We start from the raw sequence: 57,671 nt of genomic DNA, 5'->3' as shown, positions 1-57,671 counted from the left end.
CATCACCAGTTTGCGCACCTTGGCCTCGCTGTCGCCGCGCGACCGGTCCAGCTGACGCGACAGCTCCCAGCCCAGCGTGTGACGCAGCCAGGGGTCCTGTTCCTGAAACTGGCCTTGCAGGAAATACATCAGCGCCAGCTCGCGCACGGTCATGGCCTGGTTTTCCGGCTCGAATTCCTCCACCGTGCAGGGCCGCCCGTCAAAGGCCACCTCGGCAAAATCATCCAGCACCGAGCCATTTTTCAGCTCTTTGCGGATCATCGGGCGCAGGGTGAACTCATCGCCGAACAGCTCCCGCCACTGGGCAAAGCGCGGCGCGTAATGGAAGCGGCCGTTTTGCAGGTTGTGGTCAAAGAACTCCTGCATGCTGCCCCGGTACCAGCCGATCTTGATCTGCTCGGCATAGCTCGACAGGATCCGCTGCGCATGAGGGCGCACATAGGCCACGATATGGATGCGATCGGCGCAGCCGCGAAAAAAGGTCTCGACCAGATCATGGAATTCCGGTGCCGGGATATTCTCAAACGCCTCGGCAGACAGCACCGCATAATCCGCATCCGAGGCCGCGATCTGGGCTGCCACCTCTGTCAGACCGTCGCGATCCTCCAGATGTTTGGGCAGGGGCGTGCCCTTGCGATAGCTGGTGATGAACCCGGTCAGGTAATTGTGGTTCATCTTGGCCGGGTAGAGCAGCTTGGCATCATGCAGCTGAATGCTCCCCACAGCCAGCGCATTCTGGATGGTGGTGGTCCCGGTCTTGTGGTCGCCGATGTGAATCACAAGCGTCTTGGGTCTGGCTCCGGTTTTGTCGCTCATCGGCTCCATCTCGTTACTTCATCAGCCTTATTTTCCGGCGCCCAAGCCCTACTCTAACATCCGGTACGGGTCCAGACCAAGCCGCCTGCAACAGCCCTCTCGATCCGCTCAGAGCGGCGCCACAAAGAAGGCCGGAACCGGCGCGCGGTTTTCCTGCGCCGCCAGAAACCCGCGTGCGGTGTCCAGCGCCTCGCGGATGGTCACATCCATATCGAGATAGCGATAGGTGCCCAGACGGCCGACAAAGGTGACGCCCTCGGCCTGTTCGGCCAGCGCCACATACTCCCCCAGCAGCGCTTTTTCCTCGACCTGGCGGATCGGGTAATAGGGGATATCCTCAGGCTCTGCGGCGCGGGAAAACTCGCGGTAGCAGACCGACCCCTCGTGGCTTTCCCAGGGGGCGAAATGCTTGTGTTCGGTGATGCGGGTGTAAGGCACGGCTTCCTCACCGTAGTTCATCACCGCGCAGCCCTGATAATCGCCCTGATGGGTGAAACGTTCGAAATCCAGCGTCCGGTAGCCAAGCCGCCCCAGCTGGTAGTTGAAATACCCGTCCAAAGGTCCGGAGTAGAACACATGGTCGTAATCCGCGGCCTGTGATTGGTCAAAAACAGTCTCTAACTTGACCGTTATGCCCGGATGATCGAGGATTTTTTCAATCATCGCGGTATAGCCGTTCTCCGGCATGCCCTGATATTTGTGGAAGAAGTAATTGTCGTCGTAGTTGAACCGCACCGGCAGCCGCTTCAGGATCGAGGCTGGCAGCGCACTGGGCGCCACGCCCCATTGCTTGATCGTGTAGCCTTTGAAAAACGCCTCATAAAGATCGCGGCCCACAAAGCGCAGCGCCTGTTCCTCAAAGGTCTGCGGATCGGTGATGGAGGTATCGGCCTGCTCTTCGGTGATGAAATCATGCGCCTCTTCGGGGCGCAGCGTCTTGCCGAAGAACTGATTGATGGTGTGCAGGTTCACCGGCAGCGAGAACACGCCACGCCGCCCTTCGGGGTCCAGGCTGGTGGTCTTCACCCGGTTTTTATAGGGCAGGAAGGTCTCAAACCCGTTCACATAGTCCCAGACCTCAGCGTCATCGGTGTGGAAAATATGCGGCCCATAGACATGCACCATGACGCCGGTCTCGGCGTCGCGCTCGGTATGGCAATTGCCGCCGATATGGTCGCGGCTGTCCAGCACCGTGATCTTGTGACCCGCTTCGGCCAGATGCCGCCCGATCACAGCGCCCGAAAGCCCTGCGCCCACCATCAGTATATTCACCCCGGCACCCCGTCCTGTTTGCGTCCCCTGCCCTTTTTGTCAAACAATCCAGAGGCATACAAGGATCGGTTTCAGCGCCGGCAAAGACCTGCATTTTCCTTTTATATCAGCTCGTTACGGAAAAAATTACCGGGCACATCAGCCCCTGTCAGACCGCCATCAGGCGGTGATGCTCGGCAATGGCCTCATCCAGATCGCTGAAATAGCGCAGCCGGCCATTGTCCAGAACCAGACCGGCATTGCAGAACTGGCGCAGCTGGCGCATCGAATGATTGACCAGAATGGCGCTGGAATGGCGCATCCGGTCGGTAAAGATATCGCGGCTTTTACGCTTGAAGGCGGCATCGCCCACCGCCGTCACCTCATCCACCAGATAGGTGTCGAACTTGATCCCCATAGACGCGCCAAAGGTCAGCCGCGCCCGCATCCCAGAGGAATAGCTGCGCATCGGCATATGGTAGAATTTGCCTAATTCGGCAAAATCTTCGACAAACCCCACCAGATCATCGGTATCCACGCCGTAAATCCGCGCAATGAAACGGACGTTTTCCGCGCCGCTCAGATCGCCGTGAAACGACGCTGCCAGCCCCACTGGCCAGGAAATCGACCCGTCGGAGATGATCTCGCCATGATCGGGGCGCATGGTGCCCGCCACCAGCTGCAGCAGGGTGGATTTGCCCGCGCCATTGCGCCCCAGAAGCGCCAGCGACCGTCCCGTCGGCAGCGTCAGGTTCAGATTGTCGATGACAATCCGCCGCTCCCCCTTGAGCCAGAAGCTCTTCGTCAGATTTTCAAACCGGATCACCGCCCTGCCCCCTCGCCCTAGCTGCGATCGCGGATCGAATAGTAGATCAGCGCCAGAATCGACCAGGTCAGCAGCAGGAACAGCCCGGCCAGGGCTGCCAGCACTGCGCGGCGGGGATATTCCGGCTCGGTGGCGCGGGTGGGGTTGATATAGGTCGCCAGATAGCGGCTCTGACGGGCGGCATCATCGCGCGCCACCTCCAGCGCCGTCAGCGCGGCACGATAGCTTTCCTCGGCATATTCGCGGTCCACCGTCAGCCGTTCGAATTCGGCAATCAGCGACGGGTAATCCTCTCCGACGCCGCCAGTGTCGGTGTTGTTGGAGGTAAAGGTCTGCCGTTCGATATTGATGCGGTCACGAATGACGTCGATATGCTGCTGCGCCTTGGTCAGCCGCGGATCCGCCGCGGTCACCGTGCCCCGCAGAAGGTCATATTGGATCAGCGCCTCGGCCAGTTGCTGCTGGAGATTGTTCATCACCCCCATGCGGCCCTGAATATCGGCCTCGGGATCCACGATCCGGGTGCGGGTGCGAAAACTGGTCAGCGACTGGCGGGCGTCCTTCAGCCGCTCCAGCGCCTCATCCAGATCGGCGCGGGCATAGCGCATCGCATCGGCGCGCGCCTGTTCATTCAGCGCATTGATGCGAGTCTGACTCTCGGCCACGATGGCCTTTGTGATGGCCTGCGCGGTCGCCGCATCAAAGGCCAGCGCCTGCACCTCAATCAGCCCCGAGCCGCTGTCAAAAGAGATCCCGACAATGCGCTGCCAGTACCAGGTCAGATCCTCCAGCGAGGCCTCCGGCCAGAGCGCAAAGACCCAGTCGCGCGGCCAGAGCGCACTGTAATGCCCCTGCAGGTCCACCGCCGCATCGACCGCAGCCACCATTTCCTGGCTCTGGATGAATTCATAGAGGATATCACTGTCCGAGGCGCTGCTGGTGCCTGCGAACTGCGCCAGCCCGCCAAGCAGATCATTGGCGCCGCTGCTTTCCTGGCTGCGCACGGTAAAGCCTGCGGTTGAGGCATATTGATCCTCGGCAAAGGTCCAGAGATAGATCATCACCGCCAGGAGCGGCGCCAGCACCAGCGCCACAAAGCTGATCACCAGCCCCCAGTGGCGTTTTTTCATGCTGGCAGGCCGTGCCAGCGGATAGGCCGGACGTTGCTCGGCCTCGGCGATGCGCGCCTCCAACTCGGCCACGGCGGCCTCGGCCTTGCGCGCCTTGCGGCGCACCCGCTTCAGCTGTTTGACAGGATCCGGCACCCGCTGGGCGGGGGCGGCGGCCTCTGCCGCATCCGGGGCGCTGTCCGATGCTGTGGCAGCAGGGGAGGCCGCGGGTGTACCGGTTGCTGTGCTTGCTGCGGTATCTGCCGCAGCCGCCTCCTCTGATGTCGCCTCATCTGAAGCGGGGCGTCCGGTCAGGGACGACGGGGGCGTCTGTGTCATGATCAACCTGTCCTGGCCCAAAAGCACCCTGCCCCAAGCCGTTTGTCATTGTCTTTTGTTTCTCTCATAATACCGCTCGCGATCCGCGTTTCACAATGGGTATTCATGGGGTGTTCATGGCCAGCCTGTCTTCTTCTGCGCCCCCGGCTCAGCCCCGCCCATTAAGCCCGCCAAAGACACAGGTCACGGCACAGGCGCCCGCCCAGACGCCAGCCCAGATCCCCGCCAGCCCCGCCGCGAATCCGCACCATCGCCATCGCCGCAGCATGGCAACACTGCGCACCGTCGCGGCGCTGGTGCTGCGCGAGATGTCGACGCGCTACGGGCGTACGCCCGGCGGCTACCTCTGGGGCATTCTGGAACCACTCGCCGCGATCCTGTTCCTGTCGCTGGGCTTCTCGCTGGTGATCCGCACGCCGTCGCTTGGCACCAGTTTCCTCTTGTTCTACGCCACCGGATTTCTGCCATTTAACCTGTATCAGACTCTGTCCGGCACCGTTGCGCGGGCGCTTGCCTATTCCCGCCCCCTGCTGCGCTACCCCGCTGTCACCTGGCTGGATGCGATCCTGGCGCGGTTTGTGCTGAACAGCCTGACCGGGATTGTCATCACCACACTTCTGATCACCGGCATCCTTGCGGTGATCGACAGCCGCACCGCCATTGACCTGCCACCGCTGGTCGAAGCCATCACCCTCGCAATGGTGCTGGGGCTGGGGGTGGGCTGCATCAATGCGGTGCTGATGGGGCTGTTTCCCTTGTGGGATGTGGCCTGGTCAATCATCACCCGACCGCTGTTTCTGGCCTCCGGCGTGATCTATATCTACGAGGATCTGCCGCCGGTGGCGCAGGACGTGCTGTGGTATAATCCACTGCTGCATATCACCGGGCTGATGCGCACCGGATTCTATCCCACCTATAATGCTGATTACGTCAGCCATGCCTATGTGCTGCTGATCGGTATGACGCTGACCGCCCTGGGTCTGATCCTGATGCGCCGCTATCACCGGGTCATCCTCAACCGCTGATCTGCGCTTTATTCGCGGGCCTCTGCCAGCACCTCACCGTGGCTGCGCCCCAACCGCCGCAACAGCCCATCGCGCACCGCCAGCCAGGTGAGCCGCAGATAGGCCCGGCGCACGCCGGGATGATGACGCACTTTCAGGATCCATTTGGGCAGGATCAGCAGCAGCACCGGCCAGAACAGCCAGCCCGCCGCCTGCCGATAAAGCAGCAGCAGATTGCGGTGATGGTAATAGACCTTCCACAGCGGCCGAAACCGCTGGCCGCTGTCACCATTGCTGAAGGTGGAAAAATCATGCTCAAACCGCACATCGGCGGCAAAGCAGATGCGCCCCCCCGCAGCACTCAGCCCCAGCGTATAAAGCGCATCATCGCCGTAGATGAACAGCTTTGGATCCGGATAGCCCACCCGCCGCACCGCCTCTGCTGAGATGAAGAACCCCACAAAAGACGTCACATCAATCGCGCTCAGCCCGCCGTCATAGGCGCGGCGCGGAATATGGAACCCATCGCGCCCTTTGCGGGCGGTGGACAGGAAATGCCCAAAGCTCCAGAACGGATTGCGCGAGGGGCGGTTCATCTCGCAAATCTCGCCGCTTGGGAAATAGACCGCCGCCGCCACCGCGTCCCAATGGGCCAGCGCGCCGCTCTGCCCCATGGCGTGGAACGCCGTCAGCCCGCCGGGTTCCGGGCGGCCATCATCATCCATCACCACCAGCCAGTCTGGTGCATGGGCCTCCGTCGCGCGCTGCATTCCCAAGGCAAAACCGCCGGCCCCGCCCTGATTGGTGGCACTGGTCACCACATCGACACGCGGATGATCCGCGCCCCAGCTTGCCAGCCAGTCACCGGTCCCATCGTTGGAGGCATTGTCCACCACCACCAGCGCCGCCAGTTCCTGCGCGGGACTGTCCAGCAGCCGCGCCAATGTCACCTTGAGTTTCGCAAGCCGGTTATAAGTGACCACCACCGCAACCAGACGTCCGGCGCCGGCCTGCTGCATATTGGCCTGCATATCAGCCTGAAGCGCAGGCTCGGGGATCAGGGTTTCATTCACAGCGACAGCGGCTCCTGCGGGCGGCGGGGTATTTTGGTTCAGAGCGCAAAGCTCATAAATAGACCGTGCTGTCAATTCACCTGCCGGTTACAGGTCGCTTTCCCGCGCCGCAGGACGCATTGACACCCCGCGCCCAAGCCGCCACCTAAGGGGCATGAAAACCGCTCTTATCACCGGATCGGCCGGCTTTATCGGCTATCACCTGGCAGACCGGCTGCTGGCCGCAGGCTGGCGTGTCATTGGGCTGGATTGCCTCTCGCCCTATTATGATGTCCGCCTGAAGGAGTGCCGCCACGCACGGCTGGCGGAACACCCCGGCTTCACGCCAATCATTGGCAAGCTGGAAGATCCCGACCGCCTGATGGGGCTGTTTGCCACCCATAAACCGGATGCGGTGATCCATCTCGCCGCCCAGGCCGGGGTACGCCATTCCATCGATGCGCCGCGCGATTATCTTGAGGCCAATCTGATCGGCACCTTTGAGCTCCTGGAGGCCGCCCGCGCCCATCCGCCCGCCCATATGCTGATCGCCTCCACCTCCTCGGCCTATGGCGCCAACACCCAGATGCCCTTTGATGAGCGCCAGCAGGCGGATCACCAGATGTCCTTTTACGCCGCCACCAAGAAGGCGGGCGAGACGATGGCCCATTCCTATGCCCATCTCTACGGGCTGCCGACCACGATGTTCCGGTTTTTCACCGTCTATGGCCCCTGGGGCCGGCCCGATATGGCGCTGTTCAAATTCACCAGGGCGATGCAGGCAGGTCAGCCGATCGACGTCTACAATCACGGCAGGATGAGCCGGGATTTCACCTATATCGACGATCTGGTCGCGGGCATCACCGGGCTGATCGACGCGGTGCCGGGGGATCAGCCGGTCTCGGAACAGGACAATCTCAGCCCTGTCGCCCCCTTCCGGGTGGTCAATATCGGCGCCTCCAGCCCCACGCCGCTGATGGACTATATCGCGGCGCTGGAAACCGCGCTGGGGATCACCGCGCAAAAAAACCTGATGGAGATGCAGCCTGGCGATGTGCCTGCCACCTGGGCCGACACCAGCTTGCTGAGCCAGCTCACCGGCTATGAGCCACAGGTCCCCGTCGAAGAGGGCGTCGCGCGGTTTGTCACTTGGTACCGGGCGTATTACGGCGACACCCAAGGCTGATCCGGGGCAGGGCTGATCTGGCGCGACATGCGCTTCTGACCTGTCACCTTTCCCTAAATACTCGCGCCGCAGGCCTCCCGATTTCTGTGAAATCGGGATCAAGACACCCTCCTCTATTAGGTCAGCATGATTGACCAAATGTTTCGCGTGCGAAACATTTGGTCCGAACCGGACCTATTCCCCGCGCGCCTAAAATTCCGGTTCCCGCCCCCATCGCGCCCGTATATGTCTGATCCCCAACACCCCGCCCCTTCAAGCGGGGGACATGAGGCAACAGCAAAGGACCGCCCCCATGCGCATTGCAATGATTGGCACCGGATACGTCGGATTGGTCTCCGGCGTCTGCTTTTCCGATTTTGGCCATGACGTGGTCTGCGTTGACAAGGACGCCGCCAAGATCGCCCGACTGCAGGCCGGCGAAGTGCCGATCTATGAGCCGGGGCTGGAGGATCTGATGGCGCGCAATGTGGCTGCGGGTCGGCTGTCCTTTACCGATGATCTGGCCGCCGCCGTGGCCGAGGCCGAAGCGGTGTTCATTGCCGTCGGCACGCCGACGCGGCGCGGCGATGGTCATGCCGATCTCACCTATGTGATGGCCGCCAGCGAGGAGATCGCCGCCGCCCTGCAGGGCTATACCGTGGTGGTCACCAAATCGACCGTCCCCCTGGGCACCAACCGGCAGGTGAAACAGGTGATTGCCAAATCCAACCCGGTGGCGGATTTCGATGTGGCCTCCAACCCGGAGTTCCTGCGCGAAGGGGCGGCGATTGATGATTTCATGCGCCCCGACCGGGTGGTTGTCGGCGTGCAGAACGACCGCGCCGCCGAGGTCATGGCCGAGATCTACCGGCCATTGTATTTGCGCGATTTCCCGATCCTCACCACCGATCTCGAAAGCGCCGAGATGATCAAATATGCCGCCAATGCGTTTCTGGCGACCAAGATCACCTTCATGAATGAAATCGCAGGCCTCTGTGAGCGGGTGGGATCAGACGTCAAGGAAGTCGCCCGTGGCATCGGGCTGGACGGGCGCATCGGCAATAAGTTCCTGCATGCCGGTCCCGGTTATGGCGGGTCGTGTTTTCCCAAGGATACCGCCGCGCTGGCCCGCATCGGTCAGGACCACGCCTATCCGATGCAGATCACCGAAACGGTGATGCGGGTCAATCAGGAGGTCAAGGCGCGGATGCTGGAGAAGCTGCGCGACGCCTGTGACGGCAGTTTCAACGGCAAGACCATCGCGGTGCTTGGCGTCACCTTCAAACCCAATACCGATGATATGCGCGAGGCGCCCAGCCTCACCATCGTGCCAGCCCTCATTGGGGGCGGTGCCAAGGTGCGGGTGGTGGACCCGCAGGGTGAGGCAGAGGGCCGCGATCTGCTGCCCGGTGTCAGATGGGAAGACGATCCCTATAAGGCCGCGCGCAATGCGGATCTGGTGGTGCTGCTGACGGAATGGAATGAATTCCGCGCCCTCGATCTGAAGGCGCTGGCGCGCAAGATGGCGCAGCCCCGGATGGTGGATCTGCGCAATATCTACACCGCCAAAGCCGCCAAACGCGCCGGGTTTGAGACCTATATCGGGGTGGGCCGCTAAACCCACCCGGTCATCATCCCAAACACAAAAAGACCCTGATACAGCTGTATCAGGGTCTTTTTACATCATCCTCAGACTCTGTTCAGCGGCGGCGCAGCCAGGCTTTCAGGTCTTCCATCAGTGTGCTGTCGACCGCTGTCCCCGTCAGTTCGATCCGCTGCTGGCCGGGGGTGAATCCCAGCCGCACGCCAGCGGCGGCCTGCACGCTCACCCGCTCATCCGCGCCAATACGATCCGCAGGATCAAGGCTGCGCACCCGTGGCATCGGGGCAGGCTGTTCTGCAGGATCCGATGCCCGTTCAGACATCGGGACGGCAGAGGCCGCTTGATCACCAGCGGGGACGGGCATCTCACTCCCCTCATAGGCGGCCAGAAGCTGGCTCAGCACCGCCTGTTCCGCCTCTGCCGTGGGGCGGGCGGTGGCGCGCAGGGCCGCGACCACCTCATCAGCAAAGCCTGGTGTATTCGCAAAGGCCCGCGCCAGCCCCAGCCCCAGTTTCTCGCGGATGGCGGTGGGAAACAGCAGATCCTCATCCAGCGCCTCAACCAGGGTGACAAAGCTGCCGATCTTGGAGCGTTTGGCGCGGGTGGCATTGGCGAACAGCGATTGCAGCGCGTATTTCTGGCTGCTGTAGACGCCTTCGCGCAGCGCCCGTACCGCAATGCGGGCGCGCTCATAATGGGAGAGGTTCACCCGGATTTCGTTTTCCTCAACCATCGCCACATAGGCGCCCTCGGCCCCGTCGGGCTGAATCACCAGCGCCTTGATGGTGGCAAAGGCGGGATCATTGCTCTCGGCATATAGCCTGCGCATCGCGGTCAGACGGCGCCAGCCGGAGATCAGACCATGGGTCTTGCCATCTGCGGTCTGGCCCAGGGCGACCACCTCGATCGGGGTCTGCTGGCCACGGGCGCGCAGGGATCCCACCAGCGCCCCCATCTCTTCCTCGTCCTGCTCCAGCCGGTCGCGCACCAGATGGGTCTCATCGATGGCGCCAAGCGCGATCTCCTCGATCATCAGCCCCTTGGCGCGCGCAGTCTCCAGCACCGCTGTCAGCTCCTGCAGCGCGCCCTCTGTGGCGGCCTCGGAGGCGACCTGCGCAATCGGGGGGGCTGACAGCGTGCCGGGACCACCGAGGGCGGATTTGTTCTCAGGTGCCGTGCTGAGATAGGTCGGCTGTGCCGGGGAAAGCCGTTTGCGTTTTGCCATCTGCCTGTCCTTTTCTGTCGCGCCTGTTCTGATTTTGCGGCCCTGTCTACCCTTGGGGGCCGCAGGGTGCACAGTATGGGGCGCGGTGTGTTTTTAGCCCGTTACTGCGCCGCGCGCTGCATCTGCAACTCATCCCGGCGCCAGACCGCCAGCAGGAGCCGCTTGAAGGCCGCATAGGTGGCATCAAAGGTCTCGCGCCCCCTCGCGTAGGTTTCGCGGTTGAAATCGCGGTAATCGGCTTCGTAGATGCCATTGACCTGCTCGCCGGCCTGACCGATCAGCGCGGTGTAATCCTGCCGGTGCGGCGACAGGGTGGGCCCCAGATAGGCCTGCATCAGGGCTGCCAGCTCCCCCTGCTGGGCGCTGTCATAGCGGGTGATCACCGTGCGCACCGCATCCCATTCAAAGGCAATCTCCGGCCGCCCCAGCGCGCGCGCCGCCAGATTTTCGCCCTCCTCGATGGAGGCGAAGGTGGAATGCAGCATATCGAAAAACCGCCCCGTACTGTCAAACTCCAGAAACGACGCGCCCATCGGCACCAGAAGGATATCCGCCGCCGACAGCCCGTTGATGGTCAGGTAGCCAAGGGCCGGCGGCGTGTCGATGAAGATCACGTCGTACTGCTCCAGCACCCCGTCGGCCTCCAGCCGCTCGGTCAGCGCATCCCAGAGCTTCCAGCTGCGCGCGGCCATCCGCCAGACCGGGATCTGGAATTCGGCCCAGTAGAGGTTCAGCTGCGCGCCGATCAGATCGATATTGGGCCAATGGGTGGGCTGGATCACATCCGCTGCCGTCATCTCCATCGCCGCCGACAGGCTGTCGTCCAGCGGCTGGGGCGCATCGCCGCGATCCAGACGGCGCTGGTTTTCCAGCCGCAGGTGATCGCCGTAGTGGCGCGCCAAGAGCGGGAAGGCGGTCTGCCATTCGTCTTCGACCTTGCCACCAAAGATCGAGGTCATCGAGCCCTGGCTATCCAGATCAATCACCAGCACCTTGTAGCCATCCAGCGCCGCTGACATCGCCAGATGGGCCGCGGTAGAGGTCTTGCCGACGCCGCCTTTGAAGTTGGCGACAGCGACCATTTTGGCGGGCAGCCCTTCGGGGCGGTAGGGCTGGTAATCCTTGGCCTTGGAGCCTTGCGCCGCAAAATGCGCGCGCAGGCGCAGCACCTCGTCGAGGGTGAACCACTTGGCACCACCTTCGGTCTCGGAGCGCCCCTGCGGCAGATCGGGGTTGGCCTTCAGCACCCGGCGGAAATGGGCCTGGGCGACCGGGATCAGATAGCGGGTGATTTCCCAGGTGGAGAACAGGCGCAGCGATTTGCGCCCTTCCTCATTCATGCCCCGGCTGGAGAGATCCGCACGGCCCCGTGCGCAGGCCTCGGCGATTTCGGCAAAGCCACCGGTGCTGGTGGGCGTATCCAGATCGCCAAGGGCGGCATCGGGATCGATGTTGAAATAGGGGGGCAGCCCGGCCGCACTGCGGCTTGGGTCTTTCTTCTGGGTCTCTCGTGCCATTGCTCTCATGCCTCTGCCTGCGCCCCTTCCATCAGGAAGATCTCCGAAGAGCCTCTCTTGATGTGCGGCCTTTTGCGGATGATAGCAGAAAACAGCGCACATGAAAGATATATGCGCATCTCTTTTGAATTTTCTAAGCAAATCCGGGGGTTGCGGCCTTAAAATCGGCAGGCTTTGGGGCGATGCCCGTGGTGATTTTGCCCGTGGAGATTTTTTCTACCTGTTATTATTGAGTTATATATAAGTTAAGGCGCAACACGCATAGGCGCAAAGCCCTTTTTTCATTGGCGATGAGGCGCTTTTTTCCGGACCATGCGATTCTGAAACCCCGATAGACTGACTCTGATCCCCCGAAGCAGTGACTCTGAACCCCCGTTGAGAAGTGGTGTGGATAACTTTAGGGTGGGCGTAATCAAAACCACGAAGACGCGAGTCACCCCGAAAGAGGCCAAAAGGCCCGGACAGACGGGGGGCGGGCAGAGCAGACAGGACAGTGACATGGCAGGCCAGATGACCGCAGGCGGCGGGGCGCAGGGCGGGGATTTTTTTCTCTGCGATGTGTTTGATGCGATCCCCAAAAACGATCTCGCCTCGATGGAGCATCCGCTGTTCTCGCTGGGGACCCGGCCGGACCGGCGCATTCTGAACTATGAACACAATGGTGCCGAGATCACCGTGGTGCCCTCGGTCAAAGGGCTGGCGACGATCCACGACAAGGACATCCTGATCTTCTGCATCAGCCAGCTGATGGCGGCGGTGAATGCGGGCCGACAGGTCAGCCGCACGCTGCATCTCACCGCCCATGATCTGCTGGTGGCGACCAACCGCGAGACCTCGGGCGATGCCTACCGGCGTCTGCGCGAAGCGTTTGAGCGGCTGGCCGGCACCCGCATCACCACCAATATCGTCACCGGCGGGCAGGAGGTCACCAGCGGCTTTGGTCTGATCGAGAGCTGGGAGATCGTGCGCAAGGCGCGCGGCGGGCGCATGGTCAATGTGGTGGTGACGCTCAGCGAATGGATCTACCGCGCGGTGCTGTCGAAATCGGTGCTGACCCTCAGCCGCGATTACTTCCGTCTGCGCAAACCGCTGGAGCGGCGCATCTATGAGCTGGCGCGCAAACATTGCGGCCGCCAGGACAGCTGGCAGATCTCGGTAGAGGTGCTGTTGAAGAAATCCGGCTCCGCCAGCCCGCGTCGGGTGTTTCGCAAGATGCTGCGCGACATGATTGCGGCCCAGCCCTTGCCGGATTACGCGATGGAGGAGCTGCCGGGGGATCTGATCCGGTTTTCCCAGAAACATGCGGTACTGGACAACAGCCAGCGCCCGCCGGTGCTGAGCGCGCGGACGCTGGAACAGGCCCGCAGCCTGATCCCCGGTGTGGATGTCTATGCGCTGGAGGCCGACTGGCGCACGATGTGGGTGCGCTCCGGCGCGCCGCGGTTGCGCCGCCCCGATGCGGCGTTTCTGGGCTGGGTCAAGAAACGCGCCACGGAATAGGGCAGGGGGCTACCCCTTTGTCAGAGCCGCATATGAGGGCGTTCTCAAATCAGGCAGATCAGGCAGACAGACTCTGAAATAGGTCAGCATTGTTGTCCAAATGTTTCGCGTGCGAAACATTTGGACCGAACCGGACCTAATTTATGGGGCGCCGCCAGAGGGCGGTTTGCCCAAATAAAGACCCGCCCGGCCAGGGGCCAGGCGGGACGAAAGGATGGATGATCAGGTCCCCCCCAGGTATGAAACGCCAGACGTCTTACCGGCCGCGCATCCCTGATCAGCCATTCCCCTCTCTCAAGGCGTTCGACATGCTGCGCAGCACCGGGCTGAGCAGGTAATCCGCCAATGTCTGCCGGCCTGTCTCGATCATCGCCTGCGCGGGCATGCCGGGCAGGGTTTTGACATTGGGCAGCGCCGCCAGCTCTTCGGGCGGAATGCGGATGTGAACGCGGTAATAGGGAATGCCGCTGTTGAGATCGGCGATACTGTCAGCGGCCACCATCACCACCTCGCCCCGGACCGGCGGGGTGGAGCGGAAACTATAGGCGGTGAGCTGCACCCGGGCCTGCCCGCCGGTCACCACCTCGTCAATGTCGGTGGGCGAGACGCGGGTTTCGACAATCAGATCGCTGCCCGAGGGCACCAGTTCCAGCACATTCTGACCCGGGTTCAGCACCTGGCCCAGGGTGTTGATGGAGAGTTCCACCACCCGGCCGGCCTGCGGCGCGCGGATGATCTGGCGCTCCAGCACATCCTCTGCCGCATCCAGCCGCTGGCGCAGATCCAGAATGCGTTCCTGTACCAGCTGGGTTTCGCTGGAAATCCGGTTCACCGTGTCGCGGTGAACCTGCAGGATGCGCTCCTCGGTCTCGGCAATGCGCTCCTGAATGTTTTCGCTGTCGCTTTCCAGCGCGCCAAAGGTGCCCATCAGCCCGGTGTGTTGCAGCTGCCGGTCACTGAGCCGGGTTTTGGGCACCAGACCTTTTTCATAGAGCTTGTGCAGATCGGCGACCTCGCCCTTGATCAGGGTCAGCTGATCCTCAATTGCGGTGATCCGCGCCTGCCGCCCGTTGAGCTGCTTGCCCAGCTGGGAAATCCGGTCACGCAGGATCTGCACCTGCCCTTCATAAAGGGCGCGGTTGCTGGTGAAGACATCGCGCTGCACCTCAAACAGGGAGACCAGCTGCGGATCTTCGGCAATCAGCTGGTCCAGCTCTGCCGGGACTTCAATCTGATCGGCCTCAGCCAATTCGGCCTGCAGCCGGGCCTGCTGGGCCAGCAGGCTGGCCATCTGGCTGGTCAGAATGGCACGGCTGGCGCGCATCCGGCGCCCGTCCAGCACCGCAATCACATCCCCTTCGGCGACCATATCGCCCTCGGCCACATTGATCTCGCGGACGATGCCGCCCTCCAGATGCTGCACGCTGAGCCGGTCGCCCGCCACGGTAAATTGCCCCGAGGCCACCACGGCGCTGGTCATCTCGGCCTGCGTGGCCCAGAACACCAGCCCGCCAAACAGGCCAAAGCCGCAGACCAGCATCCACATCACCAATTGGCGCACGCGGGTGGGCGGGGTGCGGGGCAGGGCAAAGCCATCCGGCATCAGGTCCTGAAAGCCACGGCTCATTTCAATCTCGCTGCCCTTGCGGGGCACCAGATCTCTGCTGTCGCTGCTGCTCATGACTGTGTTCCTTCTGTGGCACTGGCTGCGGCACTGGCGTCAGTCCCGGTCCGGGCCTCACGGCGGGGCGTGAAATTTGTGACCTTGGGATCGCCCTCTGGCCGGCTGATCGGCTGGGCGGCGGCCTCGATGATCTGACGGGCCTCGCCAAAGCGGGCGATGCGCCCCTCCTGCACCAGGGCGGCATGGCTGACCCGGCGCAACAGGTTGAGCCGATGGGTCACCACCACCACGATGGCGCCGCGGGCGCAGGCCTCCTCGATGGCGGCGGCCAGGGCCTCTTCGCCTTCGGGGTCGAGATTGGCATTGGGTTCATCCAGCACGATCAGCTTGCGCTCGCCAAAGAAGGCGCGCGCCAGACCGATGCGCTGGCGCTGGCCTGCGGAGAGGAAACTGCCGCGCGGGCCGACCTCGGCATTATACCCGCCGGGCAGGGCCAGGATCAGCTCATGCACCCGCGCCAGTTTGGCAGCGGCCACCACATCCGAGGGTTTGGCGCTCGGGTCCATCATGGCGATGTTTTCGGCCACGGTGCCGCGGAACAGCTCCACCTGCTGCGGCAGAAATCCGATGTGGCGGCCAATCTGTTCAGGGTCCCAGTCGGTGAGGGCGGCATCATCGATGCGCACATGCCCCCGCACCAGCGGTTGCAGCCCCACCAGCGCGCGGGCCAGCGTGGTCTTGCCGGCCCCCGACGGGCCGATCAGCCCCAGCGCATGGCCCGGTTGCAACGACAGGGTGACATCCAGCAGCAGCGGATCCTGCCGCCCCGGCAGCACCACGGTGGCATTTTCCACCGACAGCCGCCCTGTGGGATCGGGCAGTTCCATCCGGTCGCTGGTGTCCTCGGCATGGGCCAGAAGCAGGTTCAGCCGCTCCTTGGCGCTGCGCGCCTTCAGCAGGGCGCGCCAGCCGGCGATGGATTGCTCCACCGGCGCCGCCGCCCGGCCCAGAAGGATCGAGGAGGCAATCATCAGACCCGGTGTCAGCTGGTTGTTGATCACCAAGACGACGCCCACGCCCAGCACCGCGATTTGCAGCCCCATGCGCACGGCCTTGGCCAGCGAGGTCATCAGTGCCACCCGGTCGGTGACCAATGTGCCAAAGAGGATCGCGGTAAAGGCACGCCCGCGCCAGCGGCCGATCTGGGCAGAGGTCTTGCCCATGGCGTGGATGATCTCGGCATTGACCATCATTTCGTCAACCGCGGCATTGGTTTCGCGGGCGGCCTCCTCAGAGGTTTTGCCCGGCCCGCGTCCCATCAGTTCGCTCAGCACGCCAAGGCCCAGCAGGATCAGCAGCCCGGCCACCGAGACCAGCCCGAGGATCGGGCTGAACACAAAAATCAGCGCGATGAACAGCAGCGACCAGGGCGCATCCAGCAGCGCGATGAACACCGGGCTGGTGACAAAGCCGCGCAGATCCTGAATGTCGCGGATCGGTTCCGCCGTGCGCAGGGGCGCGGGCAGGTTGCCGCTGATCATCCCTTGCAGGACAACCGGGCTCAGCCGGGCTTCCAGCCGCGAGCCGAGGCGGGCGACGAGGCGCTGGCGAATGACATCAAAGAGAAAAAAGAACACCAGCGCGATCGCCGCGCCGGTGGTCAAAGCAATCAAGGTTGGCATGCTGCCCGAAGCCATGACCCGGGCAAACAATTGCAACATGTACAGCGGCGCTGTCAGGACAAGCAGGTTAACAAAGATACTCGCTACAAAAATTGAGGTGATGACACCCCGTTGTCCGTCAAAGACCCGTTTCGTCTTCATACCCGTGACCCCCCGGTTGCACGATGTGAAGTTACTGAAGCTGGCAGATCAGCGCCCTGGTCCAAGGTGGCAATCCTTGGCCGGGGACCAAATCGCTGTCCTGAACCAGGGCTAGACCCCCCCGGATGGCGGCCGCCACCCGGGAGGATCATTCCTTATGGCTCAGATGGTGTGACCCCAGATGTTGTCATAGCTGTCATCAAAGCCGTCATCGCTGGCGACAACGCGGATGGCTTCGTAGCTGCCGGCATCACCTGTGGTGATCGCATTGATACCAACACCACCGGAGGGCAGGGCATCCTGTCCCAGGGAGGTGAAGCCGTTGACATTGCTCAGACCTTTGATGACCACAGTGGCGCCACCAACGGAAATGGTGGTGTCGGTGCCGTCATCCATGACGCTGGCCACATCATCGAGAGCCGTAAACGCAGCCCCGTCTGAAGTGCCGTTGCCGCCGCCGGTATTGGTGACGCGGAAGGCCAGCACATCGTGGTCTTCATCAATGTCAAAGTCATTGATGCAGTCGATGCCATCGCCGGAGCTGAAGGAGGTTCCATCCCAGGTCAGGTCGATGATGAAGACATCCTTGCCATTGCCACCGGTCAGATCGTCATCTCCCGCGCCACCTTTCAGGTAGTCGTTGAAGTTGCCGGCCCCGCCATGCAGCGTGTCATTGCCTTCGCCGCCATCCAGGAAGTCATGGCCACGGCCACCGTCCAGATCGTCATCGCCAACTTCGCCATAGAGGCAGTCGTTGCCGGCGTCGCCGTTCAGGTCGTCTTTGCCGTTGCCGCCCAGAAGAACGTCATCGCCATTGCCGCCGTTCAGTTCGTCGGCACGGTTGTCACCCATCAGCAGGTCGTCGCCATCATCGCCGTTGACGGTGTCTTCGCCGTCGCCGCCGCTCATGACGTCATTGCCAGTGCCACCATTCATCAGGTCATTGCCATGACCGCCATACATGGTGTCATTGCCGGCATCGCCGTTCAGTGTATCGGCCTGGTTGTTGCCGTAGATCAGGTCATCGCCATCGCCGCCATTGACGGTGTCGTTGCCGGAGTTGCCGAACAGCAGGTCGTCGCCGACATTGCCGTTGACGCAGTCATCGCCTTCGTTGCCATAGAGCGTATCATTGCCCTGGTTGCCATAAAGACGGTCCCGTCCGGTGCCACCATAGCCGACATCGAAGCCACGACCGCCGATGATGACATCATTGCCGGCTTCGCCGTACATGGTGTCATGGCCAGAGCCACCGCGAATGCGGTCATTGCCCGCCTCGCCATAGTCCTGCGGTGTGTAGCAATCGGGGTAGTCGACGGGACGCAGATCGGTTTCATCGCTGGTGTGCGCTGAAGAAACCGCCGTATTGTCGTCGTCGTCGCAGCAATCCCAATCGATGTCATAGCCTTTGACCCGGGCATGGTCGCCAAAGATCAGGTCACCCTGGGCACCACCTTCGAGCACGTCGTTGTTGCTGCCGCCGCGGATCGTGTCCTTGCCAGCATCGCCATTGACGTCGTCACGGCCTTCGCCACCATCCATCAGGTCACGGCCGCGGCCGCCCTGCATCAGATCGTCGCCGGTTTCACCGAACATGGTGTCACGGCCACCCTGACCATCCATGGTGTCATGGCCAGAGCCACCCAGCATGCAGTCATGCCCGTCTTCATTGGGGCCTTTGCCAACCGGGCCGCTGTCAGAGCCAAAGTCGAGATCATCGCCCTGCGCCTGACGTTCGTCACCGAACATCTCGTCATCGCCGGACCCACCGATCACCAGGTCGTCACCAAGACCACCGGCCATACGGTCATCACCGCCCTGACCGTTCATCCGGTCATTGCCGCCACGGCCATACATGGTGTCGTCCCCGTCAAAACGGGATTCGCCAGCGCGGCCGCCGCGGTCACCCCACATGTAGTCATCGCCACCTTCGCCGTCCATGCAGTCGTCGCCCAGATCGCCATAGAGGTAATCGCCGGCGTCGCCATTGGTCTCGTCGCCGTCGCCGTCATCGCCAAAGATCTGGTCGTTGCCGTTGCCGCCAAAGACCGTATCCTGGTCCTTGCCGCCGAGCAGCGAGTCATTGCCGTTTTCACCGTCAATGTAATCGCAGCCGTCACCGCCATCGATCCAGTCATCGCCGTCGCGGGTCGCATTGGTGCCATTGCCACCATAAAGGGTGTCATTGCCACCATCGCCGCTGATGGCGTCATTGCCGCCGCGGCCTTCGATATAGTCCTGGCCGGACTGACCCTCGAGCCGGTTGTTGCGCGCGTTGCCATAGACGGCATCATTGCCGCCGCCAGCGGCGGCGTTGTCACCGGCATCATGGTCGTTCAGATTGATGACATTGCCATCACGACCGCCACGTTCCGTGGTGCCATCGTTGTAATTGGGATTGAACTTGTCATCGCTGAATTCGATTTCGCATTCAGGATTACAGACTTCCCAGTCGGAACCTTCGTCTGGTCTACCCATCTTAAACATCCTCCTAATTAATATACCGGGAGTGTGATGCGCCCCCCGACGCGACCCCCTTTAGAAATCTGACCAGGGAAAATTGGGTGTGGGACCTGGCCAGTGACACAAGACCGCTTGGGTCTCTGATGGTGATTGCACCGCAAATCGGGCGGGGCGGATGCCCCCAAATGGGGACAAATTTTCGTCAAATTGTCGGTTTTCGGGGGCGCTGTGTCAGAGGCCCGGCTGGCTCCGCTGCGAGATCTGTGGGACAGGCCGGCAGTCAGACGGGGCCTCTCTACGGCTCTCTGTGCCAGGCAGGGGTTTGGGACAGCAGACCCTGCCTGAAAGAGATATGGCGCCCCCGAAAAAGGGAGACTCTTTTTCCTTTGTTAGAGTCTATTATTGCGTGTGACCCAGTTACTGACCCGGGTCACCGGTTGTGGTTTCAACAAAGTCGACAAAGCTGGCCCACTGGATCTGAGCCGCGCTCCACACGGTGCCTGAGGCGGTGGCAATCCGGCTGTGATAGAGCGTGCCCGCCGCCAGCCCGAGGGCCAGGATCAGGGCCAGACCACCGCCTTTGGTGATCCCGCGCTTCAGCCGCTGCCCCGGGCTGCGGCGGCGGGCGGCAGTGTCCTTGGCCAGCACCTTGGCAAAGCTGTCGCGCAGCACCGGCTCCAGTTCGATGCGCAGCGCGCCTTCCATCCGGTTCACCGCGTCTTCCAGCGCGTCCATGCGGGCGCTCAGCGCCTTGCGGTCGGCGTCCGCCTTCTGGGTGTACATCTCGCCCAGCCCGTCATTGAGGGTGGCAAACATCCCGGTGATCCGCTTGTGCAGTTCGATGAGATCGCCACGGGTGCCCAGCGGCTGGGGACCGCCACGCAGATGCGCGGCCAGCTGTTCCAGATCGCCCGGCGCCAGAGCCGACCCGGCGGCCCCCGCATCTGTCAGGCCGGTCGCTGTCGGGTCGATCGCTTTTTGGCCCGCATCTGTCGGGTTTTGATCTGGGCCGTTTTTGTCTGTGGTGTCCGTGGCACTCTCCATATGTCTGTCTGATGGGGTCTCCGCTGCGTGGATGGTCTTGTCCTCGCGCGTCTCGGACCGCTCACTGGGGCTGCCGGAGTGCGCGCTGACCTCGGTCGTGCGGCGGGTCTGAGCGGCCAGGGCGGCGGCGCCGATTGAGGCTGAGGTCGGCGCGACCGGCGCGGGTGGCCCCTGGGTGAGGCTCTCATGGGTCACCTTGTTCATGACGCTCTCCCCAGTGACGCCTGCCAGGTCAGCCGCTGCGCCATTTCGGTGCGCCCGGCGACCTCAAGCTTGGAGAGCACCCGCTTGGCATAGGTGTTGAAGGTCTGTTCCTTGATACCCGCGATATGTGCCGCCTCGCGGTTGGAGAGGCCGAGCTGAATCAGCGCGGCCACTCGGGCCTCGCAAGGGGAGAGGCCCATTTTCTGGGCCAGCATCTCGATCCGCTGCTGGTCGGGCTGGCGCGGCAGGATGGCGACCACCAGTGGATGATGGGTGTCGGCACAGAGATAACAGGTGAGCGAGACCGGGAGCCGCATGCCCGTGCTGGCATCCTGCAGGAACAGGATCAACTCCTGGCTGGCGCTGCCGCGTGGGGTATGGGCGCCGACGGAGGCCTCAACCGGTGTCTTGGCGCAGTCTTGCACTGCGGCATAAAAGGCGCGGGTCTCACTGCTGTTGGCACAGCGCAGCACGCCGTCACTGTTGCGCAGCAGATTGCCCGCCGCCAGCATGTCACAGCCGGCTTCATTGCAATCCAGCAAGCGGCCGGAGCCATCCAACACCAGAACCGCGCTGTCACTTTTGGTGGAAATGGTCCAGAGCATCGCCTCGGAGGTGTCGCGCGCGGTTTTGGGCTCCGGCGTGCTGGTCAGCATCTCGCGCAGCGCATCCTCGCGGGCCAGCGGCCAGATCGCAGGCAGGATCTCGATGCAATGGGCATCATGCTGGCTGCCTTCCAGATGCAGCGCGATCCGGTCCTCGCTGCCATCGGCAAAGCGGCAGGCAAACACCACCCAGCGGCCAGACCTGTGGCCAGAGGCATCCGCGCGCAGGGCCGCAGGATCAAGCCAGTCCGGCCAGCTGTTGGGGTGGCCCTGCGGATCATGCAGCTGCGTGCAATGGCAGAGCGATCCGCTGCGCAGCAGAGCCTGCAGCGTGCCTTTGCTGCGGCTGCCCTGTGCCCGCGCGGTCTGAGTGTCACTGCCCCGAACTGCACTGCCCCGAACTGCATTGCTCTGGGAGTCACTGGCCGTCTCGCAGGTGGTCACCAGCAAACGGCGTGGTCCTGCAGACGCAGGTCCGGTGCAGTCGATCTCAGCTATGGCAGTGGTTGTGATGGATGAAACTTGTCTTTGAAACGATCGCGCAAAAGCGATCTCGCCCGTGTGGATCACGGCGCCCCCGAACACATTCATGTTGCCCCCCGGCATATCAAAACGAATATGAACCAGCCTAGCATATCGCCGGTGCCGTCAAATTGCGCAGAGGGCGTACCCCTTCGGAGGAGGCGATTCGGAGCTGTTAGGGGGCTGTCTGATGATCAACCAGTGGGAGAACCCGCAGGACATTGAGTTTTCATCAATATCTAGCGGGATTACCCAGGGTAACCCACAAGTCACAGTCTGAACTGCCTTCTGAAATTTCAGTAATATTTATATATTTCAGACTGTTACATTTTGGCGAAGATCCGCCTGTTGTGAGGGCCTATCTGAGAGACCTACCTCAGAAGAGGTATGGGCGCTGCGTCTGCGGGAGCAAAGGGAGAGTGATTCCATCTTTGGCGTGAGGATTCGACACAATAATACGCGCTCAGGTTGTCGAGTCTTGCGAAATATGGCCTGAAATTGAGAAATTACCACATCTTTGGATTCAGGTCAGATGAGGATATTCCTGTTGATAAAACAAAAGCCTATATCAAAAACAATACTTTAGGAGAGATGCCTGATGGCGCCAACATCTATCCAGGAGGTAAGTTTTTTAACAAAAACGGATGGATTCGGGCTATTTTGGAGTGCCGCAAAGCGGTGCAGCGCCGATATGGGCTGCGATTTGGAGGCAGGGGCCAGAGGTATTGGGGCCCGTCATTTTGGAAGACCCGATCAAACCACCGGTCGGGCCGTCGGCTGAGGGATCACCCTGGCAGGCGAGGTCTGAAAAACGGCCATCATCTGATCGAAAGGACAGGACAGACACATAAGACAAGACCGGGGTGCCATCTGTGACGGGGGTCGCAGCTGCACCGCGTGGGCCAGGGCGGGATGTTCCAACCCCGCACCAAAGCCCAGTGACCTCCCTGTTCCGGAGATCATTCATTGAGACCATCTGATCGTGTTCTGATCAGATTTTTTAAGAGTATGGGGGTATATCATGCCTGTGCATATTGTGGGCGAGAGTCGCTTGTTGCGCGACATGTTTCTGGCCATTTGCCAGAGCAACGACTACCAGATCGGGACCTGCTGCGATGAGCTGTCGACGCTCGCGGGGCTGGGGATTGATGATCTGGTTTTATACTACAGCCATGAAACGGGACCGGAGCTGGTGGAGGAATTGCGCCAGTTCAAAGAGGGCAATGACGCCTCTCTGCTGATCCTGATCATGGGGCGCGAATGTTCCACCAGCATGCAGACTGCGCTCAGCGCCTACGCTGAGGCGGTGATCCCACAACGCAAATCCGCAGAGGCGCTGATTGCGGCCCTGCGGGTGGTGCAAAGCGGCTATCGGATTGTGCCATCGGATATCTCAGCGGCGCTGCGGGCGGCGGATGTGACCACATCGGGGGGCGACCGCGCGGCAGAGACCCTGTCGACGGCCCCACCACCGGAACTGGAGCTTGCAGAGACTGTGCCTGCGGATCGGATCAATGGCAGTCTGCCGCAATCCGGTTCTGGCACAGGCGCTTTGACAGGGGGTACAACCAGCCGTTCTGGCGCCACCGTTTCAACGGATCTGCGCCGGATGCCGGCTTCGGCTGCGGCCTGCGGATTGTCCGGGCGCGAATGGCTGATCCTGACCAAGCTGATCGACGGCGCCACCAATAAATCCATCGCCAATGAGCTGAGCATCTGCGAGGCCACGGTGAAGGTGCATCTGCGCACCTGTTTTCGCAAGATTGGCGCCAAGAACCGCACTCAGGCCGCGATCTGGGCGTCGGAGCAATTCCTGTCCTGACCCCACCGATTGGGGCAGGGCAGGTCGGGACTGCGTCGGCCATGGGCTCATGCTGGGGGGCTGGGCCTCTGGTCGACGCAGATCATCCCGTGATCGGTATTCTCTGTTGTGAGGGGTCAGATCTTCAGCTGCTTGCTGGCGGGCAGGAGCGCGTTGATCTGGCGGGCGTGCTCAGGCATGCAGCGGGTCAGGAAATCATAGGTTTCCACCACATGGGCGCGGGCATTGGGGCCCAGATGGGCATAGGCGCCGGGATTGGCCAGCACATCCACCACCTGATTAGCCAGCGCGTCGGGATCAAAGAAATCCACCAGCATGCCGGTCTCATTATGGGTCACCGCCTCGCGCACCGGCTCCACATCGGCGGCCACCACAGTGGCCTGCATCGACATGGATTCCAGCAACGACCAGCTGAGCACAAAGGGCATGGTCAGATAGATATGGCAGCGGCTGATGCGGATAATCTTGCACAGATCGCCGTAAGGCACCCGGCCGAGGAAATGCACCCGGCTCCAGTCGACGCTGTCGCCCAGCTCATCCTCCATCTCGCCGCGCAGACCTGCGGGGTGGGTGCTTTCGCGCCCATATGAGGTCTCATTGCCGCCGATCATCAGGATCCGCGCATTGGGGCGGTCCGACAGGATCTTGGGCAGGGCGCGCATCATCACGTGAAAACCACGGGCGCGTTCCATATTGCGGGCGATATAGGTGATTACCTCATCGTCGCGGCTGAGCGGCTTGGGCAGGCGGCCGAGACCGATGCTGGCCTTGGCATCCGGCTGCAGCCGGTCGGTGCGGATGCCGTCATGGCTGACATAGATCTTGTCGTGAAAGCTCTTGGGGAAGCGGTCGCGCTGCCAGTAGGTCGGGCTGTGGCCCAGATCGACCACATCGATATTGGCAAAGGGCACGGTGTTGCGGGCGTGGGCGAAAAACCCTGCGTGTTCGCCGGGAGGGTTTTCCGGATCAAAGCCAACCAGCCCCCCAGTGGTGCGGTAGAAATATTCAAAGAAGCCAATAATCGGCACATCCGGCCAGACCTCTTTCATGAAGGTCAGCTCCCCCCAGCCGGTATGACCGATGATGATATCGGGTTTGAAGCCGTCTCTGGCCTCCAGCTGGCGCGCGGCGAGGGCGGCGCCAATGCCATTGCCAGCCGCGGCCTCCCAATCCTTGGACAGCCCATAGGCATCGGCAGCGGGCTGGTGATGGCTTTTGTAGGTCGCGGTGGAGACGCCGGGCAGCTTCACATCGTTTCGCTGGGTCAAAAACACGATCTCATGCTCGCCCTGATCGGCCAGCCACTGGATCATCTCCCGGTACTGGCCGGGCATGTTCTGGTGCACAAAGAGAAATTTCATATCCTATCCATGCCGCGAGAGCGCCGCAGGCGCAACCCTTTGAAAAGCGGCAGGCGCAGGCTTGGGCAGGGTTTCACCTGCAAGGGCGGGCCGGATCTTTCCGGGCTTGTTCCCAGAGGTCACGGCGCTAACATGCGCGCAACGCAGCAATCCCGGGGGCTGCGGCTGCCGGAGGCGCAAAAGCGCGGTTGCCGACCCCCTATTTTCAATAGGCCATACCATCCGTTTGCGGAGGCTATGGCGAGTAACATCTGGTGATATATGAGAATCCTTTTCCATGCTCCTGTGCTTTCGGTCCACCGTCCGGATCCGGCGCTGTCCAGTATCCTGGGCGTGCCGCCGACGGTGACGGACACGTTGTTCGGTCTGAAACCGGCGCATAAGCTGACCGGGAATCGCGGAAATATCATCCATGCCGAAGCCCCGGCGCGCAGCCTGCGCAAGGACCCGGATGGGTCGGCGGTGGGCAATATCGCCAATCTGCAGAAAAACCTCGGTGAGGGCTATGCCGAGACCATCGCCGAGCATTTCGACATGATCGTGGTGTCGCTGGCCAATTTCATCCGCCCCAATCACGATGGCATCCGGTTGTTTACCGCGCTGGAGGCGCTGGATGGGCGGGTGCCCTTTGTGGTGCTGGGGGCCGGGATGCAGGGCAGCCATGCCTTCACGGATCTGATGCCTGGCAACCGCGATCTTCTGGCGCTGCTCAATGAGCGGGCCAACCTGTTCGGGGTGCGCGGCACCCAGACGGCAGAGTGGCTGGCCAACAACGGGCTGGAGAACACCACCGTGCTGGGCTGCCCTAGTCTCTATGTCTATCCGCAGTCGATCATGGCCATCGACGGGGCCGCGGCCCAGTCCAAGGGGCGTCAGGCCAATGTGATGACCGCAGGCCATTTCTCCATGCGCGACGGCGCCATCGTTGAACGCGGCACCGAACTGGCCAAGGCTTTCGACAAGATCGACGCCTCTTATGTGTTCCAGGATGAGATCTTTGCCTATGGCAAATTCATCAAGGACCGGTTTGGCTATAATGAGGGCAATAATATTGCCCAGCCTGAGATGCTCAATCGCTGGCTGAGCCGCAAATGCGGCCATAAGGTCGATTTCAACCGCTATTATTACTTCTCCGAGGCCGGCGCCTGGCGGCAGGCAGCGATGCTGCATGATGTCTATATCGGTGACCGCTTCCATGGCGGGGTGGCGGCCCTGCAGGCGGGCCAGCCGGCGATCTTCCTCAAGCATGACAACCGTGTGGCCGAGCTGACCGAGCATTTCGGCCTGCCGGCGCTGAACACGCAGAAATTCATGCGCAAGGGACTGAAGGCGGTGCTGGATGAATATCTGTCGCCCGAGATGCTGGACACGATGAAGGCGACCTATCGCCAGCGCCACGCCGAATATGTGGCGGCACTGGCTGCACACGGGCTGGAGGTCGATACCATCGTGCCCGACGAGCCGCAGCCGGTGCCTGCGGTGGACCGGCAAGGCCATCTGGGCGCGATCCGCAGCCAGAAGGCCCCCGAAGAAGCGCTGCCGGAGGGGCTGTGGCCGACCACCACGCTGACCCCGTCTTATGCCATGCGACGGCTGCATCCGGAGGACGCGCGGGAGCTGGTTGTCACCTTTGAAGGGGCAGGCCAGGCACTGGACCGCAAGGATCCCTTGCGTCCGGGCTTTGGCGAACGTTTCCTGATCAAATCCGGCTATGCGGTGCTGTCGGTCTTGCCGCATCAGCAGAACTGGTACCGTCCGCTGGATCTGGAACAGTATTTTCGGGCACCCGAAACCCGCGCCTGGATGGCCGGGTTTGACAAGGTGCATGTGCTGGGCTCCGGTATGGGGGCCTTTGGCGCCATGGCCTTTGCCGATCTGATCGGCGCGGAAAACGTGGTGGCGTTGCAGCCGATCACCACCCTGGCCGAGGATCTGATCCCCGGCGAGATCCGTTTTCCGGCCGCGCGCAAGCTGGACTGGAGCGGTGCCTATCGCGACGCCTGTGCGGGCTGTGACAAGGCGGCCCGGATCTATGCAATCCATGGCGACCATCCGCTGGACCTGGCCCATGTGGCACGGTTGCAGGATGCTCTGGGGGCGCGGCTGATCAGCGCGGAATTGTCCCATGACAGCAAGCGCCCGGTGACCCCGTTGCTGCGTGCCAAACGCCGCTTGCCACGAACCGCGCTGACCTGCCTGCGCGGCGGCGACGCGGCGGCGCTGGAGCAGGTTCTGGGCGCATTGGTGCAGCACAAAACCCCGGCAGAGTGATCCGCACCACGCCCGACCAGAGCCGTGAACAACAAAGGGCCGCTCTCTCGAGCGGCCCTTTGTTATGTGTCTGTTGTCTGCGGGTCGCAGGGCCTTATGTGGGAATTATTTAACATAAGATGTATTAGGAGGCTGCTTATTTGTAGCCGCAAAGCGATAATGTCACCACTGAGCAAAGCAGAAGTGTCACTCTCCCTAAAAGACTGAGGGAAATTGTGCATGGGATGGTCGAAGACGGCATTTGGTTATCCCGCAAGCAGCGCCGACAGATTCACCAACCGCGTTTGCGCCGGGAATGCTTCGGTGAACTCATCCAGATTGACGGGTCTGACCATCGTTGGTTTGAAGACCGCGCTCCGCCTTGCACTCTGCTTGTGTTCATCGATGATGCCACAAGCACCTTGATGGAGCTGCGGTTCGTGCAGTCGGAGAGCACGTTCAGCTATTTCGAGGCTTTGGAAAGCTATCTGCAAAAACATGGCCGTCCGGTCGCATTCTATTCTGACAAACACACTGTGTTCCGTGTCGCCAAGGAAGACGCCAAAGACGGTGCGCGGATCACCCAGTTCGGGCGCGCGCTGAGCGAGTTAAATGTCGAGATTTTGTGTGCCAATTCGAGCCAGGCGAAAGGCCGTGTCGAGCGCGCCAATCGCACGCTTCAGGACCGTCTGGTCAAAGAGCTACGCATCGCAGGCATCTCTGACATGGAGGCTGGAAACGCCTATCTGCAAGGGTTCAAGGAGCGTCACAACGCCAAGTTTGCCAAGCCCCCTGCCAAGCCAGATAACCTGCATCGCGCGCTGAATACGCTATCAGTAGACCGATAAACGCAACGACGGCCGTTAGCGCGACGTGCACAGAAAAAGCCTGAGACACCGCGATCGAACGCTGCGAAAAGACCACCAGCATGGTTGTTTAGTGCTGCGATATGTGAGGTCTCCGCGCTGCCCCGCCATGTTCCAACACTACACCAAATGAGGTATTTCCAACCATTCGCATCTTCAAGGCAATACTGGCTAGGCGAATGTGGCAGGAAATAGGGGGTCTTTGTTCGCACGTCGCGGAATAGTTTATTTGTGCGTCTAGGAACATTTCAGGTCGTGTGAGGATCGAAAAGCATTGCGGTCACTGGGAAGGCGATTTGATGCTGTTCTAAGAGAACCTTGGTCAGTTAAACGTTACATCGCTGGTCGAGCGCGTCAGTCGGTTCACAGTACTGCTGAAGAACCCTAACAAGTGAACAAAGCCGGTGATGATCAAAATCATGAACGTGATCCGTGACCTGCTCCACCTGACACGAAAGACGGGACGCATACATGGTTCCGCGATCCATTTCTCACCTTGGCAGAAAGGCGCGGTCAAGAGCACCAATCGCAGGGTAAGGCGCTTGCTTCCCCGCAGGCGCGACATCACGGCACTCACTGATCATGATATGAAGATGATCGGTGAGTGTTTCAACAACACGCCACGCAACTATCTAGGACCGAGAAAACACCGGCGGAGTGTTCCGCGAAAAGATGATGGAGGCAATGAGATGCGCCACCTACCCTGAAGCCTAATAGGGCGCGCGGTTCAAGTCTCGCTCACAGGTGTTTTGTTGCTTGCCCATCCCCCGGTCTGATATCCTTGGGTCTGCGGCGGGGATCATGGGGGTGATCCTGGCCTGAGGGGACCGCTAAAAAGTGGATATTAAGAGTGACGTGATACCCGGATGATCCGGGGGCGGCACAGCATGAAGAGGTATGGCCCGGGTTGGCCCAAACCCGGTGTCAGGTAGGGGGCATTATGAGTGATCTTTCGCAGGCCCAGCCACAGGCGCAATCACAATCAGAGATCCGGGCCGCGATGAAGGCTCCCTTTGGGGCTGGCACCGGCCACCCCGCCGAGAGGCCCGGAGACCGGAAGCACGGTCACAGCAGCGGTCAGGAGATTGCGCTGACCCCGATGCAGCAGGGGCTGCTGTATGAAAGCGCCGCCGCGGGCAGGCCTTGGGTCAATCTGGAACAGATCGTGGTGCATCTGGACGCCGAAGCGCCAGATCCGAGGGCCCTGCGGGTGGCCTGGCAGCAAGTCTGCGCGCGTCATCCGGTGCTGCGCAGTGCGGTGCTGTGGCAGGGACGTCCGCTGCCGGTCTTGCAGGTCGCGGGTGTGGATGCGGCCGCCGATCAGGTCAGGGTGGAGACACAGGACTGGCAGGGGCTGGAGACAGAGGATCAGGCCGCGCGGCTGGAGCAGTTTCTCACCGAGGATCGCAATCGTGGCTGCGCGCTGGAGCAGGCGGTGTCCTGGCGGGTGATGCTGGCGCGGCTGGGGCCGAACCGGTCGGTGATGGTCTGGACCATTCACCATGTGCTGGTCGATGGCCGCAGTATGGCGGTGGTGCTGGAAGATGTCTTTGCGGCGCTGATCGGGGGCGATCTGCCTGCCGCGACTGCGCCTGTGACCGGGTTTGATGCCTTTAGCCCGGCGGTGGCGCAAGTGTCAGAACAGCCGGCCAGCCAGGCGTTTTTCCGGGCGCATCTGGAGGGGTTTGATACCCCGAACCAGATCGCCCGGCTGACCGGGCCGGATGATCGGCCCGTTGTGGCAGCACCGGATGATGCGGACCATGGCCGCAAGCAGATCCTGCGGCGGCAGCTGCCGGCCGAGTTGCGCCGCGCGCTGATGCAGCGCGCCGCGCAAGTCACCGTGGCGGATGAGACCCTGCCGGAGACATCCGGGGCACAGGGCGCAGGAGCAGCCACCCTGGCCAATATGATCCATGCCGCCTGGGGGCTGCTGGTGGCGCGCTGGAGCGGGCGGGAAATGGCGGTCTTTGGGGTCACCCGGTCGGGGCGCTATCTCCTGGAGGGCTGCGGGCGCACGGTGGGCTGTCTGATCAACACGGTGCCCCTGCATCTGCATCTATCCGGGTCAACAACCGTGGACGGGCTGCTGGCGGCGCTGCGGCGCGATGCGGTGGCGCTGCGCCCGCATGAACAGGCCTCGCTGGCGGATATGCGTCGCTGGTGCGGGCTGCCGGGCAGCGTGCCGCTGTTTGACACTATGGTGATGTTTGAACGCGACAGCCTGAATATGCGGATGCGCAGCCTGGGGGTGGAGGAAGACAGCCCCTGGCAGCATCGCCGGGTGGAGCTGCGCGAAGAGGGCGCGATGCCGCTGACCCTGGCGGTTTATGGTGATGCCCAACCGCTTGTGATGCTGGAATATGACCCCGAGGTGCTGCCGGCCAGCCAGGTGGAGCGGATGCTGGATCATCTGTGTCAGCTGCTGCAGAGCCTGGCCACAGCACCTGCGGATATGGCGCTGCGTGATCTGGGGATGCTGCCGGAGGCCGAGGCGACCCAGCTGTTGCAACAGGGGCGTCCGGAGCCGGCGCTGGCGCAGATGCTGGCGCGGGAGATGGCGGCAGCCCCGCCGTGTATGGCAACCCGGCTGGAGGCGACGGCGACGCGGATGCCGGATGCCCCGGCGCTGCAGATGGCCCCCGAGGGCGCGGTGTTGAGCCATGCCGATTTGCAGGCCCGCGCCGACCTTCTGGCGGTGGTCCTGCAGGCGCAGGGGGCTGCGGCTGGTGATATCATCGCCATCTGCCTGCCGCGCAGCCCAGAGTTCATCATTGCCATGCTGGCGGTGCTGAAGGTCGGGGCGGCCTTCCTGCCGGTGGACCCGACCTACCCGGCGGCGGTGATTGCCCATATGCTGCAGGACAGCGGCACGGGGCTGGGCATTGGCGGGCCGGATTACGGCACGGTAACAGGGCCTGATACCGGATCTAACAAAGGGAAATCTGTACATAGACACGATGCCGCCCTGACCCCGGAGGGGCTGGTCTGGGTGGCGCCTGATGCGAAACTTGACCCCCCTGAGAAACCAACGCCCCCCACGCGACCAGCTCCGGATCCGGGGCGGCTGGCCTATGTGATCTATACCTCCGGCTCCACCGGCAAGCCCAAGGGGGTGCGGGTGCCGATGCGGGCGCTGTTGGCCCATGCCAGCGCCATCACGGCCGCCTTTGACCTGCAGAGCCATGACCGGATGCTGCAATTTGCCAGCCTGTCCTTTGATGTCGCCATTGAGGAAGTTCTGCCCAGCCTGTTGGCCGGGGCCTGCGTGGTGCTGCGCGCGCCGGATATGATCGGGGCACCGGGGTTGTTTCTGGACCGGGTGGCGGCGCTGGAGCTGACGGTGCTGAACCTGCCGACCGCCTTCTGGCATGTGCTGTGCGATGTGATGGCCGACAGTGGCCGCAGCCTGCCATCTTCAGTGCGGCTGGTGATCGTCGGCGGGGAGCAGGTCAGCCCGCAGGCGCTGGCGCGCTGGCAGCAGCTGGTGCCGGGGGTGCGCTGGCTCAATGGCTACGGGCCGACGGAAACCACCATCACCTGTACGCTGCATGATCCGGGTCTGGATCAGGGGCACCGGGTGAATGCGAATGAAGATGTGCCCATCGGCCGCCCCACCGCCCATGCCCGCGCCTATGTGCTGGCGGCGGATGGCAGCCTCGCCCCGGATGGCGTGGCCGGGGATCTGTGGATCGGCGGCCCGGCGGTGAGCGATGGCTATATCGGCCGCCCGGAGGAGACCGCCCGGGTGTTCCGTCCTGATCCTTTTGCGCCGCAGAACACGGGCGGGGGGCACCAGGCAAGCTGCCCCGCCGCCCGGATCTATCGCACCGGCGATCGCGCGGCCTGGCGCGGTGATGGCACGCTGGCCTTTCTGGGGCGGCAGGACCGGCAGGTCAAACTGCGCGGCTTTCGCATTGATCTGCGCCATGTGGAGCAGGTGCTGGAGCGCGCCCACCCGGAGGTGCAGGCGCTGGTGGCGGTGCATGGCAAGGACGGACCGGCGGCGCAGCTCTGTTGCTGGGTGCGGGGCACCCGGGATGCCGGAGAGGATCGCGCGGCAGACGCAGCTGGCGATATCCGCCCGGATCTGGCGGCCCTGCAGCAGATCGTGCAGCGCGATCTGCCTGCCCATATGCGCCCGGCGCTGGTGCCGGTGGCGGAGTTTCCCCGCACTGCCGGGGGCAAGATCGACATGACCGCCCTGCCCGCCCCGGCGGCGGCATCAAGCGGCCTGCGCCTGCGTCGCAACGGCGGCGCTGCGATTGACACCACCGCCCCGCCCTCGCCGCTGGCAGAACAGCTGATGGCGATGATGGCGGATGTGCTGGGCCAGCCCGATCTGGGAGTGGATGACAGTTTCTATGATCGCGGCGGCCATTCCCTGCTGGCGATGCGGCTGATTGGCCGGATCGAGGCGGAACTGGGCCAGCGGCTGAGCCTGGCGGCGCTGCATCTGACCCCCAGCCCCCGGGCGCTGGCGGCGGCGCTGACGGAAGGGGCTGAGGGCGGCGACAGCCCGGAAACACCGGAAGGCCACACCCTGCCCGATCATCTGGTGATCATTCAGGATGGCACGGCGCGCGCGCCGCTGTTTGGCGTCCATGTGCTGGGCCGTAACGAGGAATTCTATCGCCCGCTGGCCGCCGCTCTCGGCCCCGATCAGCCAGTGTATGGGCTGAGCATCGGTCTGCTGGACAGCCGCACCCCCACCGGGGTGCGCGCCACCGCAAAACTGTATCTGGAGGAAATCCAAACCCATTACCCCAGCGGGGTCGTGCATCTGGCGGCGGTGTCTCTGGGCAGTTATTTTGCCTTTGAACTGGCGCGCCAGCTGCTGGAAGCGGGGCGCGAACTGGGCGTGCTGGCGCTGTTTGATGCCGAAGGGCCAGCGGGGCGCCGCCGGGTGCAGGGACGGGCCAGACTGGGCGCTCATCTGGGGCTGCTCCGGCGGATGGGGCCGGCCTATCTGGGCCATGTGGCCCGCCACCGGATTGAGACATTGCGCAATTCCTTTGAACGGCGGCGGCTGGAGTGGACCGGCGGCGGTGGCTCCCTGTCGATCGAGGCGCTGATCGCGGCCAACCAGCAATCGGTGGACCGCTACACGCCGGACCCGCTGGCCACACCGCTGACGGTGTTCCGGGCTGGCGATGATTTGTTTGACAGCCCCGAAGCGTTGACCCAGGGGCTGGGCTGGGCGCCGGTGGCGGCGGCGGGGTTTGAGCTGATCGAGGTGCCCGGATCCCATCTGTCGATCCTGCAGGAGCCGAATGTGCAGGATATGGCCCGGCATATGACCCGCATCATGCAGCGCTCGGATCCGCAATAAGGTCGTGACAACGGGGCAAGCCTGGCCAAGGCGCAAGCAGATCCGCAGCGGATCTGGTATTTTTCCACCCCGGCCAGAACAAATCTGCAAAATCACACCTGTACGGGGAACAAATTCCCGCCTTGCGGCGTCTGTCATATGAACCGGTCCCCCGCCCGTGGCCTGCCTGCGAACGGGCGGGCTTATTTGCCATGTCCCGGCCTGTGACATCTTGGTCCCCGGCGTCAGGGGGATTAGGTCGGGGCTGAACTCAAAAGGATTCCCGTATCATGATGAAACCATTTGCCTGGGCCGCGGCTGTCGCTGCGAGCCTGACTGCCGCACCGTCCGCCTTTGCCTCCGACACGCTGCGTGTCGGCATGTCGGGCGGGTATTTTCCCTTTACCTTCGTGCGTCAGGACGTGCTGCAGGGGTTTGAGGTGGATGTGATGAACGCCGTGGCTGAGGAAACCGGCCTTGAGGTGGAATTTGTCACCATGTCGTTTTCCGGTCTGATTGGCGCGCTGGAATCCGACCGCATCGACACCATTGCCAATCAGATCACCATCACGCCGGAGCGCAGCGCCAAATTCGCCTTTACCCAAGCCTATGTCATCGACGGCGCCCAGGTGGTGGTGAAACGCGGCAATGAGGACAGTATCGCAGGCCCCGCTGATCTCGCGGGCAAGACCGTGGCGGTGAACCTTGGCTCCAACTTCGAGGCGCTGCTGCGCGAGCTGCCAGAGGCCGACAAGATCGAGATCAAAACCTATGAGGCCAATATCGCCCAGGATACAGCACTGGGGCGGGTCGATGCCTTTGTGATGGACCGGGTGTCCTCGGCCCAGCTGATCCAGGAAAGCCCCCTGCCGCTGGCGCTGGCCGGCGCGCCCTTCTCCGAGATCCAGAATGCGCTGCCGTTCCGTCAGGACGCGGACAGTCTGGCGCTGCGCGACCGCGTGGATGCGGCGCTGACCACGCTGCGCGAGACCGGCAAGCTGGCCGAAATCTCGCAGACATGGTTCGGCACCGATATCACGGCGGTTTCCGCCCCGGCTGAGAAGTGAGCCGGTAAATGCAGGGTTTGGACATCGCCTATATGCTGGGGCTGGTGCCGGTGCTGCTCAGCTATGTGCCGCTGACGCTGTTCATGGCGGTGGTGGCCATGGTGCTGGCGCTGGTACTGGCGTCCCTCTTGGCGGTGGAACGGGTGCTGCGGATCCCGGTGCTGGATCAGCTGGTGGTGCTGTTCATCAGCTTCTTTCGCGGCACGCCACTTCTGGTGCAGCTGTTCCTGTTCTACTACGGGCTGCCACAGGTGTTGTCGGTGCTGACCCAGATCAATGGGGTCAGTGCCGCGATCATGGGGCTGACCCTGCATTTTGCCGCCTATATGGCCGAGAGCATCCGCGCCGCCATTCTGGGGGTGGATCGCAGCCAATGGGAGGCGGCGCAGTCGATCGGCATGACCCGTGGCCAGATGATGCGCCGTATCGTGCTGCCGCAGGCGGCCCGGATCGCGGCGCCGACGCTGGTCAATTACTTCATCGACATGATCAAGGGCACCTCCCTGGCGTTTACGCTGGGGGTGACCGAGATGATGGGGGCCACCCAGAAAGAGGCCGCCGGCAGCTTTCTTTACTTTGAGGCCTTCCTGGTGGTGGCGGTGATCTACTGGATCCTGGTGGAGGCGCTGTCGCTGGTACAGCGACGGCTGGAGGTCCATCTGAACAAGGCTTATGCCCGATGAGTGACGCAATGACAGACACCGACCAGGGCCCGGCCATTTCCATCACCGGCCTGCGCAAGACATTTGGTGACAGCGTGGTGCTGGATGGCATCGACCTGACCATTCAGGCAGGGGAGCGTATTGTCATCATCGGCCCTTCGGGCACCGGTAAATCGACGCTGCTGCGCTGTCTCAATTTTCTGGATGCTCCCGATGCGGGGCTGGTCCGCATTGGGGATCTGGAAGTGGACGCCGCCCGCGCCAGCAAGGCGGAGATCCTGGCCCTGCGCCGACGCACCGCCTTTGTGTTTCAGAATTATGCGCTCTTTGCCAATAAGACGGCGGCGGAAAACATCATGGAGGCGCTGATCACCGTTCAGAAGCAGCCCCGCGACACAGCCCGCGCCCGCGCGCTGGAGATCTTGGCGGAGACCGGTCTGGCGGATAAGGCTGATGCCTATCCCGCCAGCCTGTCAGGCGGCCAGCAGCAGCGCGTCGGCATTGGCCGCGCCATGGCGCTGGGGGCCGAGTTGATGCTGTTTGACGAGCCGACCTCGGCGCTGGATCCCGAATGGGTGGGCGAGGTGCTGGCGCTGATGCATAAGGTCGCCGAAGAGCGCCAGACCATGCTGATCGTCACCCATGAGATGCAGTTTGCCCGCGAGATCGCCGATCGCGTGGTCTTCATGGAAGGTGGGCGGATTGTCGAACAGGGCCCGCCGACGCAGATCTTTGATGCGCCACAGGACCCCCGCACAAAGGCCTTCCTGCGGCGGGTGGGGTGATCGGCCCTCTCCTGTATCCCGAGACCCAAACGCAAAAAGCGGGCCATTGGCCCGCTTTCCCCATCAGATGATGGTCAATTGTAAGACGATGTCAGCCTGGGATCCACACCCTGCCCTGCTCAGGCGCGCCGGGCGGAGGTCAGATCCTGCCACACCCCATCAGATCGCAAGCGATCAGTTGGTGGTGGTGGTGGTGCTGGTTTCGTCGTCGTCGTTCAGGATCACACCCAGAATGACTGCACCGGCAACGCCGCCTGCAATCAGAGTGCCCTGCTCAAGACCGGTACCGCCGAGCAGGGTCGGGGTGCCTTCTTCCTGAGCGGAGGCGGTGGTGGTTGCGGCCAGGGTGGCCAGAGCGATTGCTGCGAAGAATTTGTTCATAATCCAAAACTCCTTTGGAGACCGTTGAGCCAAGAGTAGGTGAGTTACCTCGTGAATTCAACGCAGCTTTTAGCAGCAATATCCCGGCGGCTGGAATTTTTTTTCTGCCGTTGCCGAGATATCGCTCATTTGGGCGGATATGGCTCCAAACCGCCTGTTTTTCATACCCTCCGGGGTGGGATCAGCTGCCGGTGGTCAGCTGACGGATGCGCAGGTAGCCCACATTGGGACCGGCCCATTGGCGTGATTGCCAGACCCGGCCGCTGCGCGAATCTACCCAGTAGTCATTGATGATCTCGCCGCCGCGTCCCGGCTGGCTGGGGCGGCAGCGTTCCTCGATGTGGCGGGTCGGGTAGCGCAGTTCGACGATTTCGATGGGATCCGCACCCAGATCGCGGCGGCTGCAGAGCATATCAAGCTGCCACGCCCCATTGTCGAGCCCGCGGATATGGTAGCGCCGTGCGCCACTGCGCGCCGGGCCACCTGCGCCCTCCTCGACCAGCGCTGAGCTGGACAGGATGTCATTGCCAAGGTTGCGGGTAGCCACCAGCACCCCGTTGCGCAGGGTCAGGCTGATATTGTCCTCGGTGCGCCAGACCGCCACCGTTCCGGGGCTGTCATCGCGGCGCAGCTGCTGGCGCGACAGATAGGCAAAGACATCGTTTTTCTCGATGGTGACCTCGATATAGGGGGCCTTGATCTCATTCAGACCGGCGCGGGTCAGCGGCGGGCGCGCGGCCGGATCCGCCTTGCCCCCGGACAGCCGGGCACCAACCCGGTCCGACAGGTTGCGCAGCAGTTCGACCTGCAGGGGCGGCGTGTCCGGTCCGCGGCTACAGGCGGTCAGCACCAGCAGGCCCAGAAGGGAAAGCAGTCCGGCGAGGCGTGTGGTCACAGACGTCATCATTCCCAGATCCTTGCCCGCTGCCGGGTCAGCTGTGCGCGATGGGCCTCGCGGATTTGTCCATAAAGCCGGTCGGGGACATGTACCCGCTGGCCGCCGTCGCGCTGGGTCGGGCGCACGGTCATGCCAAATGTATTGCGGCTGGGTTTGCCCAGCAGCCAGTCCAGCGGGATGCTGAAGCGGAAGCCCTTGTCAAAGGAGCCTTCGCCGAAATCCTCGGAGGAGACATCGGTGAGGGTAAAGAAGCCGCCAACCCGCCAGCCATTGGCAAATTCGCGGTCCAGGCTGAAGGTGGCGCCATAATCGCCCGCCAGATAGCGCCCGGCATCCACCTGCACATGGTAACCTTTGTCGAGCTGGTAATAGGCGGAGGCATGGCCGGTGAAGGTCTTGTAATCGCGGAACGACAGCCGCTGATCGTAATCGCGCTGCACCACATAATTGCCCTCGACCCCCAGCGCCAGGCGGCTGGAGACCGGTTTCCAAAGGACCTCGCCCGAGACGCCGCCAAACATGCTTTCAAACAGCCCAGCCGTACTGCGGGCATAGAGATCGCGCCCCATCTGCCATTGCCGCGTGACATAAAGATTTTTCAGCGTGGTACCGAACTGGGCATATTCCGTCGCATCGGTGCGCACATGGGGCAGCACCGAATTGGAGGCGCGCCCGTCTTTCACATTGCCCCAGACGCGCTGACGGATGGTGCCGGCAATGCGCCAGCCCGGGGCCGGTGCGTAAGACGCCTTCAGATCCACGCCCACATCCAGCCGGAACGGCAGGTCAGGGTCGAAATAGGACGGCGCGGTATAAGGGCTGATGGAGGTGGAAAACGCCGGGTAGAGATCCTGCGCGACCAGCGCATCCCCGGCCAGCGGGCCTGCCTCCTGCAGGCCGGTCACCGCCCAGAGCGCCTCAGTGGCGTCGGGGCTATGTTCCAGCGCCTCCAGATCGCTGCGCCGGATCACCACCTGCGACAGTGCCAGCCCGCCACGCATCGGCACGATTTTCAGCGTCTCCACCGAGGGCGGCAGCAGCCGCGCCATGGCGCGGGCGGCGCGGCCAATGGCCAGGGTCTGGGCACGGTAGCGGGGATTGCGATAGCGCAGCTCGGCCTCGGTGCCATCTGCGGGCAGGGTCAGCGCCTCAAGAATGAGCCCGTCCTGTTGCAGCGCCTCGCTCATCAGATCCCGCAGGGTGGTCTTGGCGCGGGTGCTCTGGGCCCAATCGCGGCTCCAATGACTGTCTTTGGTGGCCCAGCTGCTGCGCGGTGCCACCGGCACCGGCGCACTGACCCGCATCGGCTGGGTCGGGTGTTTGGGATTGAGCTGGATCTGCGCGGTGACGCCAATCTCGGACCCATAAAGATAATAGGCCCCCAGCCGCAGGCCCGGTCTGGCCTGATATTCGGCGCCAAAGTTGAAGGAGGACTTGCGCTCAAACACATCTGGAGCGCCGGTTTCCAGCACATAGGCATCGGAGGAATATTCCGCCTTGAACCCCCAGCGGTCATTGGGCAGCCATTCAATGCCCGCAAAAGGCGCCATCTCACCGCGGAACCACTGATCATAGGCCAATTCGCCCCCGGTATCGCCGGCAACAAACCCCGGCCGGGTGCCGGAAATACTGCCGATGGAGCCGTTGGACCCCAGACGTCCCCAGCCCAGACCTGCGGTCAGCTTCAGCCTGCCGGCCCCGCCGCGATGGCTGAGCGCCGGAGTGTCAAAATTCTTGGTGGCGACGATATATTCCCCGGCATAAATCCCGGTGCCGGCAAAATCCTGCAGACCCAGGGTCACCGCCGGGCGATAGCGCCCCTCGCGCAGGAGCCGCAGCCGGACGTCGAAACCGCGGTCGTAATAGGTGCTGAACCCGGCAATCTGGGCGCCATTGGTCTGGATGCCATTGTAGCGGAACGAGGCGCTGAGCCAGGGGGTGGCCTGAAAGGTCAGATTGTAACGCGCCTGACCGCCAAACCAGGAATAGGTGGTGGCAAACTGCCCGTCCGGCAGCATTTCCGCACTTGGCATATCCACCAGACCGGGGGAGCCGTAGAAGTTGAGGCTGGGGGCGGGCAGCGGTTTGAAGCGCGGGGCCTCCGGTTTGGCTGTGGTCAGCGCATCTTGGGCCTGCGCGGGTAGGGCCACAGAAGCCATGACCACAGAGGTTGCCAGGATACGGGCAGCCGGCATACGGGCCATTGGCAAAAGCCGCGACACAGGAAGAGATCGAAGACTGAGGATCACGGGTTCGGACTGCCTTGTTGTCTGGCTTGTTATCTGGTCGGAATGCCGGAGCAATGGAGGGCTGATCTGCCGCCCTGCCCCCTGCGGCTGGTGCTGGACCGGTTAGACCACAAAACCCGCAGGCGGATCAACGATCTGGCGGAGGTCAGGCGCGCTGGTGAGAGGCCTGTGACCCGTAAACTATAGTGCCACCTGCAAGGTTGATCCAAGGGGCGTTCAGGAGGTCTTGCGATCCTCTTCCGGGGCGCGGTAGCCCTCGACCCAGCGTTTGATCAGGGCCCGCGCAACCCCTTCGTCGCCGGCGGCCACGGCCTGACGCAGCCCCCGGATCAGGGTTGCAACCTCGATTTCCGACAGCACCGCCTCGCGGGCGCAGAAGATCTTCTGGTGGCGGGTGGTGATCAGATCCGAGCTGAGCGTCAGCTCTTCCTGCATCTTTTCCCCGGGGCGCAGGCCGATGATATCAATGGCGATATCGCCGTCGGGATGATCCTCGTCCCGCACGGAATAGCCGGCACTTTCGATAACCTGACGGGCCAGCTGCAGGATTGAGATCGGCTCGCCCATGTCGAGCACAAACACCTCGCCACCCAGCGCCTCGGCGCCGGCCTGAAGCACCAGCTGCACCGCCTCGCGGATGGTCATGAAATAGCGTTTAACGCGCGGATCGGTGACGGTGACCGGCCCGCCGCGGCTGATCTGTTCCTGAAACAGCGGCACCACGGATCCCGAAGAGCCCAGCACATTGCCAAAGCGTACCATGGTGAAAACGGTGCCGGGATTGCGGGTGGAGAGATCCTGCACCACCAGTTCCGCCATCCGCTTGGAGGCGCCCATCACATTGGTCGGACGCACCGCCTTGTCCGAGGAAATCAGGATGAACCGTTCCACCCCGCTGCGCGCGGCGGCCCGGGCCAGCGTCTGCGTGCCAAAGACGTTGTTGGCCAGGCCGGGCAGCGGGTTGGCCTCCACCAGCGGCACATGTTTATACGCCGCCGCATGCAGCACCACCTGTACACCGTGATGGGCCAGCACCATGCGCACCTGACGCGGATCGGTCACCGAACCCAATACCGGCACCAGAGTGATGCCGGTGCCTTCGACCTGCTGTTCCAGCTCCTGATGAATGGTGTAAAGCGCCAGTTCCGACAGCTCATAGAGCACCAGTTTGCGCGGGCGGCAGGCCAAGACCTGACGGCAGAGCTCGGACCCGATGGAGCCGCCGGCACCTGAAACCAGCACCACCCGGTCCTGATAGGAGCCGCTGGCCTCCTGCAGGGGCACATCGCGGGTGGCGCGGCCCAGGAAATTCTGCGGCGCCACCGGGGTCAGCTTGTCGACCAGCGCTTCTTCCCCGATGAGCTGGGCAAAGGAGGGCAATGCCTGCACCTCCAGCTGCATCCGCTGCAGCCGCTGGATGATCTGGGCCTGTTTCGGCTGGCTCTGCGACGGCATCGCCAGCAAGACCCGTTTGATCTGGCGGGCTTCGGCGATCTCGGCGATGCGGGCGGGCGGGAACACCGGCAGCCCCACCAGCGTCACCCCCTGCAACGAGGTATTGTCATCGACAAAGGCGACAGGATCGATGCCGTCATGAGCCTTCAGCGCCTGCGCCAGCTGGGCGCCGGTGGTGCCGGCCCCGTAAATCAGCACCCGGCAGCGCGGCTGGGCACGGCGGTAGATCGCCACCACCACCTGATAGAGCAGCGCCCGCGCGGCCAGAAGACAGAGAAAATAGGTGGTGGCAAAGACCACATGGGTGCCGGGCGGCAGGTCAGGACCAAACAGCAGCGTCAGCCCCGCCGTGGCCCCGGCGGTGATCGAGGCCAGCAGCGCGGTCAGCCCGACCGCATGGCGCTCATAGGCATTGAGCTGCACCTTGGGCAATCCGAGCCACAGTGCCACCGCCGCCGCCAGCGCCAGCACATAAGGCAGCACCGGCAGCATCGCCGCCAAGGTGGCCAGAGCGGACCCCGGCAAGGGCAGCACCAGAAAGGTCAGGAACAGCGCCAGCGGGATCAGGCTCAGATCAATGGCAAGAAAGATATAGGATTTCTGTTTGCGTGACAGCGCACTGATCAGATTGAACATCCCTGGCCGTCCCCACTTCCAGTCCCCGGTGGCCGCCTGATTTTCCGGGCGGCCTGTTTATATGTACGATGTGGCGCCGAGATCTTCCTGACGCGCATCGTTTCAAATGCGTTTTTATCAATCCCCCGCGCCAGATCCCCGGACCCGCATGTGATGGGTCTTTCTGGCATCAGGATATGTCTCGCGTCGTCTATCCCTCCGGGCGCCCTTTGTCTCCTCCGGAGCAGGTGTGACAGGCCCTACGCCGGGGGTTTCATGGGCTCCCCGGGCATCACTTTAGACGTATTTCGGGGGTAATACAAAACCGCGGGCAGCAAAAAAGCGCCGTATGACGGTGATTTGTCCGTTTTGGCGCCTCTCTGCGGCGTCTGTACAGGCCTGACGCAGGGTTGCGGCTGATCTCCCTGCATGCGGCCGCCGCCAGAGATGTCGGCCTGGGCAGGACACACCCGCCCGGATCGGAAGGAATCGCCGAATCGCCCCTCAGCCACGCCGGAACAGATTGCCGATGGTCTGAAACACCAGATCAAAGTCGTAACACATGCTCTGGTGACGCTGGTAAATGAGATCCAGCCGCGCCTTCATCGGCACACAGAGGCGGGAATAGACCTGATCGGTTTCCTCAGAAGTGGTGCAGCGCGCCAGCAGGGCGGCCTCATGTTTGTGATAGGTGATGGACGCCAGTCCGGTGACTCCGGGGCGCGATTTCAGCACCCGGGCGTAGAGGTCGGGGTTGGCTTCGACATATTGGCGCAGCGGCGGGCGCGGCCCGACAAAGGAGAGATCGCCCCGCAGGATGTTCCACAGTTGCGGGAATTCATCCAGCCGCTTGGCCCGTAGCCAGGCGCCGGTCTTGGTGATGCGGGCCGATTTGTCGCCGCCGGACACCCCGGTATCCTGATCCACCACCTGCATGGTGCGCAGTTTCCACAAAGCAAAGGGCTGATCGACCCCTTTCATCCGTTCAGCCACGTAAAACAGCGGACGGCCTTCCTTCAGCAGCAGCCAGGCCATCAGCAGCAGCAGCACCGGGCCCAGCACCACCACCAGAAGGCTGGCAAAGAAGAGATCAAAGAGGCGTTTGCGCCAGGTCATATGCGGGTGTCCTTATCGGGATCGAGAGTCGGGCAGCAGGTCCAGCACGCGCGCCTCCGCCACCAGATCAGCGGCTGTGGCAACAGGCAGGCACGCTGGCAGATCTGCGGCGCACGCGGGCTGTGCCGCCAAAAGCCCGATCAGCCGGGTGACGTCAAGCTGCACCTCGGCAATGGCCTGCGCGGGCGCGGGTCTGCGGGCAAACTCCAGCCCCGCCGCCTGCAACAGATCGCCCATCGCCACCAACCCGGGCTGGGCGATGTTCAGCACCTGCGGCAGATCGGGGCAGCGGATCAGGGTCGCAAGCACATCCGCCAGCGTCCGGGGACCGATATAGCTGCGCCGGGGCGTCTGCCCATCGGCAAATTGATCCAGACAGAATCCCGGCTGCCAGCCGCCCAGGATCGCATCGATGCCGGCAATATTGCCGATCCGGAGCAGGGTGACACCCAGCCCCAGCTCTGCGGCGCGGGCGCGGGCGGCCTGTTCCATCTCGGCCTTGGCCAGGCCATAGGGCGCCACCGGGGCCAGCGGGGTGTCTTCCTGCAGCGGGCCAGAGGCCGTGCCATAGACCGCCGCCGAAGAGGCCAGCAACACCCGCGGCGCCCCTGCGCCTGCGTCACGCACATGCGCGGCCGCCTCCAGCGCGGCCAGCGCCAGATCGCGATGTTGCACCAGCTGGCGCGCGCTCAGCTCCCGGCCCGCCGCACCGCCGGGCACCGGCCCCGCCAGACAGAGGATCGCCGCCGCGCCCCGCGCCGCCTCTGCCAGCGCATCCGGATCCGCCAGCGGATCAAGGACATGCCAGCCCTGTGCGCCGGCCTCTGCCCCCTCAGGCCGCGCCCGCCGCTGCCAGCGCAGATCCGCCGCGGCAGAGGCCCATTGGTGGCGCAGGAGCCCGCCAATCCGCCCGGAGGCGCCCAGGATCAATGTGGGTCTCAATGTGGGTGGAAAACGCATCAGCCCCCCTGTTACCGTAGTGCTTGCGGTTGACGCAGACTGCATGCCCAGTATCTTGCGGGGATCAAAAATCAAGCCGTTTTCGGATGTTTTCGAACTAAGGATCCCCATGCGCCGTCTTTCCCTCCTGCTTGCCGCTCTTGGTCTCGCCCTGCTGCCGGCAGCCTGCGGTCGCCTGCCCGGTGGCGCCCCCGCCAGCGAAGAGATCCTGAAAACCGCCGATGATGCGGATGCGGATTTTGCGCTGTATCCCGTCACCCGCGCCTTTCTGCCGACAGTGGCCCATTGGCCCGAAACCGGCCCGGAAAGCGGCGGTGCCCATCCCGGCAAGCGCCCGCTGAAATGGATCGGGGCCACCCAGGGCGCCAAGACCCAGATCATCCAGCCCGGGGATCTTCTGACCCTGCGGATCTGGGACAGCAGCGACAATTCCCTGCTGACCACCCCGGATGAAAAAATGGTGCAGCTGCAGGATGTGACGGTGGCGGCCAATGGCAGCATCTTCATGCCTTATGTGGGCAATGTGAATGTGAACGGGCTGACCCCGGATCTGGCGCGCGAAAAACTGCAGACCGCCATGGAAGAAATCGTGCCTTCGGCCCAGCTGCAGCTGGACATGACCGAAGGGCGCGGCAATTCGGTGGATTTGGTCAGCGGTGTTGAAACCCCCGGCACCTATCCGATGCCCGACCGCAATTACACGGTGATGGGGCTGATTGCGGCGGGCGGCGGCATCAGCGCCAGCCTCAACAACCCGCAGATCCGCCTGGTGCGCGGGCGCAGCATCTATGGCACCTCGGTGGAGACCCTGCTCAATGATCCGCGCCGCGACACGCTGTTGCGCGGCGGCGACCGGGTATTTGTGGAAGAGGACGCGCGCTATTTCCTGTCCTTTGGCGCCACCGGCCGTGAGGATCTGCACACGTTCACCAAGGATCAGATGTCAGCGATGGATGCCATGTCCGTCGCGGGCGGCTTTCAGGACAGCCGCGCCGACCCGCAGGGGCTTCTGGTGCTGCGCGAATATCCCGACAGCGCCCTGGCCCCCGGCCAGCGTGGCCCGCGCCAGCCCCGGGTGGTGTTCACCCTGGATCTCACCTCGGCCGACGGGCTGTTCTCGGCCCGCCGCTTCAAGATCAACTCCGGGGATCTCTTGATCGCCACCGAAGCGCCAGTGAATGATGCCCTGACCATCTCCAATATCATCGGCAACTTCTTCGGCGTCTTCAGCCGCGCAGGCGCGCTCTGATCCGGATAAGATTCTTGTATGAAACGGTTTATTGCCATCAATAGTGTAAGAGCCAGTACGTTTTTGAGGCACTAAAACTGACAGACCCACCATCACAGCCTCAAGTGTCTGTGGTCGTGTTTTGACGATATTTCTTAATTTTCAAAGGGTGCAGTCAGTTTGACTGCACCCTTTTGTATTTTACCCAACAAAGATCACCGAATGTGATCTGTACCATTACTTCTCTCCATTTTTTGCTGCTACAGGCAATATGACGAAAGCATCTTGGTCCGTAGAAAATAAATCTGCTGATATAAGGACGTTCAATCCCTGATTTGACGCGCAGAGAAGAGATTTTCCTATTTCGAGTGTTTTAAGGGGGGGGTAATCTTGAAGGAAAAATCCTCTGTACAAAGTGTACATTTTCATTTCACCTTCACATGTTGATAAAGAGGTCTGTTCGGCAGATGGCTTGGCGCAAGCTTCCTTGGCCTCACAATTTTCTAAAACCCACATAGAAGACAGAAATTTCTCCACGAAAATCGGTTGAATTTCTCTCTCCTCCAAAATTAGATTACTAATTATAGAAGGTTCGTGCTCAATTGATAACACCAAGAATTCTAAAGCCTCTTCAAGAGAAACCTTTAATTCGCTGCAAATATACTTAGCCTCACGTTCTCCTGTTGAGAAGATCTTACACCCTGTAGAGGCTTGAGGGCTTAGTTGAGTTTGGGCGTCGACACATGTCGTAAAAAATGTTGACACAAAAGCACATACCAAGATTTTGAAAATTGCATTCATTATGCTACGAACCTTAAAATTATAGCGATACGATATCGCTGTGCTCGCCATCTGTTCTCTTAGAGATGTAACTGAAGCCAAGGCGGCAGGTCCAGAGGCAAACAAGTTATCTAAGCAGATTCACAACTGATCGAATATACTCAAGCGAGAGCAACCGGACAGCTGATCCGGCTGCTATGCCCGGCCTGAGGCGGAGCCGTGTCGCGCTCTGATCAGTCCAGCAGCCGTTCCAGATAGGCACCATAGGCGTTTTTGGCGAACATCTCGGCGCGGGTGCGCAGCTGGGCCGCATCAATCCAGCCCGCCTCATAGGCGATTTCCTCGGGGCAGCCGGTTTGCAACCCCTGACGTTCCTGCAGGGTGCGCACGAAATTGCCCGCATCCAGCAGCGAGCCATGGGTGCCGGTGTCCAGCCAGGCATAGCCGCGGCCCATGGTCTCCACCCGGAGCGCATCCTCGTCCAGATACATCTGCAACAGATCGGTGATCTCCAGCTCACCACGTGGGCTGGGCGTGACCTGCCGCGCCCGTTGCGGCGCACTGCCATCCAGGAAATACAGCCCCGTCACCGCATAGTTCGACGGCGGCACGGCGGGTTTTTCGATGATCTCGCGGGCGCGACCCTCGGCGTCGAAATCCACCACACCATAGCGTTCCGGATCCGCCACGTGATAGCCAAAAACGGTGCCGCCGCTGGTCTGCGCATCCGCCGCCGCCAGCAGTTTCGGCAGACCATGGCCAAAGAACACATTGTCCCCCAGCACCAGCGCGGAGGGCGCGCCATCCAAGAACTCTTCGGCCAGCACAAAGGCCTGCGCCAGACCGTCGGGGCTGGGCTGCTCCACATAGGTAAGAGAGATGCCCCACTGGCTGCCATCGCCCAGAAGCCGGGTGAACTGATCCTGATCCTGCGGCGTGGTGATGACGCAGATCTCGCGGATACCTGCCAGCATCAGCACCGACAGGGGATAGTAGATCATCGGCTTGTCATAGAGCGGCAAGAGCTGTTTGCTGACCGCCATGGTGATCGGATAGAGCCGGGTGCCCGAGCCACCTGCCAGAATGATGCCTTTGCGGCCCGCGCCGGATGTGCCTGTGGTCATGCCCGCTCTCCCAGATCCTTCAGAATATCCTTCAGCCCGGCCTGCCAGTCCGGGCGTGTGATGCCAAAAATCCGCTCCAGAGTGCTGCAATCCAGCCGTGAGTTCAACGGCCGCGGCGCCGCGGTCGGATAGGCCGAACTGGGGATTTCCGCCACCGCACAGGGGATTTCTGCCTCGGTGAAAATCTCGGTGGCGACCCCGGCCCAGCTGGTCTCGGGCTGGCCTGCAAAATGATAGGTGCCGGATTTTTCAGGATCTGCGATCAGCTGACGGGCAATCTCGATACAGGCAGCGGCGATGGCGCGGGCCGGGGTGGGCGCGCCGATCTGATCGGCCACCACACGCATCCGCTCGCGCTCTTTGCCCAGACGCAGCATGGTCTTGACGAAATTACTGCCATGAGCCGACACCACCCAGGAGGTGCGCAGGATCACATGCGTCCCCCCCGCCAGGCGCACGGCCGCCTCGCCAAGCTGTTTGGAGCGCCCATAGGCATTGAGCGGCGCCACCGGTTCATCCGGATGCCAGGGGCTGCTGCCCTTGCCGTCGAAAACATAATCGGTGGAGAGGGTCACAAAGGGAATGCCCAGCGTGGCGCAGGTTTCGGCCATGACACCGGGGGTGGTGCCATTGATCAGTGTCGCCAGATCCTCCTCCGCCTCGGCCCGGTCCACAACCGTATAGGCGGCGGCATTGATCACCGCCGCAGGCGCATGGGCGCGGATCACCTCGGCGCAGGCCGCAGGATCCGTGAGATCCGCCTGATCGCGGCTCAGGCAGGTGACGGTTTCATCGGCCGCCAGCTCCCGCGCCACCTGACCGGTTTTGCCAAAAACAAGGATCATATGCGGCTCCTTTTACGCCATAGGTACAAGGCCAGAGCCCAGATACCCAGTTCCAGAACAAAGGTCCAATGCAGCAGGAAAGACAAAACCCAATGGGACTGGGTCGCGGGCACATGCACCAGCGTATAGAGGTGATCATTAAACGGCGCCCCCCACAGGATGCCGCCACCGATGGTGTCCAGCACCATATGCAGGAAGAGGGCGGCAAAGAACATCAACGCTGGGAGCAGCTGGGAGCGGGCAAACAAGGCCAAAACCGGCAGAATCAGAGCCGCAATAGCCCCCCAGAAAGCGGGCACATGCACCCAATAGCGGTGATGATGAATGCTGCCCTGATCCACGAAATGGAACCACAGCATGTCAAAATCCGGCAGCACCGCGCCAATGAGCGCGGCGGGCATCAGCAGCCGGTGCTTCTCAGGTGCCAGCCGTGCAAGAACATAGCCGGAGGGCAGATGCGCGGTCAGCATGAGGGAGCGCTATCCGGAAGAAATACCGCCCGGCTGTTAGGCCGGGCAGCGCCCGACCCTCCCCACGGGAGGGCGCTTCGTACCCGCCCAGGGTCGGGCGCTGCCCTTTGTGGCCTATCTGCCGTCACTTTCCCGTCCCCAGCCGCTGGCCAACGCCGTCGCGGCTTTGCAGCGCGCGCCACCAGCTCTCATTGTCCAGATACCACTGCACGGTCTTCTCCAGACCTTCCTCCACGGTGACGCTGGGCCGCCAGCCCAGTTCGTCGCGGATACGGGAGGGGTCGATGGCATAGCGGGCATCATGACCCGGCCGGTCCGTCACAAATGTGATCTGGTCCTTGTAAGATCCTCCGTCGTCCCGAGGCCGTTTCTCGTCAAGGATCGCACAGAGCGTCTCGACCAGCTCCAGATTGCTGCGCTCATTCTCGCCGCCGATATTGTAGCTGCGCCCCACGCGCCCCTTGGAGACCACCAAGAGCAGCGCATCGGCATGATCCTCCACATAAAGCCAGTCGCGCACATTGGAGCCATCGCCGTAGATCGGCAGTGGTTTGCCCGCCAGCGCATTGAGGATCACCACCGGGATCAGCTTTTCGGGGAAATGATAGGGACCGTAGTTGTTGGAGCAATTGGTCAGCACCACCGGCAGGCCATAGGTCTCGCCCCAGGCGCGCACCAGATGATCGCTGGCGGCTTTGCTCGCGGAATAGGGCGAGCGCGGATCATAGCCGGTCTCTTCGGTGAACATCACACTCGGGTCAGCAGGCAGGCTGCCATAGACCTCATCGGTGGAGATATGATGGAACCGGAAGGCCTCCGGGCGGCCCGCCTCGGCCCAGTATTTGCGCGCCGCTTCCAGCATCTGATAGGTGCCGGTGATATTGGTCTCAATGAAATCACCGGGCCCGTCGATGGAGCGGTCGACATGGGATTCTGCGGCCAGATGCATCACCACATCCGGGCGGTGCCGGGCAAAAACAGTGTCTAATGCGGCGCGATCGCGGATATCGACCTGCTCAAAGACGTAATTGGGGTTGCCCGCCACATCCGCCACATTGTCCAGACAGGCCGCATAGGTCAGCGCATCCAGATTGACCACCTGATGGCCGCGCGCCACCGCCAGTCGGACAACGGCCGAGCCGATGAACCCAGCGCCACCTGTCACCAAAATCTTCATCTCTTATCCTTCCCACACGAAGGGGCTGTCGAAGTCTTCAAACCGGGGTGCCCTGGCGTCCTTTTCAGAAAGAACCGGTGTACCGTCAAAGCCCCAGTCAATACCGCAGCTGTCCCAGGCCACCCCGCCGTCACAGTCCGGCGCGTAATACGCATCGCATTTATACAGGACTTCGGTGCCGGGGCTGCGGGTGATGAACCCATGCAGAAACCCCGCCGGGATCAGCAGCTGACGGCCGTTTGCCGCCGACAGCTCCACCCCGGTCCAGCGCCCGTATGTGGGCGAGCCCTTGCGGATATCCACCGCCACATCAAACAGCGCCCCCTGGCCGCAGCGCACCAGCTTGGCCTGGGCATGGGGTGGTGCCTGAAAATGCAGCCCACGCAGGGTGCCAACCTCCATCGACAGCGAATGATTGTCCTGCACGAAATCGAAATCCAGCCCCGCCTCGGCCATCCGCGCCTTGTTCCAGCTCTCGCAGAAAAACCCCCGCGCATCGCCAAACCGCGCCGGTGTCAGGATCTTCACCCCTGGCAGGTCCGTGTCTTCAATCTGCATGCCCTCTCCCCCGATCTGTTGCCGTGGTCCTGTCTTCTGTCCTAACGCCCAGACGCGCGTGACGCCACGGGAAAGGCACATTTTGCCTGCCGCTCTGCCCTGCGTGGGTCAAACAATGCGCCGACATATGATTTCATGGGAAATTAAACATATCTCCGCAACGCGCTGATAGGTTGAACGGAGCCACAGATAAAACAGAGGGATACAAAGATGCCAACCTATCAGGATTACCGGGCGCTTCTGGTAGACGGGGCCGACGGCTGGCATGAGGGCAGCGAGGTCATTCGCTATCACTTTCTAACCTCGGTGCCGGACTATTACGACTATGATCCGGATTTTGGCGATTATGACGTCGGCGGAGAATACCTGCCCGAGGGGGCGACGGTGAATATGGATCCCGCCGAGCGGCAGATGATGCTGCAGGCGGTGGCGGCCTGGAATGAGGTGGCCAATCTGAACCTGATCCCGGCCCGGGGCGGGACGGCGGATCTGACCTTTGCCAGCGCGCATTTTGCGGATGCCGGGCTGTTTGGTTTTATCGCCGATTTTCCAGACCCCTCCGATCTGGGCACGCGGCCTTCTCCCGCCGGAGATCTCTGGCTCAACAACAGCAATCCCGATCAATATGTGCCGGGCATCGGGCCGATACTGGGGCATACCAGCTGGAACACCTATCTGCATGAGCTGGGCCATGCCCTTGGGCTGCATCACCCCAATGAGATGCCCGAGAACCCCACAACCCCTGGCCAGTTCACGGTGATGTCTTACCTGCCGCATCCCGGTGAAGCGGATCTGGGCCAGGATCTTCAGGGCTGGGCGCTGACGCCGATGTTGTGGGATATGCAGGCGCTGCAGGCGCTTTATGGTGCCAATACAGAGACCCGCACCGATGCCACCAGCTATTTCGGGGACGGTGACGGGCGCGGCGATCAAGCCTATCAATATGGCGCGGATGGCATGACCGTGCAGGGTGGCGACGGGGTGGCGCGCAATGTCAGCCTGACCATTTGGGATGCCGGCGGGCAGGATCTGATTGATGCCTCCGATGTGGCGGGCAACAGCCGGATCGACCTGCGGCCCGGGCAGTATTCCACCATCGGGGCGCTGGAGAACAATGTCGCCATGGCCGCCGCCGTGCGGGAGGATGGCCGCACCCTGAACCTGATCGAAGACGCCTGGGGCGGGGCAGGCAACGACCATCTGACCGGCAATGGCGGCGCCAATGAGCTGGCGGGCAATGCCGGGCGCGACACGCTGGCCGGGGCGCGCAACAGCGATGTGCTGATCGGCGGGCAGGGCAGTGACCGGCTGCAGGGCGGCAAGGGCCATGACGCGCTGGAGGGCGGACGCGGACGCGACACGCTGAAAGGCGGCGCCGGACAGGACACGCTGGACGGTGGCGACGGCAATGACCGTATGGCCGGGGGTCGGGGCGCGGATGTCTTTGTGTTCTCGCAAGGGGCGGATGTGGTGATTGATTTTCAGAGCAACGACCGCATCGATATGCGCGCCACCACCGGGGTCTCGGATTTTGCCGATCTGCGCGATGATCACCTTGAGGTCCGTGGCGCGGATCTGGTGATCCGGGATGACAACGGCTGGTCGCTCACCCTGCAGGACACGGCGTTTGACGTTCTCAGGGCGGATGACTTTCTGTTTTGAGGGCGCCGCCAGTTCCTGCCTTATTGGTCTGATCTGATCCCGGCACATCTTCCAGGCCGGCCCCGGAATCAGAAGATAAAATCATCCGCGCTCAGCTCTGCCGCAGTCTGATTGAGCAGCAGGATATCCCCAGCCCCGGTCAGGATCAGCGTGTGATCCCCCTGCTGCTGCAGGGTCAGATCTCCCATATCTTCGGCGATACCTGCCCGCGCCAGACGCCCAAGGTGAAGGACATCCTCACCCTGCGTGAAATCGCGGATCCGGTCACTGCCATGGCCCGCCCCGAACACGAAAACATCCGCCCCCGCGCCGCCGGTCAGCGTGTCATGACCACCGCCGCCATCCAGCAGATCGTTGCCTTTCTGACCAAACAGCTTGTCCCGGCCGCTTTGTCCCAGCAGGCGATCGCCCTGGGCGCCGCCGCGCAACAGGTCGTTCTCTCCACCGCCACGCAGCAGATCCGCATCCGCCCCGCCCAACAGGCGATCCCCGCCGCGACCGCCATCCAGCGTGTCGCGCCCGCCCCCGCCCACCAGAAGATCGCGTGCATCCTGCCCCAGCAGCACATCATTGCCGGCCTGCCCCCGCAGCCGGTCCACCCCCTTGCCCCCCAGCAGCCGGTCATGCCCGTCATCCCCCCAGAGGCTGTCGCGCCCGTCGCCGCCCAGCAGCGTGTCATTGCCCTCCAGACCGTTGATCTGGTCGCCAGCGCTGCGCGCGGTGATCCGGTCGGCACCGCCGCTGCCATAGCGCATCGGATCCGGCGCCTCGGCGGGGGGCAGCATCCGGTCGGCAAAGATAAAGCCATCCGCAAAAAGATCCGCCGTCTCCAGACTGCCGCCATCCCGGCTTTGCACCACAACCTCGGTGCGGCTGCCATCCGCCGCCTGATGGGTGATCACGGCGCCATCGCTGCGGCTGCGGATCTGCAGCCCCTCCAGGCTGCGCAGACCGTCAAATCCCGACAGATCCAGACTGTCCTGACCCGCCTCAAAATCCGTAATGCGCAGGCTGCCACTGCGCCCCTCCTCGGCCGGGCGCAGCACAAAGACATCCGCCGCCGCGCCACCGCTCAGCACCGACCCGATGCCGCCGGCCAGCACATCCGCCGCGCCAGTGCCGCTGACCCGGCCGCCGTCGGTGGTGATCACATCGCCCAGCTCTGCCAGTGACAGGGTGAACTGCGACAGCCCTTCGGCGCGACCCGAGCTGGCAAAGATCTGCAGATCCCCCCCCACCACTGCCGCCGCCAGCGCGGTGACATTCTCCAGCCCCAGCCCGGCATCATCGGTGCCACTGGTATGGGCGAGGCTCGTGACATGCACCAGCTGGCCCTCAGGCAGAATCCGAAACAGCGCCAACCCGTCGTCGCTGCCCGCCGCCAGCACCAGCATTTCGCCGGCGACCTCGACCACCTCCAGCGCGGTGACCCCGCCAAAACGGGTGGCGGCAGTGTCCAGCACATGATCGCTCAGGCTCATCTGACCATCGCGCCCCAGCGCAATCAGGCTGAGCGAGCCGCTGCCCGCCGCCGCAACCACCGCCCAGCTGCTGCCAAAGGCGGTGAAGCTCTCCAGCGCGGTGGGTTCCGCCAGACCCAGCCCATCCGCCGCCCCCAGACTGTCCGCCACGCTCAGCGCGCCATTGTCGGGATCCACCCGGTAGCTCTGCACCCCCTGCTCCATGCGATCCGCCAACAGCAGCACCTGCGCGCCGCCCCCCAGATCCGCCAGCTCCAGCACCACCGCACCGGGGCGTGCGTAGGCCGCTGCCGCGCCACGGGTGGCGACCTCTGCGCCGGGGGTGCCGCCCGCGCTCAGCTGCCAGCCGCTCAACTGGCCATTGGCCAGCCCGTAGACCACCGATCCACCGCCGCTGAGATCCCCCGCCACCGTCGCCGCCAGCCCGGCAGCGCCCGCGCCGGGCAGGCTGGCCTGCTGCTGCGCCGACAGCTGGCCATTGCCGCCGATCTGGTGAAAGGCCAGGGCGCTGCGGGTGCTGCCCTCCACCAGCAACCGCGTCTCTCCGCCGATCTCGGTCAGGGTCGCCTCGCCCCCCGCCAGCCCCAGCGCGCGGTGATACAGGCTGTCGCGCAACACCGGCGCGCCGCGGCCCAGCCCATAGCTGGCAATGCCGCCGTTCAGCCCGCTGACCGCAAACAATTGCAGCGCGCCATTGGCTCCCTGATGGATTTCCAGATCACGCAGATCGCTGTCCAGCAGCTGATCATTGGCCCCGAACCGTCCTGCAAACTGTAGATCCATCCTGCTGCTCCCGCGCTGTGTCATCACCCGACCCGTCGAGGCGACTGCCCGGGGTCGGGATCAACCCTCGCGGGCAGGCGCGGCGGCAGAGCGGACGGGAATGGGGCAGAAACGCGGAGGTTGTTTACATATTGAAGACAATCCCTGCGGTCAGGCGCCCCAGAAACAATCCCCGCACGTGTCCTGCCCGGATACGACGCAGGTGTTGCGCAGGCGGCGCGCGCGCTCTTAGGGGCCGGGTGATCTGGCTGAGGCAGGATGACCCCATCCCCGCGATCAGGAGCCGCCAGAATGTCAGACCCCCTCTCTGAAACCACGCCCCGTCTTGCCCTGCCCTATCTGATGCCAGCGCAGGCGCAAAAACATGTGACCCATAATGAGGCGCTGCGCATGCTGGATGCGCTCGTGCAGCTGCGGCTTGAGGGGTTTGACGCCACCACCCCGCCCGCAATCCCGACCGAAGGGGCCGCCTATGGGCTGGCCGACAGCCCGACCGATGCCTGGGCCGGTCAGGGCGGGCGGCTGGCGATCTGGCAGGATGCCGCCTGGCAGTTCCTGACGCCACAGCCGGGCTGGCGCGCCTGGGTGCCGACGGATCAGGCGCTGCGGGTCTGGGATGGCACCCAATGGCAACTGCCGCCGCTGAGCGGCGACCGGCTGGACCGCTTGGGCATTGCCACAGACGCCGATGCCAGCAACCGCCTGTCCCTGCGCAGCCCCGCCAGCCTGCTCAGCCATGATGGCGGCGGCCACCAGCTAAAGATCAACAAGGCCTCAGGCAGCGACACCGCCAGCCTGCTGTTTCAGTCGAACTGGGCTGGCCATGCCGAGATGGGGCTGGCGGGCAATACCGATTTCACCGTGAAACTCTCGCCTGATGGCAGCAGCTGGGATGCCGCCATGGTGCTGAAATCCGCCAATGGACGTGCCGGCTTTGGCACCTATGATCCCGGCGCCCGTCTGGAGGTCAGCGGTGATGACAGCACGCTTCTGGCGCTGAGCGCGACGGGCAGTTCGCAGGATTACCTGACCGCCGGCGATGGCAGCGGCGCGATGTTCCGCCTGAGCCAGACCGGTAATGGCTATTGCGATGGCGCCTGGACCGGCGGCGGCGCGGATTATGCGGAATTCTTCGAATGGGAGGATGGCAATCCGGACGGAGAAGACCGGCGCGGGGTCTCCGTGGTGATGGCCGGCGACCGGATCCGCGCCGCCCAGCCCGGTGAAACGCCGATCGGGGTGATTTCCACAACCCCGTCGATCCTCGGCAATGACGACGGCGGGCGCTGGCAGGGTCGCAGCCTGCGCGATGGCTTTGGCGCCATGCTGCGAGAGGCCGGCGGCGCGCCCTGTCTCAATCCGGCCTATGACCCCACCCGCCCCTATCGCAGCCGCGCCGAGCGGGTGGAATGGGATATGGTCGGCCTCCTGGGCCGGCTGCGCCTGCGCACAGGCCAGCCCACCGATCCCCGCTGGATCCGCCTGCGCGCGCTGCGGCCCGGCAAAAACACCCCACCCGAGGGGCTGGAAGACTGGCTGATCCGCTAGGGTCAAGAACCAGACCCAACCGTCACTTGCGGGCGTAGATGTCCTCGTAGCGGATGATGTCATCCTCGCCGAGATAGCTGCCGGTCTGCACCTCAATGAGAACCATCGGCACCTTGCCGGGGTTCTCCATCCGGTGCACCGCGCCCAGGGGGATATAGACCGACTGGTTTTCGCTCACCAGCTGCACGCTGTCATCCACCGTCACCTTGGCGGTGCCTTCCACCACGATCCAATGTTCCGAACGGTGGTGATGGCTCTGCAGGCTGAGCGCCGCGCCGGGGTGGACATGGATGCGTTTCACCTGAAACCGTTCGCCCACCACCAGGCTCTCAAACCAGCCCCAGGGCCGGTGATCCTTGGGGAAAGCCTCGGCCTGACGGGCGGATTTCGCCTTCAGCGCAGCGACGGCTTTCTTGACCTCCTGCGCGCGGGAGGCATCGGCCACCAGCACCGCATCAGGCATCGCCACGGCGATCACGTCTTTCAGCCCGATGCCGACAACCTCCAGCCCGTCATCCTCCGAGCGCAGCAGGCTGTTGCTGCACTCAATGGCGGTGGCGCGGCCCTGGGTGACAATACCATCGCCATCCGGACCACTTTCACGCCAGACCGCATCCCAGCCCCCCAGATCGGACCAGCCGCCCGCATAGGGCACCACCGCGAGATTCTCTGCCCGCTCCATCACCGCATAGTCGATGGAGATATCCGCGGCCCCGTCCCAGGCCGCCGGGTCCAGCCGCAGAAAGCCCAGATCCGGCTCCCCCTGATCCACGGCGCCCTGCACCGGCACCATCAGATCCGGCGCATGGGTCTCAAAGGCGGCGATGATCGCCTTGACTGAGAACAAAAAGATGCCTGCGTTCCACAGGAACTGACCGGAGGCCAGCATATCCTCGGCGGTGGCCAGATCCGGTTTTTCGACAAAGCGTTTCAGCCCGATCACCTTGGGGCTGAAATCACCGGGATCGCCATCCAGTTCGAGATAGCCATAGCCGGTCTCGGCCCGGTCCGGTTTGATCCCAAAGGTGACCAGCTGGCCCGCCCGCGCCGCCGGTTCCGCCGCCGCTACCGCCGCACGGAAGGCTGCCGCATCGGGCACCACATGATCCGAGGGCGCCACCAGCATCAGCCCCTCCGGGTCGCGCGCCCGCAGCCAGAGGGCCGCCGCCAGCACCGCAGGGGCGGTGTTGCGTCCCGCCGGTTCGATCAGGATGGCGCCCGGATCAATGCCCGCCTCCGCCAGCTGTTCGGTGACAATGAAGCGGAAATCCGAATTGGTCAGCACCATCGGGGCGGCAAACCCCTCGCCCGACAGGCGCAGGGCGGAGGCCTGAAACAGCGTGGTTTCCCCCACCAGAGGGACAAATTGCTTCGGGTAGCTTTTGCGCGACAGCGGCCACAGCCGTGTGCCCGAGCCGCCGCACAGAAGAATGGGGGTGATCATGGGCTGTCCCTTTCCGACCGGTCTGCGGGTCTTAGTCTGACCTGTTTGAGGCAAATGTCTGCCCGGTTTCCGGGCCATCTCCCTGTCTTTTCTGGGCCTTTTTTGCGGCGATGGCCAGCGGGCAGGTTATTTGCTGCGCAGGCTGGCCTGATCCTGCTGCAGATACCATTCATAGGTCTGGGCAATCCCGTCGCGCAGCGCAATTTCGGCCTGCCAGCCCAGACGCGCCAGCCGTGAGACATCCATCAGCTTGCGCGGGGTGCCATCGGGCTGCTCCGGGTTGGTCCGGATTTCACCATCAAAGCCCACCACCCCGGCCACCATCTGCGCCAGCTCCAGGATCGAGATATCCTGCCCGCAGCCCACGTTGATATGGCTCAGCATCGGGCTGGTTTCGCGCTGATAGGTCGCCGGGTCCAGATCCAGCACAAACAGCGAGGCCGCCGCCATGTCATCCACATGCAGGAATTCGCGCCGGGGCGTGCCGGTGCCCCAGATTGTCACATGATCCTCGCCGGCCCGCGCCGCCGCATCAAAGCGGCGAATGAGCGCCGGCAGAACATGGCTGTTTTCGGGGTGAAAATTATCGCCCGGCCCATAAAGATTGGTCGGCATCACCGAGCGGTAGTCGCGACCATATTGGCGGTTGTAACTCTCGCAGAGCTTGATGCCCGCGATCTTGGCAATGGCATAGGGCTCATTGGTGGCCTCCAGCACATCACTCAGCAGCGCCGCCTCGGCCATCGGCTGCGGAGCATGTTTGGGGTAGATGCAGCTGGATCCCAGCTGCAACAGCCGCTCAACACCCTGCTGATGGGCGGCATGGATCACATTGCATTCCATCATCAGGTTTTCATAGATGAACTGCGCCGGATAGGCGTTGTTGGCATGAATGCCGCCCACTTTGGCCGCCGCCAGCACCACCTGATCGGGGCGTTCTGCGGCAAAAAACGCCTGCACCATGGCCTGATCGGTCAGATCCAGCTCAGCACTGGTCCGGGTGATCAGCTGGATGTTGTCCCCCGCTGCGCGCCGCGCCTGCAAACGGCGCAGGATGGCGCCCCCCACCATGCCGCGATGA

The 57,671-nt window shown here is 63.0% G+C and carries 41 protein-coding genes and 1 pseudogene (1 of these 42 running past the window's edge); 14 read left to right on the top strand and 28 right to left on the bottom strand.

Annotated features, from left to right (window positions below):
• The 4 genes from J4721_RS19335 to J4721_RS19320 all read right to left on the bottom strand — a co-directional run.
• A protein-coding gene (locus J4721_RS19335; protein ID WP_244915718.1) for a hypothetical protein crosses the window boundary here: on the bottom strand, nucleotides 1-816 show its 5' portion. The gene continues 483 nt to the left of window position 1, outside the view; only the first 816 of its 1,299 coding nucleotides appear in the window; the start codon lies at nucleotides 814-816; the stop codon falls past the left edge of the window.
• A 108-nt stretch (nucleotides 817-924) separates the two neighbouring features.
• A complete protein-coding gene (gene glf / locus J4721_RS19330; RefSeq protein ID WP_371816099.1) occupies nucleotides 925-2,088 on the bottom strand; it encodes a UDP-galactopyranose mutase in 1,164 nt (387 codons plus the stop codon).
• 148 nt (nucleotides 2,089-2,236) lie between these two features.
• Complete coding sequence (locus tag J4721_RS19325) at nucleotides 2,237-2,893, bottom strand: ABC transporter ATP-binding protein (RefSeq protein ID WP_014876631.1); 657 nt, start codon at nucleotides 2,891-2,893, stop codon at nucleotides 2,237-2,239.
• Nucleotides 2,894-2,910: 17 nt separating this feature from the next.
• A complete protein-coding gene (locus tag J4721_RS19320) occupies nucleotides 2,911-4,341 on the bottom strand; it encodes a sugar transporter (RefSeq protein ID WP_211003384.1) in 1,431 nt (476 codons plus the stop codon).
• Between the two features lie 116 nt (nucleotides 4,342-4,457).
• Here J4721_RS19320 and J4721_RS19315 point away from each other — a divergent pair, with 116 nt between their 5' ends.
• On the top strand, nucleotides 4,458-5,366 hold the full coding sequence (locus J4721_RS19315) for an ABC transporter permease (protein WP_014876633.1): 909 nt from the start codon (nucleotides 4,458-4,460) through the stop codon (nucleotides 5,364-5,366).
• 8 nt (nucleotides 5,367-5,374) lie between these two features.
• Here J4721_RS19315 and J4721_RS19310 read toward each other — a convergent pair whose 3' ends face one another.
• On the bottom strand, nucleotides 5,375-6,418 hold the full coding sequence (locus J4721_RS19310; RefSeq protein WP_211003385.1) for a glycosyltransferase: 1,044 nt from the start codon (nucleotides 6,416-6,418) through the stop codon (nucleotides 5,375-5,377).
• Nucleotides 6,419-6,572: 154 nt separating this feature from the next.
• Between J4721_RS19310 and J4721_RS19305 the strand changes: the two genes are divergently transcribed.
• Nucleotides 6,573-7,583 (top strand): NAD-dependent epimerase/dehydratase family protein, encoded by a 1,011-nt coding sequence (locus J4721_RS19305; RefSeq protein WP_211003386.1) that lies wholly within the window; start codon nucleotides 6,573-6,575, stop codon nucleotides 7,581-7,583.
• A gap of 292 nt (nucleotides 7,584-7,875) precedes the next feature.
• Nucleotides 7,876-9,180 (top strand): UDP-glucose/GDP-mannose dehydrogenase family protein, encoded by a 1,305-nt coding sequence (locus J4721_RS19300; RefSeq protein ID WP_211003387.1) that lies wholly within the window; start codon nucleotides 7,876-7,878, stop codon nucleotides 9,178-9,180.
• An 82-nt stretch (nucleotides 9,181-9,262) separates the two neighbouring features.
• Here the strand turns inward: J4721_RS19300 and J4721_RS19295 are convergent, their stop codons facing one another.
• Together J4721_RS19295 and J4721_RS19290 are read right to left on the bottom strand one after the other, a co-directional pair.
• Nucleotides 9,263-10,390: a ParB N-terminal domain-containing protein gene (locus J4721_RS19295; protein WP_102860032.1), complete on the bottom strand. Its 1,128-nt coding sequence runs from the start codon at nucleotides 10,388-10,390 to the stop codon at nucleotides 9,263-9,265.
• 101 nt (nucleotides 10,391-10,491) lie between these two features.
• Nucleotides 10,492-11,907, bottom strand: coding sequence for an AAA family ATPase (locus J4721_RS19290; protein ID WP_211003388.1), 1,416 nt, complete (start codon nucleotides 11,905-11,907; stop codon nucleotides 10,492-10,494).
• A gap of 498 nt (nucleotides 11,908-12,405) precedes the next feature.
• Between J4721_RS19290 and J4721_RS19285 the strand changes: the two genes are divergently transcribed.
• Nucleotides 12,406-13,407 carry a replication initiator protein A gene (locus J4721_RS19285; RefSeq protein ID WP_044041141.1) on the top strand — a complete coding sequence of 334 codons (1,002 nt, stop codon included), beginning with the start codon at nucleotides 12,406-12,408 and terminating at the stop codon, nucleotides 13,405-13,407.
• 277 nt (nucleotides 13,408-13,684) lie between these two features.
• On the opposite strand, the gene J4721_RS19280 is transcribed toward J4721_RS19285, so the two are convergent.
• The 5 genes from J4721_RS19280 to J4721_RS19260 form a co-directional block, all read right to left on the bottom strand.
• Nucleotides 13,685-15,088 carry an HlyD family type I secretion periplasmic adaptor subunit gene (locus tag J4721_RS19280; protein ID WP_027246746.1) on the bottom strand — a complete coding sequence of 468 codons (1,404 nt, stop codon included), beginning with the start codon at nucleotides 15,086-15,088 and terminating at the stop codon, nucleotides 13,685-13,687.
• Nucleotides 15,085-16,854 (bottom strand): type I secretion system permease/ATPase, encoded by a 1,770-nt coding sequence (locus tag J4721_RS19275; RefSeq protein WP_102888888.1) that lies wholly within the window; start codon nucleotides 16,852-16,854, stop codon nucleotides 15,085-15,087. Before J4721_RS19275 ends, J4721_RS19280 begins: the two co-directional genes overlap by 4 nt.
• 162 nt (nucleotides 16,855-17,016) lie before the next feature.
• Nucleotides 17,017-19,332, bottom strand: coding sequence for a calcium-binding protein (locus J4721_RS19270; RefSeq protein WP_211003389.1), 2,316 nt, complete (start codon nucleotides 19,330-19,332; stop codon nucleotides 17,017-17,019).
• Between the two features lie 402 nt (nucleotides 19,333-19,734).
• The gene (locus tag J4721_RS19265) at nucleotides 19,735-20,565 is read right to left on the bottom strand and encodes a hypothetical protein (RefSeq protein WP_211003390.1); all 831 of its coding nucleotides are present in this window, start codon (nucleotides 20,563-20,565) and stop codon (nucleotides 19,735-19,737) included.
• The gene (locus J4721_RS19260) at nucleotides 20,562-21,614 is read right to left on the bottom strand and encodes a helix-turn-helix transcriptional regulator (RefSeq protein ID WP_371816100.1); all 1,053 of its coding nucleotides are present in this window, start codon (nucleotides 21,612-21,614) and stop codon (nucleotides 20,562-20,564) included. The genes J4721_RS19265 and J4721_RS19260 overlap by 4 nt, the downstream gene beginning before the upstream one ends.
• Nucleotides 21,615-22,713: 1,099 nt before the next feature.
• On the opposite strand from J4721_RS19260, the gene J4721_RS19255 reads away from it, so the two are divergent.
• A complete protein-coding gene (locus J4721_RS19255) occupies nucleotides 22,714-23,514 on the top strand; it encodes a LuxR C-terminal-related transcriptional regulator (protein WP_211003391.1) in 801 nt (266 codons plus the stop codon).
• A 116-nt stretch (nucleotides 23,515-23,630) separates the two neighbouring features.
• On the opposite strand, the gene J4721_RS19250 is transcribed toward J4721_RS19255, so the two are convergent.
• Entirely contained in the window at nucleotides 23,631-24,875 is a 1,245-nt protein-coding gene (locus J4721_RS19250; RefSeq protein ID WP_076621152.1) for a glycosyltransferase family 4 protein, read from the bottom strand.
• 261 nt (nucleotides 24,876-25,136) lie between these two features.
• Here J4721_RS19250 and J4721_RS19245 point away from each other — a divergent pair, with 261 nt between their 5' ends.
• From J4721_RS19245 to J4721_RS19220, 6 genes and pseudogenes are all read left to right on the top strand, one after another.
• Nucleotides 25,137-27,146: a polysaccharide pyruvyl transferase family protein gene (locus J4721_RS19245; RefSeq protein WP_102884772.1), complete on the top strand. Its 2,010-nt coding sequence runs from the start codon at nucleotides 25,137-25,139 to the stop codon at nucleotides 27,144-27,146.
• Between the two features lie 224 nt (nucleotides 27,147-27,370).
• A pseudogene (locus tag J4721_RS19240) lies at nucleotides 27,371-27,952 on the top strand (ISNCY family transposase); the annotation flags it as partial.
• 979 nt (nucleotides 27,953-28,931) lie between these two features.
• The gene (locus tag J4721_RS19235) at nucleotides 28,932-33,323 is read left to right on the top strand and encodes a non-ribosomal peptide synthetase (protein WP_211003392.1); all 4,392 of its coding nucleotides are present in this window, start codon (nucleotides 28,932-28,934) and stop codon (nucleotides 33,321-33,323) included.
• Nucleotides 33,324-33,592: 269 nt separating this feature from the next.
• Nucleotides 33,593-34,369: an amino acid ABC transporter substrate-binding protein gene (locus tag J4721_RS19230; protein ID WP_076621146.1), complete on the top strand. Its 777-nt coding sequence runs from the start codon at nucleotides 33,593-33,595 to the stop codon at nucleotides 34,367-34,369.
• 8 nt (nucleotides 34,370-34,377) lie between these two features.
• Complete coding sequence (locus J4721_RS19225; protein ID WP_102850305.1) at nucleotides 34,378-35,052, top strand: amino acid ABC transporter permease; 675 nt, start codon at nucleotides 34,378-34,380, stop codon at nucleotides 35,050-35,052.
• A gap of 8 nt (nucleotides 35,053-35,060) precedes the next feature.
• Nucleotides 35,061-35,816 carry an amino acid ABC transporter ATP-binding protein gene (locus J4721_RS19220; RefSeq protein ID WP_211003393.1) on the top strand — a complete coding sequence of 252 codons (756 nt, stop codon included), beginning with the start codon at nucleotides 35,061-35,063 and terminating at the stop codon, nucleotides 35,814-35,816.
• A gap of 174 nt (nucleotides 35,817-35,990) precedes the next feature.
• Here J4721_RS19220 and J4721_RS19215 read toward each other — a convergent pair whose 3' ends face one another.
• The 6 genes from J4721_RS19215 to J4721_RS19190 all read right to left on the bottom strand — a co-directional run bounded on the left by J4721_RS19215 (nucleotide 35,991) and on the right by J4721_RS19190 (nucleotide 43,490).
• The gene (locus tag J4721_RS19215) at nucleotides 35,991-36,197 is read right to left on the bottom strand and encodes a hypothetical protein (protein WP_014876605.1); all 207 of its coding nucleotides are present in this window, start codon (nucleotides 36,195-36,197) and stop codon (nucleotides 35,991-35,993) included.
• Nucleotides 36,198-36,378: 181 nt separating this feature from the next.
• The gene (locus J4721_RS19210; RefSeq protein WP_211003394.1) at nucleotides 36,379-37,104 is read right to left on the bottom strand and encodes a YjbF family lipoprotein; all 726 of its coding nucleotides are present in this window, start codon (nucleotides 37,102-37,104) and stop codon (nucleotides 36,379-36,381) included.
• Nucleotides 37,101-39,299 carry a YjbH domain-containing protein gene (locus J4721_RS19205; RefSeq protein ID WP_211003395.1) on the bottom strand — a complete coding sequence of 733 codons (2,199 nt, stop codon included), beginning with the start codon at nucleotides 39,297-39,299 and terminating at the stop codon, nucleotides 37,101-37,103. The genes J4721_RS19210 and J4721_RS19205 overlap by 4 nt, the downstream gene beginning before the upstream one ends.
• Nucleotides 39,300-39,560: 261 nt before the next feature.
• On the bottom strand, nucleotides 39,561-41,435 hold the full coding sequence (locus tag J4721_RS19200; RefSeq protein WP_014889393.1) for a nucleoside-diphosphate sugar epimerase/dehydratase: 1,875 nt from the start codon (nucleotides 41,433-41,435) through the stop codon (nucleotides 39,561-39,563).
• A gap of 483 nt (nucleotides 41,436-41,918) precedes the next feature.
• Complete coding sequence (locus J4721_RS19195; RefSeq protein WP_102850301.1) at nucleotides 41,919-42,530, bottom strand: sugar transferase; 612 nt, start codon at nucleotides 42,528-42,530, stop codon at nucleotides 41,919-41,921.
• A 12-nt stretch (nucleotides 42,531-42,542) separates the two neighbouring features.
• Entirely contained in the window at nucleotides 42,543-43,490 is a 948-nt protein-coding gene (locus tag J4721_RS19190) for an NAD(P)-dependent oxidoreductase (RefSeq protein WP_247656216.1), read from the bottom strand.
• 109 nt (nucleotides 43,491-43,599) lie between these two features.
• On the opposite strand from J4721_RS19190, the gene J4721_RS19185 reads away from it, so the two are divergent.
• Nucleotides 43,600-44,739, top strand: a complete 1,140-nt coding sequence (locus J4721_RS19185; RefSeq protein WP_102888880.1) for a polysaccharide biosynthesis/export family protein — start codon at nucleotides 43,600-43,602, stop codon at nucleotides 44,737-44,739.
• 216 nt (nucleotides 44,740-44,955) lie between these two features.
• Here J4721_RS19185 and J4721_RS19180 read toward each other — a convergent pair whose 3' ends face one another.
• From J4721_RS19180 to rfbC, 6 genes are all read right to left on the bottom strand, one after another.
• On the bottom strand, nucleotides 44,956-45,519 hold the full coding sequence (locus J4721_RS19180) for a hypothetical protein (protein ID WP_211003397.1): 564 nt from the start codon (nucleotides 45,517-45,519) through the stop codon (nucleotides 44,956-44,958).
• Between the two features lie 212 nt (nucleotides 45,520-45,731).
• Nucleotides 45,732-46,622: a glucose-1-phosphate thymidylyltransferase RfbA gene (rfbA, locus tag J4721_RS19175; protein ID WP_102856215.1), complete on the bottom strand. Its 891-nt coding sequence runs from the start codon at nucleotides 46,620-46,622 to the stop codon at nucleotides 45,732-45,734.
• Nucleotides 46,619-47,467: a dTDP-4-dehydrorhamnose reductase gene (rfbD, locus tag J4721_RS19170; protein WP_211003398.1), complete on the bottom strand. Its 849-nt coding sequence runs from the start codon at nucleotides 47,465-47,467 to the stop codon at nucleotides 46,619-46,621. Before rfbD ends, rfbA begins: the two co-directional genes overlap by 4 nt.
• Nucleotides 47,464-47,937, bottom strand: a complete 474-nt coding sequence (locus tag J4721_RS19165; protein WP_211003399.1) for a metal-dependent hydrolase — start codon at nucleotides 47,935-47,937, stop codon at nucleotides 47,464-47,466. The genes rfbD and J4721_RS19165 overlap by 4 nt, the downstream gene beginning before the upstream one ends.
• A 124-nt stretch (nucleotides 47,938-48,061) precedes the next feature.
• On the bottom strand, nucleotides 48,062-49,114 hold the full coding sequence (gene rfbB, locus J4721_RS19160; RefSeq protein ID WP_211003400.1) for a dTDP-glucose 4,6-dehydratase: 1,053 nt from the start codon (nucleotides 49,112-49,114) through the stop codon (nucleotides 48,062-48,064).
• A gap of 3 nt (nucleotides 49,115-49,117) precedes the next feature.
• Complete coding sequence (gene rfbC, locus J4721_RS19155) at nucleotides 49,118-49,672, bottom strand: dTDP-4-dehydrorhamnose 3,5-epimerase (protein WP_102884761.1); 555 nt, start codon at nucleotides 49,670-49,672, stop codon at nucleotides 49,118-49,120.
• 210 nt (nucleotides 49,673-49,882) lie between these two features.
• Between rfbC and J4721_RS19150 the strand changes: the two genes are divergently transcribed.
• Nucleotides 49,883-51,334, top strand: a complete 1,452-nt coding sequence (locus tag J4721_RS19150; protein ID WP_211003401.1) for a M10 family metallopeptidase C-terminal domain-containing protein — start codon at nucleotides 49,883-49,885, stop codon at nucleotides 51,332-51,334.
• Nucleotides 51,335-51,402: 68 nt separating this feature from the next.
• Here J4721_RS19150 and J4721_RS19865 read toward each other — a convergent pair whose 3' ends face one another.
• Nucleotides 51,403-53,598 (bottom strand): calcium-binding protein, encoded by a 2,196-nt coding sequence (locus tag J4721_RS19865; RefSeq protein ID WP_256440716.1) that lies wholly within the window; start codon nucleotides 53,596-53,598, stop codon nucleotides 51,403-51,405.
• 291 nt (nucleotides 53,599-53,889) lie between these two features.
• Here J4721_RS19865 and J4721_RS19140 point away from each other — a divergent pair, with 291 nt between their 5' ends.
• Nucleotides 53,890-55,146, top strand: coding sequence for a DUF2793 domain-containing protein (locus J4721_RS19140; protein WP_211003403.1), 1,257 nt, complete (start codon nucleotides 53,890-53,892; stop codon nucleotides 55,144-55,146).
• A 22-nt stretch (nucleotides 55,147-55,168) separates the two neighbouring features.
• On the opposite strand, the gene J4721_RS19135 is transcribed toward J4721_RS19140, so the two are convergent.
• On the bottom strand, nucleotides 55,169-56,590 hold the full coding sequence (locus tag J4721_RS19135; RefSeq protein ID WP_102877925.1) for a mannose-1-phosphate guanylyltransferase/mannose-6-phosphate isomerase: 1,422 nt from the start codon (nucleotides 56,588-56,590) through the stop codon (nucleotides 55,169-55,171).
• Between the two features lie 126 nt (nucleotides 56,591-56,716).
• On the bottom strand, nucleotides 56,717-57,671 hold a 955-nt coding region (locus J4721_RS19130; RefSeq protein ID WP_211003404.1), incomplete at its 5' end, for a GDP-L-fucose synthase.

It is taken from the genome of Phaeobacter sp. HS011 (genome assembly GCF_018101215.1).
Taxonomy (GTDB): Bacteria; Pseudomonadota; Alphaproteobacteria; order Rhodobacterales; family Rhodobacteraceae; genus Phaeobacter; species Phaeobacter inhibens.
The sequence above is the reverse complement of the archived record's forward strand: the minus strand, read 5'-3'. Positions and strand labels throughout refer to the sequence as shown.

Bases quoted from the DNA above. Each gene is read 5' to 3' on its own strand.
- J4721_RS19320 (WP_211003384.1), bottom strand. From the start codon at position 4,341: ATGACACAGACGCCCCCGTCGTCCCTGACCGGACGCCCCGCTTCAGAT.
- J4721_RS19315 (WP_014876633.1), top strand. From the start codon at position 4,458: ATGGCCAGCCTGTCTTCTTCTGCGCCCCCGGCTCAGCCCCGCCCATTA.
- J4721_RS19305 (WP_211003386.1), top strand. From the start codon at position 6,573: ATGAAAACCGCTCTTATCACCGGATCGGCCGGCTTTATCGGCTATCAC.
- J4721_RS19300 (WP_211003387.1), top strand. From the start codon at position 7,876: ATGCGCATTGCAATGATTGGCACCGGATACGTCGGATTGGTCTCCGGC.
- J4721_RS19295 (WP_102860032.1), bottom strand. From the start codon at position 10,390: ATGGCAAAACGCAAACGGCTTTCCCCGGCACAGCCGACCTATCTCAGC.
- J4721_RS19290 (WP_211003388.1), bottom strand. From the start codon at position 11,907: ATGGCACGAGAGACCCAGAAGAAAGACCCAAGCCGCAGTGCGGCCGGG.
- J4721_RS19285 (WP_044041141.1), top strand. From the start codon at position 12,406: ATGGCAGGCCAGATGACCGCAGGCGGCGGGGCGCAGGGCGGGGATTTT.
- J4721_RS19280 (WP_027246746.1), bottom strand. From the start codon at position 15,088: ATGAGCAGCAGCGACAGCAGAGATCTGGTGCCCCGCAAGGGCAGCGAG.
- J4721_RS19275 (WP_102888888.1), bottom strand. From the start codon at position 16,854: ATGAAGACGAAACGGGTCTTTGACGGACAACGGGGTGTCATCACCTCA.
- J4721_RS19270 (WP_211003389.1), bottom strand. From the start codon at position 19,332: ATGGGTAGACCAGACGAAGGTTCCGACTGGGAAGTCTGTAATCCTGAA.
- J4721_RS19265 (WP_211003390.1), bottom strand. From the start codon at position 20,565: ATGAACAAGGTGACCCATGAGAGCCTCACCCAGGGGCCACCCGCGCCG.
- J4721_RS19255 (WP_211003391.1), top strand. From the start codon at position 22,714: ATGCCTGTGCATATTGTGGGCGAGAGTCGCTTGTTGCGCGACATGTTT.
- J4721_RS19250 (WP_076621152.1), bottom strand. From the start codon at position 24,875: ATGAAATTTCTCTTTGTGCACCAGAACATGCCCGGCCAGTACCGGGAG.
- J4721_RS19245 (WP_102884772.1), top strand. From the start codon at position 25,137: ATGAGAATCCTTTTCCATGCTCCTGTGCTTTCGGTCCACCGTCCGGAT.
- J4721_RS19235 (WP_211003392.1), top strand. From the start codon at position 28,932: ATGAGTGATCTTTCGCAGGCCCAGCCACAGGCGCAATCACAATCAGAG.
- J4721_RS19230 (WP_076621146.1), top strand. From the start codon at position 33,593: ATGATGAAACCATTTGCCTGGGCCGCGGCTGTCGCTGCGAGCCTGACT.
- J4721_RS19225 (WP_102850305.1), top strand. From the start codon at position 34,378: ATGCAGGGTTTGGACATCGCCTATATGCTGGGGCTGGTGCCGGTGCTG.
- J4721_RS19220 (WP_211003393.1), top strand. From the start codon at position 35,061: ATGACAGACACCGACCAGGGCCCGGCCATTTCCATCACCGGCCTGCGC.
- J4721_RS19215 (WP_014876605.1), bottom strand. From the start codon at position 36,197: ATGAACAAATTCTTCGCAGCAATCGCTCTGGCCACCCTGGCCGCAACC.
- J4721_RS19210 (WP_211003394.1), bottom strand. From the start codon at position 37,104: ATGATGACGTCTGTGACCACACGCCTCGCCGGACTGCTTTCCCTTCTG.
- J4721_RS19205 (WP_211003395.1), bottom strand. From the start codon at position 39,299: ATGGCCCGTATGCCGGCTGCCCGTATCCTGGCAACCTCTGTGGTCATG.
- J4721_RS19200 (WP_014889393.1), bottom strand. From the start codon at position 41,435: ATGTTCAATCTGATCAGTGCGCTGTCACGCAAACAGAAATCCTATATC.
- J4721_RS19195 (WP_102850301.1), bottom strand. From the start codon at position 42,530: ATGACCTGGCGCAAACGCCTCTTTGATCTCTTCTTTGCCAGCCTTCTG.
- J4721_RS19190 (WP_247656216.1), bottom strand. From the start codon at position 43,490: ATGCGTTTTCCACCCACATTGAGACCCACATTGATCCTGGGCGCCTCC.
- J4721_RS19185 (WP_102888880.1), top strand. From the start codon at position 43,600: ATGCGCCGTCTTTCCCTCCTGCTTGCCGCTCTTGGTCTCGCCCTGCTG.
- J4721_RS19180 (WP_211003397.1), bottom strand. From the start codon at position 45,519: ATGAATGCAATTTTCAAAATCTTGGTATGTGCTTTTGTGTCAACATTT.
- rfbA (WP_102856215.1), bottom strand. From the start codon at position 46,622: ATGACCACAGGCACATCCGGCGCGGGCCGCAAAGGCATCATTCTGGCA.
- rfbD (WP_211003398.1), bottom strand. From the start codon at position 47,467: ATGATCCTTGTTTTTGGCAAAACCGGTCAGGTGGCGCGGGAGCTGGCG.
- J4721_RS19165 (WP_211003399.1), bottom strand. From the start codon at position 47,937: ATGCTGACCGCGCATCTGCCCTCCGGCTATGTTCTTGCACGGCTGGCA.
- rfbB (WP_211003400.1), bottom strand. From the start codon at position 49,114: ATGAAGATTTTGGTGACAGGTGGCGCTGGGTTCATCGGCTCGGCCGTT.
- rfbC (WP_102884761.1), bottom strand. From the start codon at position 49,672: ATGCAGATTGAAGACACGGACCTGCCAGGGGTGAAGATCCTGACACCG.
- J4721_RS19150 (WP_211003401.1), top strand. From the start codon at position 49,883: ATGCCAACCTATCAGGATTACCGGGCGCTTCTGGTAGACGGGGCCGAC.
- J4721_RS19865 (WP_256440716.1), bottom strand. From the start codon at position 53,598: ATGGATCTACAGTTTGCAGGACGGTTCGGGGCCAATGATCAGCTGCTG.
- J4721_RS19140 (WP_211003403.1), top strand. From the start codon at position 53,890: ATGTCAGACCCCCTCTCTGAAACCACGCCCCGTCTTGCCCTGCCCTAT.
- J4721_RS19135 (WP_102877925.1), bottom strand. From the start codon at position 56,590: ATGATCACCCCCATTCTTCTGTGCGGCGGCTCGGGCACACGGCTGTGG.